The 57,671-nt window shown below is 63.1% G+C and carries 29 protein-coding genes and 2 pseudogenes; 19 read left to right on the top strand and 12 right to left on the bottom strand.

Annotation, left to right across the window (positions count from 1 at the left end; genetic code table 11):
• The first annotated feature begins 78 nt into the window (after positions 1-78).
• The gene (locus tag U1H99_RS28380) at positions 79-867 is read left to right on the top strand and encodes an SDR family NAD(P)-dependent oxidoreductase (RefSeq protein WP_323144808.1); all 789 of its coding nucleotides are present in this window, start codon (positions 79-81) and stop codon (positions 865-867) included.
• A gap of 220 nt (positions 868-1,087) precedes the next feature.
• On the opposite strand, the gene U1H99_RS28375 is transcribed toward U1H99_RS28380, so the two are convergent.
• Positions 1,088-1,348, bottom strand: coding sequence for a hypothetical protein (locus U1H99_RS28375; RefSeq protein WP_323144809.1), 261 nt, complete (start codon positions 1,346-1,348; stop codon positions 1,088-1,090).
• A gap of 7 nt (positions 1,349-1,355) precedes the next feature.
• Here U1H99_RS28375 and U1H99_RS28370 point away from each other — a divergent pair, with 7 nt between their 5' ends.
• From U1H99_RS28370 to U1H99_RS28335, 8 genes and pseudogenes are all read left to right on the top strand, one after another.
• Entirely contained in the window at positions 1,356-2,837 is a 1,482-nt protein-coding gene (locus U1H99_RS28370) for a ShlB/FhaC/HecB family hemolysin secretion/activation protein (protein ID WP_323144810.1), read from the top strand.
• 73 nt (positions 2,838-2,910) lie between these two features.
• Complete coding sequence (locus U1H99_RS28365; RefSeq protein WP_323144941.1) at positions 2,911-24,645, top strand: two-partner secretion domain-containing protein; 21,735 nt, start codon at positions 2,911-2,913, stop codon at positions 24,643-24,645.
• Positions 24,646-24,647: 2 nt separating this feature from the next.
• The gene (locus U1H99_RS28360; protein ID WP_323144132.1) at positions 24,648-25,037 is read left to right on the top strand and encodes a hypothetical protein; all 390 of its coding nucleotides are present in this window, start codon (positions 24,648-24,650) and stop codon (positions 25,035-25,037) included.
• A 798-nt stretch (positions 25,038-25,835) separates the two neighbouring features.
• Positions 25,836-29,558, top strand: coding sequence for a hemagglutinin repeat-containing protein (locus U1H99_RS28355; protein WP_323144133.1), 3,723 nt, complete (start codon positions 25,836-25,838; stop codon positions 29,556-29,558).
• Entirely contained in the window at positions 29,534-29,941 is a 408-nt protein-coding gene (locus U1H99_RS28350) for a CdiA C-terminal domain-containing protein (RefSeq protein ID WP_323144134.1), read from the top strand. The genes U1H99_RS28355 and U1H99_RS28350 overlap by 25 nt, the downstream gene beginning before the upstream one ends.
• 9 nt (positions 29,942-29,950) lie before the next feature.
• Positions 29,951-30,355, top strand: coding sequence for a hypothetical protein (locus U1H99_RS28345; RefSeq protein WP_323144135.1), 405 nt, complete (start codon positions 29,951-29,953; stop codon positions 30,353-30,355).
• A 547-nt stretch (positions 30,356-30,902) separates the two neighbouring features.
• Positions 30,903-31,213, top strand: a pseudogene (locus tag U1H99_RS28340) (transposase); the annotation flags it as partial.
• A 544-nt stretch (positions 31,214-31,757) separates the two neighbouring features.
• Positions 31,758-32,519 carry a hypothetical protein gene (locus U1H99_RS28335; protein WP_323144136.1) on the top strand — a complete coding sequence of 254 codons (762 nt, stop codon included), beginning with the start codon at positions 31,758-31,760 and terminating at the stop codon, positions 32,517-32,519.
• Between the two features lie 110 nt (positions 32,520-32,629).
• Here the strand turns inward: U1H99_RS28335 and U1H99_RS28330 are convergent.
• Positions 32,630-32,926 (bottom strand): annotated as a pseudogene (locus U1H99_RS28330) (peptidogalycan biosysnthesis protein); the annotation flags it as partial.
• On the opposite strand from U1H99_RS28330, the gene U1H99_RS28325 reads away from it, so the two are divergent.
• The 4 genes from U1H99_RS28325 (at position 32,885) to U1H99_RS28310 (ending at position 36,038) form a co-directional block, all read left to right on the top strand.
• Complete coding sequence (locus tag U1H99_RS28325) at positions 32,885-33,769, top strand: hemagglutinin repeat-containing protein (RefSeq protein ID WP_323144940.1); 885 nt, start codon at positions 32,885-32,887, stop codon at positions 33,767-33,769. The pseudogene U1H99_RS28330 and the gene U1H99_RS28325 overlap by 42 nt on opposite strands.
• A gap of 174 nt (positions 33,770-33,943) precedes the next feature.
• Complete coding sequence (locus U1H99_RS28320; RefSeq protein ID WP_323144138.1) at positions 33,944-34,417, top strand: hypothetical protein; 474 nt, start codon at positions 33,944-33,946, stop codon at positions 34,415-34,417.
• A gap of 97 nt (positions 34,418-34,514) precedes the next feature.
• Entirely contained in the window at positions 34,515-34,757 is a 243-nt protein-coding gene (locus U1H99_RS28315) for a hypothetical protein (RefSeq protein WP_323144139.1), read from the top strand.
• Between the two features lie 825 nt (positions 34,758-35,582).
• Positions 35,583-36,038: a hypothetical protein gene (locus U1H99_RS28310; protein ID WP_323144140.1), complete on the top strand. Its 456-nt coding sequence runs from the start codon at positions 35,583-35,585 to the stop codon at positions 36,036-36,038.
• 208 nt (positions 36,039-36,246) lie between these two features.
• Here U1H99_RS28310 and U1H99_RS28305 read toward each other — a convergent pair whose 3' ends face one another.
• Positions 36,247-36,855, bottom strand: coding sequence for a GNAT family N-acetyltransferase (locus tag U1H99_RS28305; protein WP_323144141.1), 609 nt, complete (start codon positions 36,853-36,855; stop codon positions 36,247-36,249).
• A 180-nt stretch (positions 36,856-37,035) separates the two neighbouring features.
• Here U1H99_RS28305 and U1H99_RS28300 point away from each other — a divergent pair, with 180 nt between their 5' ends.
• Positions 37,036-38,262 (top strand): GGDEF domain-containing protein, encoded by a 1,227-nt coding sequence (locus tag U1H99_RS28300; RefSeq protein WP_323144142.1) that lies wholly within the window; start codon positions 37,036-37,038, stop codon positions 38,260-38,262.
• Between the two features lie 47 nt (positions 38,263-38,309).
• On the opposite strand, the gene U1H99_RS28295 is transcribed toward U1H99_RS28300, so the two are convergent.
• Positions 38,310-39,119 carry a class I SAM-dependent methyltransferase gene (locus U1H99_RS28295; protein ID WP_323144143.1) on the bottom strand — a complete coding sequence of 270 codons (810 nt, stop codon included), beginning with the start codon at positions 39,117-39,119 and terminating at the stop codon, positions 38,310-38,312.
• 116 nt (positions 39,120-39,235) lie between these two features.
• On the bottom strand, positions 39,236-40,387 hold the full coding sequence (locus tag U1H99_RS28290; RefSeq protein ID WP_323144144.1) for a GNAT family N-acetyltransferase: 1,152 nt from the start codon (positions 40,385-40,387) through the stop codon (positions 39,236-39,238).
• 84 nt (positions 40,388-40,471) lie between these two features.
• On the opposite strand from U1H99_RS28290, the gene U1H99_RS28285 reads away from it, so the two are divergent.
• On the top strand, positions 40,472-42,553 hold the full coding sequence (locus tag U1H99_RS28285; protein ID WP_323144390.1) for an NAD(+) synthase: 2,082 nt from the start codon (positions 40,472-40,474) through the stop codon (positions 42,551-42,553).
• Between the two features lie 62 nt (positions 42,554-42,615).
• Positions 42,616-42,954, top strand: a complete 339-nt coding sequence (locus U1H99_RS28280) for a P-II family nitrogen regulator (RefSeq protein WP_141828877.1) — start codon at positions 42,616-42,618, stop codon at positions 42,952-42,954.
• A gap of 227 nt (positions 42,955-43,181) precedes the next feature.
• Here the strand turns inward: U1H99_RS28280 and U1H99_RS28275 are convergent, their stop codons facing one another.
• The 4 genes from U1H99_RS28275 to trxB all read right to left on the bottom strand — a co-directional run bounded on the left by U1H99_RS28275 (position 43,182) and on the right by trxB (position 47,917).
• Positions 43,182-43,787 (bottom strand): trimeric intracellular cation channel family protein, encoded by a 606-nt coding sequence (locus tag U1H99_RS28275; protein ID WP_323144145.1) that lies wholly within the window; start codon positions 43,785-43,787, stop codon positions 43,182-43,184.
• A gap of 91 nt (positions 43,788-43,878) precedes the next feature.
• On the bottom strand, positions 43,879-46,086 hold the full coding sequence (locus U1H99_RS28270; RefSeq protein ID WP_323144146.1) for an ATP-binding protein: 2,208 nt from the start codon (positions 46,084-46,086) through the stop codon (positions 43,879-43,881).
• Positions 46,087-46,267: 181 nt separating this feature from the next.
• Entirely contained in the window at positions 46,268-46,939 is a 672-nt protein-coding gene (locus U1H99_RS28265) for a Smr/MutS family protein (RefSeq protein ID WP_323144147.1), read from the bottom strand.
• Positions 46,940-46,963: 24 nt separating this feature from the next.
• Positions 46,964-47,917 carry a thioredoxin-disulfide reductase gene (gene trxB / locus U1H99_RS28260; RefSeq protein ID WP_323144148.1) on the bottom strand — a complete coding sequence of 318 codons (954 nt, stop codon included), beginning with the start codon at positions 47,915-47,917 and terminating at the stop codon, positions 46,964-46,966.
• Positions 47,918-48,101: 184 nt separating this feature from the next.
• Here trxB and U1H99_RS28255 point away from each other — a divergent pair, with 184 nt between their 5' ends.
• The 3 genes from U1H99_RS28255 (at position 48,102) to U1H99_RS28245 (ending at position 52,986) form a co-directional block, all read left to right on the top strand.
• A complete protein-coding gene (locus U1H99_RS28255; RefSeq protein WP_323144149.1) occupies positions 48,102-50,804 on the top strand; it encodes a DNA translocase FtsK in 2,703 nt (900 codons plus the stop codon).
• A gap of 158 nt (positions 50,805-50,962) precedes the next feature.
• Positions 50,963-51,595 (top strand): outer membrane lipoprotein chaperone LolA, encoded by a 633-nt coding sequence (gene lolA / locus U1H99_RS28250; RefSeq protein WP_323144150.1) that lies wholly within the window; start codon positions 50,963-50,965, stop codon positions 51,593-51,595.
• A gap of 71 nt (positions 51,596-51,666) precedes the next feature.
• Positions 51,667-52,986, top strand: coding sequence for a replication-associated recombination protein A (locus tag U1H99_RS28245; protein WP_323144151.1), 1,320 nt, complete (start codon positions 51,667-51,669; stop codon positions 52,984-52,986).
• A gap of 92 nt (positions 52,987-53,078) precedes the next feature.
• On the opposite strand, the gene U1H99_RS28240 is transcribed toward U1H99_RS28245, so the two are convergent.
• The 3 genes from U1H99_RS28240 to U1H99_RS28230 form a co-directional block, all read right to left on the bottom strand.
• Positions 53,079-54,503 (bottom strand): choice-of-anchor Q domain-containing protein, encoded by a 1,425-nt coding sequence (locus U1H99_RS28240; RefSeq protein ID WP_323144152.1) that lies wholly within the window; start codon positions 54,501-54,503, stop codon positions 53,079-53,081.
• Positions 54,504-54,814: 311 nt separating this feature from the next.
• Positions 54,815-56,350 carry a choice-of-anchor Q domain-containing protein gene (locus U1H99_RS28235; protein WP_323144153.1) on the bottom strand — a complete coding sequence of 512 codons (1,536 nt, stop codon included), beginning with the start codon at positions 56,348-56,350 and terminating at the stop codon, positions 54,815-54,817.
• A gap of 329 nt (positions 56,351-56,679) precedes the next feature.
• A partial coding sequence (locus U1H99_RS28230; protein ID WP_323144939.1) for a right-handed parallel beta-helix repeat-containing protein occupies positions 56,680-57,671 on the bottom strand: 992 nt, incomplete at its 5' end.

Genomic DNA, 57,671 nt, shown 5'->3' with positions numbered 1-57,671 from the left:
ACACCGGCCCCGCATCGGGAAAAGCTGCATAATCATCCACGTCATCCGCTACCAGCCATCGGACAGGAAAGGAACATCGTGGATCTCAAGCTCACCAACAAACTCGCACTGGTCACCGGCAGCACCGCCGGCATCGGCCGTGCCATCGTCGAAGCGCTGGCACGCGAAGGCGCGCGTGTGATCGTGAACGGGCGCACCCGGGCGGCGGTCGATACGGCGATCACGGACATCAAAGCGTCCACTGGTGCGGATGTACTCGGCTTCGCCGGCGATCTCGGCACCGCCGCCGCCGAGGAACTCGGGCGCCAGTATCCGGATGTCGAGATCCTGGGCAACAACCTCGGCATTTTCGAAGCGAAGCCGTTCGAGGACATCCCCGACGAAGACTGGATGCGCTTTTTCGAAGTGAACGTGCTGGGCGGCGTACGCCTGGCGCGCCTGTACCTGCCATCGATGCGGCAGCGCAACTGGGGCCGCATCATTTTCATTTCGAGCGAAAGCGCAATGCAGATCCCGACCGAAATGATCCACTACGGCACCACCAAGACCGCCCAGCTCGCGGTGTCGCGCGGCCTTGCCGAAGCGGTGGCGGGCACCGGCATCACGGTCAACAGCATTCTTCCAGGACCCACCAAGTCGCGCGGCGTCAGGGACCTGGTCGAATCGATGGGCAAGGCGCAAGGCATGTCGTTCGAGCAGAGCGAAAAGGAATTCTTCGAGAAGGCACGTCCGACCTCGCTCATCAAGCGCTTTGCCGCGCCGGAAGAAGTCGCTTCGCTGGTGGCCTACGTCGCCAGCCCGCTGGCGTCCGCCACCACTGGCGCGGCCCTGCGTGCGGATGGAGGCGTGGTCAAAAGCGTGGTTTGATTACCTGGCGGATCGGCTGCAGCCGTTTGCTCCCGAGGCGCGTTGGGTCAGCGGTCAAATACGTAACATTGCAATCATCATCTTTTGACATTCTCACCAATTGTCACACCGAGCGCGGCACCTGTTGTAAAAAATTGACTTCATCCAATATTAATTGATACAAGGAAACACGACACTTATACTTGCCGCAGTTTGATAACTCGCATAAGGCAGTTAAATGTCACGGCGTCTCCTCCCGCCGCTCGGTGTCGCCCTCGCAGCCGCGATCGCACCGGCGGCCCTGGCCCAGCAAGTGCCGCAGCCCCAACCCCCGGCTGCCACCGTACCCGACCAGCGCGACACCCTCGAATACCTCCGTCAACAGGAGCGTGAACGCAGCGTGCGCCAGCAGCAGGAGCAGGAGCCGGACGTGCGCCTGCAGCGGCCGGCGGCGGCCGATCCGGCCCGCTACACCGACGGCGAGCAGCCCTGTTTTCGACATCACCCGGGTGCTGCTTGCAGGAGCGGGCGCCGCGCAGTTCGAGTGGGCGCTGGCGGCAGTCGATCGCGAAGACAACGGCAAGGCCGACCCGATCGCCGGCCACTGCATCGGCATGGCGGGCATCAACCTGGCCATGCACCGTGTCCAGAACGCGATCCTGGCGCGCGGCTATGTGACGACGCGGGTACTGGCCGAGGCCCAGAACATCAAGTCCGGCACGCTGCAGCTGACCGTCGTACCGGGCCGCATCCGTGCCGTGCGCTTCGCCGAGGGTACCGACGGCCGCGCCACCAAGTGGAATGCGGTGCCAGCCGCCCCGGGCGACCTGCTCAACCTGCGCGATACCGAACAGGCACTCGAAAACTTCAAACGCGTGCCCACCGCCGATGCCGACATCAAGATCGCGCCGGCGGAAGGCCGTGATGCCCGTCCGGGCGAAAGCGACCTCGTGGTGCATTGGAAGCAGGGCTTCCCCTGGCGCCTGAGCCTGAGCGCCGACGACAGCGGCTCGCGTGCCACCGGCAAGCACCAAGGTACTGTCACACTGTCCTACGACCATTGGTGGACGTTGAACGACCTGTTCTACGTCAGTTTCAACCGCAACCTCGACCAGCCCGGGGCCGGCGGCGGCACCCACGGCCTCGTGGCCCACTATTCGATCCCGTTCGGCTATTGGCTGCTGAGCACCACGGGCAGCGACAGCAGCTATCGCCAGACCGTCGCTGGCCTGACCCGGGATTACGTCTACAGCGGCGAAAACCGCAATCGTGACATCAAGCTGGCGCGCCTGGTCTACCGCGACGCCTCGCGCAAGACCACGCTGTCGCTGCGCGGCTGGAGCCGCTCGTCGAAGAACTTCATCGACGACACCGAAGTGGAAGTCCAGCGCCGTCGCACCGCGGGCTGGGAGCGGGGCATCGGCCATCGCGAATTCTTCGGCGCCGCGACGCTCGACCTGAACCTGCAATACCGCCGCGGTACCGGGGCGGAGGGTGCCATGCGGGCGCCGGAAGAGGCATTCGGTGAAGGCAGCTCGCGCGCCGGACTGTGGCTGGGCGACGCGAACCTGAGCGCGCCCTTCAAGCTGGCCGGCCAGGGCCTGCGCTACAGCGCCACCTGGCGTGGCCAGACCAGCCATGCGCCGCTGCTGCCGCAAGACCGGTTCGCGATCGGCGGGCGTTACACCGTGCGTGGCTACGACGGCGAAACCAGTTTGCTGGCCGACCACGGCTGGCTGCTGCGCAACGAACTGGCGCTGGCGCCGGGCGGCTCGGCTCACGAGATTTACTTCGCCCTGGATCACGGCCGCGTCAGCGGACGCACCGCGCCGACGCTGGTGGCGCGCCATCTGACCGGCGCCGCCATCGGCCTGCGTGGCCAGCTGATGCGCCTGCAGTACGAGGTCTTCGCCGGGCGTCCGGTCGACAAGCCGGCCGACTTCCAGACCGCGCGCACGACCTACGGTTTCAACCTCGCCGCCAGTTACTGAGTTGTCCGCTTTTCCGCGGCGGTGAGCGTTCACCGCTGCCCATGATTCGCCCCTCCCAAACCCCGAGGCTCGCATGAACAAGCACCTGTACCGTATCGTCTTCAATAAACGCCGTGGCCAGCTGATGGTGGTGGCCGAAACCACCGGTTCGCAAGGCAAGAGCGCCGCCGGCGAGACCGGGCCGGCGGGCGGCGCGGGCGGTGCGGTCTGGGGCAAACGCTTGCCGCACGCCTCCTGGCGGCCGCTGTGCCTGGCCGTGCTGGCGGCATTCGGCCAGCTGGCGGCATTGCCGGTCCAGGCCCAGATCGTGGGCGACCCGTCGGCCCCGGGCGCACAGCGGCCGGCAGTGCTGTCAACCAGCAGCGGTGTGCCGCAAGTCGATATCGCGACCCCGAGCGCGGCCGGCGTCTCGCGCAACACCTACACCCAGTTCGACGTCGACAGCCGCGGTGCCATCCTCAACAACAGCCGCACCGATGTCCAGACCCAGCTCGGCGGCTGGGTCCACGGCAACGGCAACCTGGCCAACGGCGGCGCGCGCGTCATCCTCAACGAAGTCAATTCCAGCAACCCGAGCCTGCTCGGGGGCTACGTCGAGGTGGCCGGGCAGCGCGCAGAAGTCGTCATCGCCAACCCGGCCGGCCTGAAGGTCGACGGCGGCGGCTTCATCAACGCCAGCCGCGTCACGCTCACCACCGGCACCCCGCTCATGAATGGCGGCAGCCTCGAAGGCTATGCGGTCCGCCGCGGCGTGGTGACGATCGGCGGCAAGGGCCTGGACGCCTCGCAGGCCGACTACACGGCGATCCTGGCGCGCGCACTCGAGGTCAACGCCGGCATCTGGGCACGACAGCTGCGCGTCGTGACCGGCGCCAACCAGCTCGACGCCGCCCACAACGTGACCGGCGCCGTTGCCGCCGAGGGCCCGGGACTCACCTACGCGCTGGACGTGGCGGCGCTGGGCGGCATGTACGCCGGGAAGATCATGCTGGTCGGGACCGAAGCGGGCCTGGGTGTGCGCAACGCCGGCACCCTGGCCTCGACCGGCGGGCTGACGCTCGACGCGAACGGCTGGCTCTCCAACAGCGGCACGCTGCAGGCGGCAGACACGCTGGCGGTGGGCGCGGCGGGCAAGGTCGCCAACAGCGGGACCCTGCAGGCGACCGGACAGCTGACGCTCGCCACGGCTGGCGACATCGTCAACAGCGGCACCGTGCGCGCCGCCGCCGATGCGCAGGTCAACAGCAGCGGCAACATCGGCAACAGTGGCGCGATCAGCGCGGCCGGCAACCTGGGTCTGCATGCCGAAGGGACGCAGTCACGCATCGATACCGGTGCCGGTTCGCTGCTGGCGGCCGGCCTGCAGGCCGACGGTACCCTCGGCCCGGCGGGCGCCCTGGATGTACGCGCGACCGACGTCGTGGCCGTGCACGGCAGCGCGCTCGCAAGTGTTTCCAGCACGCTGGCGGGCAGGACGCTCGACATCGCCGGCGCAACGCTGCAAGCCGGCACGATGTCGCTGGCGGCGAGCGGTGGCGACCTGGACCTGACGGGCACGCACGTTACGGTGGCGGGGCAGCTCGACCTGAACGCGGCCGGTGCGCTGCGTACCGATGCCGCCAGCGTCGGCGCCGGCCAGCTCGCGCTCACGGCGGCCAGCCTGTCCAACGTCAGCGGCGCCATCGCACAGAGTGGCAGTGGCGACCTGGCGATCCGCCTGCCGGGTCGGATCGACAACACGCTCGGGCGCATCGCCACCAACAGCGGCAACCTGACGCTGGACGCGCAGGCGCTGGTCAATGCCGGCGGCACCGTCAGCCATGCAGGCGGCGGCCTGCTCGCCATCGAGGCCGGCCGCATCGACGGCCAGGGCGGTACCATCGTCTCGAACGGCAAGCTCGATCTTGCCGCCACCGCCTTCGACCACCGCGGCGCCAACACCAGCGCGGGGCAGCTTGCCATTCACGCCGATACGCTCGACAACAGCGGCGGCACGATCGCCCAGACAGGTAGCGGCGAGGCCGGCGTGACGCTGGGCGGGCGCCTGAACAACGCCGGGGGCGCGATCACCAGCGGCGGCAGCCTGGCGCTGTCGGCCGCAGCGCTCGACAACCGCCAGGGCCGCGTCAGCGCGGTGCTGGACGCCGGCCTGGCGCTGGCCGGCAGCGTCGACAACGGCGGCGGCACCCTGGCCGGCACCACGCTGGCGCTGCATGCCGGCGATGTGCGCAACAACGCCGGCACGATCCAGGCCGTCAATGGCGACGGCACGCTGGTCGTCGGCGCCCTCGACAACGGTAGCGGCAGCGTCGCCGCCGGCGGCAACCTGCGCATCGACGCCGCCAGCCTGGCCAACAGCGGCGCCCTGTACGCCGGCGCCAACCAGACGCTGGCAGTCAGCGGCGCCGTGACCGGCAATGGGATGATTGCCGCCCAGGGCGACACCACCATCACGGCAGCCAGCCTGGACGGCCGCACGGACAGCCTGCTCGGCGCGGGCCTGCATGCCGACGGCAGCGTGGCCGGCGGCGGCGCGCTTCGCGTTACCACCAGCGGTGCGCTGACGGTGCAGGGCCAGGTGCATGTGGGCGGCGCGGCCACGCTGTCCGGCACGGCGCTCGATCTGTCGAGCAGCCAGGTACGGGTGGGCGGCGCAGCCACGCTCTCCGGTGGGGCGGTCGACCTGTCGCGCAGCGCGCTACAGGTGGCCGGCGCAGCCACGGTTTCCGGCACGGCGCTCGACCTGTCCTACAGCCAGATGCAGGCCGCCGACATCGCGCTGGTGGCCAGCACCGGCAGCATCGACACCGGTGCGGCGCGGCTGACGACCGGCGGTACGCTGGCGGTCAGCAACGACGCGGCGTCGGGGCAGGGCTGGCGCAACGCCGGCGGCCAGGTCGTCGCCAGCCAACTGGCGCTGCAGGCCAACTTCCTCGACAACAGCGGTGGCAGCATCGCACAGGTGGGCGGCGCCGACGCCACCCTGCAGCTGACTGGGCCGGCATCGGTCCTGAACAACACCAACGGGCGGATCGTTGTCGCCGGCACCAATGCCAGCCTGCGCGCGGACACGATCCTGAACACGGCCGGCAAGCTCGAACACACCGGTGGCGGCAGCCTGGCTGTGCAAGCGGGACAGCTCGACAACACCGCAGGCCTGGTCCGCTCGGCGGGAAGCGTCACGCTGGGCGCCGGCACGGTTGCCAACCACGCCGGCGAATTGCGTGCCGGCGGCGACCTGCTGGCCCGGCTGGAGGGCAAGCTGGACACCGATGGCACGCTGTACGCAGGTCACAACCTGAGGCTCGATGTCGCCGGTACGTTGGAAAACGCCGGCTCGATCGCGGCGCAGGGCGACATCGCCATCGCCGCCAGCCGTGTGCACAGCAGCGGCCTGCTGGGCGCCGGCTTGGACGCGCACGGACAACTGACGGGCTCAGGATCACTGGCCATGAACGCGAGCGAGGCACTGGCGGCGACCGGCCAGAACGTGGCCGCCGGCAGCATGGCACTGCAAGGCAGTGCGCTCGACCTGGCCGGCAGCACGTCGACGGCCAGCAGCATCACGCTGGCAACCAGCGGCGGCGCCATCGATACGCACGGCGCCATCGTCCACGCTGCCGATACCCTGGCCGTGCACGGCGGCGACCTGCGCAATAGCGGCGGCCAGTTGAGCGCACGCACGCTCGGTATCGCCGTGGGCGCGTTCGACAACGCCGGCGGCGCCATCCTGCAGGCCGGGCAGGGCAGGCTCGACCTGCACGCCGCTGCGCTCGACAACAACGCCGGCCGCATCGCCGGCGACGGCACGCTGGCGATCCAGGCCGCTGACCTGAACAACACGGGCGGCAGCGTCGCCGGCGCCCAGGGCCTGGCCATCGCGGCGGTCGACGTCGCCAACCGCGGCGGCCAGATCCGCTCGGCAAGCGGCGGCGTCACGCTGGCGCTGCGCGACCTGTCCAACGACGGCGGCGCGGTCTTCGCCGGCACGGAGCTGACGACACACGCCCGCAACGTCGACAACGGCGGCAGCCTGTACGCGGCAGGGAAGCAGACCCTGGCTGCGAGCGGCAGCGTCGTCAACGGCGGCATCATTTCGGCCGGTGGCGATACCGCCATCACGGCAGCAAACCTGGCCAACAGCGACGGCACGCTGTACGCAGGCCGCACCCTGACGCTCGATGTCGCCGGCACGCTGGACAACGCCGGCTCGATCGCGGCGCAAGGCGAGGCAAGCATTGCAGCCGTCCGCGTGCACAGCAGCGGCCTGCTGGGCGCCGGCCTGGATGCGCAAGGTGCGCTGGCCGGTTCCGGCTCCCTCACCGTGACCGCTAGCGAGACACTGGCGGCAACCGGCCAGAACGTCGTCGCCGGCGGCATGGCCCTGCAGGGCAGCGCGCTCGATTTGGCCGGCAGTACCTCGACGGCAAGCAGCATTACGCTGGCAACCAGCGGCGGCGCCATCGATACGCACGGCGCCACTGTCTACGCAGCCGATACCCTGGCCGTGCACGGCGGCGACCTGCGCAACGGCGGCGGCCAGCTGAGCGCGCGCACACTCGGTATCGCCGTGGGCGCTCTCGACAACGCGGGCGGCGCCATCCTGCAGGCCGGACAGGGCAGGCTCGACCTGCACACCGCTGCGCTCGACAACAACGCCGGCCGCATCGCCGGCGATGGCATACTGGCCATCCAGGCCGCTGACCTGAACAACACGGGCGGCAGCGTCGCCGGCGCCCAGGGCCTCGCCATCGCGGCAACCGACGTCGCCAACCGCGGCGGCCAAATTCGCTCGGCAAGCGGCGACGTCACGCTGGCGCTGCGCGACCTGTCCAACGGCGGCGGCGCGGTCTTCGCCGGCGCGGGACTGACGACCAGCGCCCGCAACATCGACAACGGCGGCAGCCTGTACGCGGCAGAGAAGCAGACCCTGGTTGCGAGCGGCAGCGTCGTCAACGGCGGCATCATCTCGGCCGGTGGCGACACCGCCGTCACGGCGGCCAGCCTGACAAATAGTGATGGCACGCTGTATGCGGGTCACACCTTGACGCTCGGCGTCGGCGGCACGCTGGATAACGCCGGCTCGATCGCGGCGCAAGGCGACATCGCCATCGCCGCCGCCCGCGTGCACAGCAGCGGCCTGCTGGGCGCGGGCCTGGACGCGCAGGGACAACTGACGGGTTCTGGATCGCTGGCCGTGAACGCGAGCGACGAACTGGCGGCAACCGGCCAAAACGTCGCCGCCGGCAGCATGGCCCTGCAGGGCGGCGCGCTCGACCTGGCCGGCAGCACGTCCACGGCGAGCAGCATTGCGCTGGCAACCAGCGGCGGCGCCATCGATACGCACGGCGCCATCGTCCACGCTGCCGATACCCTGGCTGTGCACGGCGGCGACCTGCGCAACGGCGGCGGCCAGTTGAGCGCGCGCACACTCGATATCGCCGTGGGCGCGCTCGACAACGCCGGCGGCGCCATCCTGCAGGCCGGGCTGGGCAAGCTCGACCTGCACGCCGCTGCGCTCGACAACAGCGCTGGCCGCATCGCCGGCGACGGCACGCTGGCCATCCAGGCCGCTGACCTGAACAACACGGGCGGCAGCGTCGCCGGCGCCCAGGGCCTGGCCATCGCGGCGGCCGACGTCGCCAACCGCGGCGGCCAGATCCGCTCGGCAAGCGGCGGCGTCACGCTGGCGCTGCGCGACCTGTCCAACGACGGTGGCGCGGTCTTTGCCGGCGCGGAGCTGACGACACACGCCCGCAACGTCGACAACAGCGGCAGCCTGTACGCGGCAGGGAAGCAGACCCTGGTTGCGAGCGGTAGTGTCGTCAACGGCGGCATCATTTCGGCCGGTGGCGACACCGCCATCACGGCAGCGAGCCTGGCCAACAGCGACGGCACGCTGTACGCGGGCCGCACGCTGACGCTCGGTGTTGCCGGCACGCTGGAAAACGCCGGTTCGATCGCGGCGCAGGGCGACATCGCCATCGCCGCCAGCCGTGTGCACAGCAGCGGCCTGCTGGGTGCCGGCCTGGACGCGCAAGGCGCGCTGGCCGGCTCCGGCTCCCTGACTGTGAACGCGAGCGACGAACTGGCGGCAACCGGCCAGAACGTGGCCGCCGGCAGCATGGCCCTGCAGGGCAGTGCGCTCGACCTGGCCGGCAGTACCTCGACGGCAAGCAGCATCGCGCTGGCAACCAGCGGCGGCGCCATCGATACGCACGGCGCCATCGTCCACGCTGCCGATACCCTGGCCGTGCACGGCGGCGACCTGCGCAACGGCGGCGGCCAGTTGAGCGCGCGCGCACTCGATATCGCCGTGGGCGCGCTCGACAACGCCGGCGGCGCGATCCTGCAGGCCGGGCAGGGCAAGCTCGACCTGCACGCCGCTGCGCTCGACAACAGCGCTGGCCGCATCGCCGGCGACGGCACGCTGGCCATCCAGGCCGCTGACCTGAACAACGCGGGCGGTACCATCGCCGGCGCCCAGGGCCTGGCCATCGCGGCGGCCGACGTAGTCAACCGCGGCGGCCAGATCCGCTCGGCAAGCGGCGGCGTCACGCTGGCGCTGCGCGACCTGTCCAACGACGGCGGTGCGGTCTTTGCCGGTGCTGGCCTGACGACCAGTGCCCGCAACGTCGACAACAGCGGCAGCCTGTATGCGGCGGGGGCGCAGACCCTGGCCGCCAGCGGCAGCGTCGTCAACCGCGGCGTCATCGCGGCCGGTCGCGATACCACGATCACCGCGGCCAGCCTGGCCAACAGCCACGTGATGGGCGCCGGCCTGAGCGCCGACGGGGTACTCGCGGGCAGCGGCGCGCTGACGGTGAATACCAGCGGCGTGCTGCAATCGGACGGGCGCAACGTCGCCGCCGGCAACGCCAGCCTGGCGGGCGCCGCGCTCGACCTGGCCGGCAGCGACATCACGGCCGCCAACGTCGCGCTGTCGGCCACTGGCGGCGGCATCGATACCGGCGCCGCCCTGGTCAGCACGGCCGGTACGCTGAGCGCGGCCGCCACCGGGACGCTGGCCAATCACGGCGGTGTACTGAGCGCGGGCCAGCTCGACCTGCGGGCCGGCAACCTGGACAACACGTCCGGCACCATCCTGCAAACCGGCGGCGGCGACACCGCCATCCGCACCGGCCTGCTGGACAACACGGGCGGCCGCCTTGCCGTCAACAGCCGCAACCTGAGCCTGGATGCGGCCGCGCTGCGCAATGCCGGCGGCCGCCTCGAGCATGCCGGTGCCGGCACGCTTGACGTGCACGCCGGTCCGGTCGACAACCGTTCCGGACGCATCAGTTCGGCGGGCAGTGCGATCGTCGCCGCCACCGGTACCCTCGACAATACGAACGGCGTCGCCAGCGCGGCCGCTGGCTTGCGCTTGTCCGCCGGCGCCATCGACAACAGCGGCGGGCTGCTGCGCGCTTCGGCCGGGGCGCTGGCCGTCGATGGTGCAAGCCTGCTCAACGCCGATGGCGAATTGAGCGCGGGCGGCGACCTGCAGGTCAGCCTCGGCGGCGACCTGCGCAGCGACGGCTTGCTGTACGCCGGCGGTGCCCAGAGCCTGGCCATCGGCGGTACGCTGGCCAACGGCGGCGCCATTGCGTCGCTAGGCGACACCACGATCGTGGCCCGCAACGTGAACAGCAGCGGCCTGCTCGGCGCCGGTCTCGATGCGGACGGCAGGGTGAGCACGGGCGGCGCATTGCGCGTCAGCGCGGGTACCATCGCCGCCGCCGGCCAGAACGTCGCCGGCGGCGACCTGGTCTTCCAGGGCGGCGCGATCGACCTTTCGCACAGCGATACGGCCGGGGTCAACGTCACCCTGGACAGCGGCAGCGCCGAGCTCCTCACGCGCGGCGCCGCCGTCACGGCGAGCGCCGGGCTGACGCTGACGGCCGGCCACGCCGACAACAGCGGCGGCCGGCTGGACGGTGGCAGCGTGACGCTCGCCGCCAGCCGCCTCGACAACGCTGCCGGCATCATCCTCCAGCGCGGCAGCGGCGACATGCGCGTGGCCGCCGGTGCGCTCGACAATACGAGCGGGCAGGTGGCCGCACTGAGCGGCAGCCTGCTACTGAATGCCGGCAATGTCGGCAACCGCGATGGCTTGCTGCAGGCGGCCCGCGATCTCGCGCTCGACGGAGCCGACGTCGATAACACGGCCGGCGATCTGCGCGCCGCCGGGGGCAAGCTGACGCTGGCCATCCGCGACCTCCAGAACAATGGCGGCACCGTCTTCGCCGGAAACGACCTGACGGCGCACGCACGCGACATCGCCAACGGCGGCAGCATCTACGCCGGCGGCAACCAGGCCGTCACGGCCAGTGGCGCCTTGATCAGCAGCGGCGTCCTCGCGGCCCAGGGCAACACGACGGTCAGCGCCGCCAGCGTGGCCGCCAGCGGCTTGCTGGGCGCCGGCGTACGCGCCGACGGCAGCCTGGCGGTGGCCGGCGATCTGTCGGTGACGAGCAGCGGTGCCCTGCGCGCCGGCGGCACCAACCTGGCTGCCGGCGATGCCGCCTTCAGCGCCGGCACGCTCGACCTGGCGGGCAGCGAAACCAGCGGCAGCGCCATTCGACTGGACGCGAACGCCGGCCAGGTCGATACCAGCCGCGCGCTGGTGGCGACAACCGGCACCCTCGCCATCGATGCCCATGCGGGTGGGCTGGTCAACACCGGCGGCGCCCTCAGCGCCGGCCAGCTCGACCTGCGGGCATCCGGCATCCACAACGCCGGCGGCACCATCCTGCAGACCGGCAGCGGCGACACCGTCATCGATACCACCGCACTGGACAACCGCGGCGGACGCCTCGCAGTCAACAGCGGCAACCTGCACATCGGTGCGGCTTCGCTGGACAACGCGGGCGGCCGCATCGAACATGCGGGCAGCGGCACACTGGCGATCGACGCCGGTACCCTGGCCAATGGCGGCGGCCGCATCATCTCGAGCGGCGCGGCGGACGTCGGCGCCGCCGCCAGCTTCGACAACCTCAACGGCGTGCTTGCCGCCGCCACCGACCTGCACCTCAGGGGTGGCGCCATCGCCAACGGGGGCGGCCTGCTGCAGGCCAAGACCGGCGCGTTGACGCTGGATGCGGCCAGCTTCGCCAACGGCGATGGCGAAACCAGCGCCGGCGGCGCCATGCGCCTGGAGACCAGTGGTGACCTGAGCAACGAAGGCCTGCTGTACGCCGGCGCAGCGCTCGGTCTGGACGTGGGCGGCGCGCTGCGCAGCACCGGGTCGATCGCAGCGCTGGGCGATGTCGACATCGGCGCCGGCAGCGTGCAGAGCAGCGGCCTGCTGGCGGCCGGCGTGGACGCTGCCGGCAGCTTCACGGCCGGCGGCAACCTGCACGTGACCAGTGCGCACGGCATCACGGCCAGCGGCCAGAACGTGGCTGCCGGCGACGCCTCCCTGCGCGCCGCGCGCATCGACCTGTCCGGGGGCGAGACGGCGGCTCGCAACATCACGCTCGAAGCGAGCGCAGACGGCATCGATACCGGTACGGGTGCACTGGTCAAGGCCGGCGGCACCCTTGCCATCAGCGCTGCCGGCGCGCTGCGCAACAGCGGCGGCATTCTCGACGCCGGCAAGATTACGCTCGGCGCGGCCAGCCTGGACAACCGCGCCGGCGACATCGTGCAACACGGGGCCGGCGACCTGCACCTGCAAATGGGCGCCGTGGACAACACGAACGGACGCATCGCCGCGGCCGCCGGCAGCCTGGACCTGTCGGCCACCACGCTGACCAACAGCGCCGGGGCATTACTGGCGGCGTCTAACGTGGCGCTGGCCGCCAGCGCGCTCGACAACACGGGCGGCGAGATCCGCGGCGCCGGCGGCAACGTGACGCTGGCGGCCGGCGCCATCGCCAACGGCAGCGGCGGCAGCGTCTACGCGGCCGGCAACCTGGACACCCACGCAGGCACGCTCGCCAACAGCGGCAGCCTGTACGCGGCCGGCAGCCAGACCTTGAGCGCCACCGGTAGCGTCGACAACGGCGGCATCATCGCGGCGCAGGGCGACACCACCGTCGTCGCCGCCAGCCTGTCCGGCAACGCGCGCGCGCTGCTGGGCGCGGGCATGCGCGCCGACGGCACGCTGCTGGCCAGCGGCAAATTGAGCGTCGAAACGCAAGGCCTGGCCCAGGCCCGCGGGCAAAACCTGGCCGGCGGCGACGTCGCCATCCGCGGCGGCGCCATCGACCTGGCCGGCGGCCAGACCGGCGGCGCCAACGTCAGCCTGAGCGCCACCGGGGGCGACGTCGTTACCGGCGGCGATGCCCAGGTCGCGACCACCGGCACCCTGGCCATCGCGGTCGCCGGCGCGCTGGTCAACACCGACGGCATCCTGAGCGCCGGCCGGCTGGCGCTGTCGGCCGGCAGTATCGACAACACCCGCGGCACGATCGCGCAGAGCGGCAGCGGCGATACCGCGCTGGCGGCCGGCACGCTGGACAACAGGGACGGCTGGATCGGCTTGAACAGCGCCAATCTGCGCATCGATACCACGACCCTGGACAATGCGGGCGGCACCATCCAGCACGCCGGCAGCGGCACGTTGACCGTCCGCGCGAACACCCTCGACAACGCGGGCGGTCGCATCAATTCGGCGGCGGCCGGGGACGTCGTCGCCACGGCGGCGCTGCACAACCAGGCCGGCGTCATCGCCGGCGGCAGCGGCTTGCGCGTCGGTGGCGGCGCGCTCGACAACGGCAATGGCCTGATGCGCGCGACCAGCGGCAGCTTGAGCGTCGACGCGGCCAGCCTGGCCAGCAGTGGCGAGGTGAGCGCGGGCGGCGACGTCCGCCTTGCCGTAAGCGGCGAGCTCGCCAACGACGGCCTGGTCTACGCCGGCGCCAACCAGACGCTCGCTGCCGGCGGCCTGCTGCACGGCGGCGGCTCGATCGCGGCGCTGGGCAACCTGGACGTGCATGCGGGCCGCATCGACAGCAATGGCCTGTTCGGTGCCGGCATGCGCGCCGACGGCAGCCTGGGCGGCAGCGGCAACCTGGCGCTCACCAGCGACGGCGTCCTGAAGGCCGGCGGCGACAAGCTGGCGGCGGGCGGCGTGACGCTGCGCGGTACCGGCATCGACTTGTCGCGCACCTACAGCGGCGACGCGGCGCGTGTGCTGACGGCGGGCGCCAGCATCATCGTGGATGCCGGCACCGGTACGCTCGACACGGGCGGCGCGGTGCTGAGCAGCGCCGGGGAACTGCGCCTGTCCGGCGCCGCCCTGGCCAACCGCCACGGCGAACTCGGCGGCATGCAGGTATCGCTGGCGGTATCGACACTGGACAACGCGGGCGGCGCCATCGTCCAGAACGGCAGCGGCGACATGGCGCTGACCGTGTCCGCGCTCGACAACAGCGGCGGGCGCATCACGGCAGCCAACGGCAGTCTCGGCCTGAGCGCATCCAGCATCGACAATACCCTGGGCATGCTGGCGGCCGCCGCCAACGTGCGCATCGACGGCGGCGCGGACCTCGTCAACGACGGCGGCAAGATCCAGGGCCTGGCAGGCGACGTGACCCTGCGCGTGCGCGACCTGCGCAACGACGGCGGCAGCGTCTTCGCCGGCCACAACCTGTCCACCACGGCGCGCGACGTCGACAATGGCGGCAGCCTGTTCGCGGCCGGCAGCCAGACCCTGGCCGCATCCGGCGCCGTCGACGGCGGCGGCGTGATCGCGGCCGGGGGCGACCTTACGGTGAACGCGGCCAGCCTGGACGCTGGCGCCGGCAGCCTGCTGGGGGCCGGCATCCGTGCCGACGGGTCGCTCGGCAGCGGCGGCAAGCTTGCGGTCACGACCGCGCAGACCCTGCGCGCCGGCGGCCAGCTGCTCGCCGGCGGCAATGCCGACTTGTCGGGTGCAGCGGTCAATCTGGCGGGCAGCCAGGCCCGCGCCGCCAACATGGCGCTGACGGCCGCCAGAGGCAATATCGACACCCGCGGCGCCACGCTCACCACCGGCACGTTGGCGCTGAGCGCCAGCCAGAACGCTGCGCAAACCTGGATTAACGTCGGCGGCGACGTCCAGGCCAACCAGTTGCAGGCGCAAGTGGCCAACCTGGCCAATGCGGCGGGCAGGATCGTCCAGCTTGGCAGCGGTGATGCGCTGCTGGACACCAGCGGCACCCTCGACAACAGCGGCGGCACGATCGCGGTCAATAGCCGCAACCTGACGCTGCGCGCCGGCACGCTGGCAAACGCGGGCGGCACCATCACCCACGCCGGCAAGGGCGCGCTCGCCATCGACGCCGGCCGTTTCGACGGCCACGACGGCAGCGTCACCGGCAACGGCAGCCTGTCGCTGCACGCCAGCGACATCGACCACCGCAACGGCGGCCTGTCGGCGCAGCAGGTGGCCATCAGCGCCGCCACGCTGGACAACGCCGGCGGCACGATCATCCAGCTCGGCACGGGCCAGGGCGGCATCACGATTGCCAACGCCCTGAACAACGCCGGCGGCCGCATCGGCAGCAACGGCAGCACCACCGTCGCCGCCGGCGCGCTCGACAACAGCGGGGGCGTGTTGCAGGCAGGCGGCACGGCCGACCTGAACCTGAACGTGGGCGGCAGGCTCGCCAACAGCGGCGGCTCGATCGCGGCCGGCGGCAACGGCGTGCTGTCGGCAGGCAGCATCGACAACCGCTACGGCAGCGCCACCGCGGCCGGCGCCATGACCCTCAACACCGGCGGCCAGCTGTCGAACACCGGCGGCACGCTGGCAGCAAGTGGCGACCTGGCCGCCACCGCCGCGAACCTGGACAACAGCGCCGGCAAACTGGTCTCGACCGGCGGCAACCTGACGCTGGGCAGCACGGGCACGACGACCAATAGCGGCGGCCAGATCCAGGCCGCGGGCACGGTCGCCATGACCAATGGCGGCCTGGCCAACGGCGCCGGCCTCGTCGCCGCACGCGACATCGACATCGACACCCGCGGCCAGGGCCTGGACAATGCCCGCGGCACCATCGCCGCGACCGGCGCCGCCAACCTGCAGAGCGGTGCGCTGAACAACGACGGCGGCCGGGTCCAGTCGGGCACCACCCTGGTCGTCGATACCCATGGCCAGTCGCTGGTCAACACCAATGCCGCCGCATACGGTACGATCAAGTCCGGCTACAGCGGCGGCATTACCGGCGGCACCGTCACCACGCTGTACACCGGCAACCTCGACAACTCGGCCGGCTTCCTGGCCGGCGGCGGCCAGCTGTCCGGCAGCACCGCCTACCTGACCAACACCGGCGGCGAGATTGCCGGCATGGGTGGCGTCAGCTTCACTGCCGGCGGCTTGAACAACCAGGGCGGCAGCATCCAGGCCGTCGGCGGTCTCGGTGTCGACGTTCGTGGCGGCACGATCGTGAATTACGCGGGCTTGCTGCGTGCCGGCCAGGTGCTGGCGCTGAACGCGGGCGCCATCGACAACCGCGCCACCCAAGGCGGCAACCAGGGTATCGAAGGCGGTGACCTGAGCCTGAACGCCACGGACCTGAACAACAGCGGCGGCGCGCTGCGCGCCAACAACAACCTCACCATCAGCAGCGCCGGCACCGCCGCCAACAGCGCCGGCCTGATGAGCGCCATGAACAGCCTGTCGATCCTGGACACGGGGACCGGCCGTGCCCTCGCCATCGATAACGCCGGCGGCACGCTGATCGGCGGGCAGATGACGGCGATCCGCGCGGCTTCGCTCGGCGGTGCCGGACGCGTGCTGTCGCAGCAGGACATGCACATCGACCTGGCGGGCGGCTACACGCTGGAAGCGGGAACGGAGCTGATCGGCAACCGCAACGTCACGCTGAGCCTGGGCGGCGGTTTGTCGAATGCGGGCAAGCTGCAGGCGGGCGGCATCCTGTCACTGAACGCGGCCAGCCTGGATAACGCCGCCAGCGGCGACATCAATGGCGGCAGCACCCGCATCAACGCCGGCTGGCTGACCAACCGCGGCGTCATCGACGGCATCTATACCGATATCGACACCAACACGCTGACCAACGTGGGCACCGGACGCATCTACGGCGACCGGATCGGCATCGGCGCCGGCAGCGTGGTCAACGACGTCGAGAACGGCGTGGCCGGCACCATCGCCGCGCGCGGCTACCTGGCACTGGGCGCGTCTACCATCAGCAACCGCGAGCATGCGCTGATCTTCAGCGGCGGCGACATGCGCATCGGCGGCAGCCTGGACGGCAACCGCGACGCCGTCGGCTGGATGGGGAGCCTGAGCAATGCGAGTGCGACGATCGAAGCCTTGGGGAACATGACGATCGGTGCAGCGCGCGCCGATGTCTTGAACAACCACTTCAGCGCAACGGCAGGGGAGTTCGGCCCGTCGGTCATGATCACCGAGTACTTTGTCGGCGACACGCCGTACAGCCCGGAAAGCGGTGCCCACCTCGAGATGGACACCAAGGTCTACAACCACTATGTGCTGGTGACGCCGACCGCCCGCTACACCGACTACGAAATCCACACGACTTACCGCAGCACCGCCTCGACCATCGTGCAGTCGTCGGCCCCGGGCGTGCTGGCTGCGGGCGCCAACCTGACCCTGGCCACGGACGCGGTGCTGAATCAGAACAGCCAGATCGTTGCCGGGCAGGCGCTCAACATCACCGCCGGCGCGCTGACCAACGAGTCCACCGCCAGCAAGACCGTGGTGCGCGAGCACGGGACCATCGACCATCGCGAATTTCACGGTGCATTGGATCTCAAGCCTGGTTATTTCGACACGCCCACCAACTGGACCACGTCTTGGGAAAATCCGGACGTCGTGATCGACAATGCCGGCGGCTTTACCTTCCAGCACACACCATCGAGCGCGCCGGCGGCAAAGGCGGGGATCGGCTTCACCGGCAGCACCAGCGCCGCCAGTGCGGCAGCAGTGAGCCAGTCGGCCCAGGTTGCGGTCGCCGGCCCGTCGGCGTCGACCGTTGCCGGCAGCGTCAATGGTCAGCAGGCGTCGGCGGCGACGGCCAGCAATGCCGCCGCCGGCAGCGCGCATCTCGGCGCCGCGGCCCAGACCGGTCCGCTGCAAGGGGTGACCCGTGAAGCCGCCGGCGCAGTCCTGGCCGGCACCCGGGACGTCGGCACGGTGGGCAGTGTCGGCGCGGTGGGCGGTATCGGCGCCGCCGGTCCGGTCGCCAATGCGAGCGGCGCCGCCATCGATGGGCACAGCGCGTCGATCGGCGCCATCGCCATCGGGACCAGGAAAAGCGCGGGTGAGACCGGCACCGTGGCGGGCGCCGGCGGCATCCGCAGCACGGCGGCGATCGACACCGCCGGCGGCATCGGCGCCGTCGGCCAGCCTGGGAGTGCGCCAACCAGGACCGCCATCGGCGACCGCAAGGAAGCCGGCCTGGCGTCCAGCGTCACCGGCGTGGCCGTGACGGGCAGCACAGGTGCGCTTGCTGCAGCCGTCAATGAATCGACTGTCGGCGTGACGGCACCATCGCTGCCGTCGACGCCGGTCCTTGGGGGGACGAACGGCACCGGTGCCATCCCTGCGACCGGCGCCGATGCGCATGTCGGCGTGACGGCACCGTCGCTGCCGTCGACGCCCTTCCTTCCAGGCACGAACGGCACCGGTGCGATCCCGGCGGCCGGCGCTGACGCCCATGTCGGCGTAACGGTACCGTCGCTGCCGTCCACGCCGGTCCTCGGCGGGGCCAACGGCGCCGGTGCGCCGCCTACGAGCGGCAACGACGCCAAGGTCAGCGTGACGGTACCGTCGTTACCGGCCGCGCCGGTCCTTGCGGGCACGGCTGGCGCCGGTGCGATTCCTGCAAGCGGCAATGCATCCGGCGGCAGCGTGACAGCACCGTCGTCACCATCCACCCCGGCCCCCACGGGTACGGGCGGAACCGGTGCTGCGCCGGCCCCCGCGACGCCCGCCAGCGGTCCGAAACCGGGCACGCCGACGCCGAACGTGCGCGACATCGTGCAAGTGCCGTTGGCCAGTCCCGGCGCCACTGCGGAAGTAGTCCGTACCAGCACCGAGGCCGCGGTCGTGCCGAATGCAAGCCTGTACCAGGTGACGCCGGCGCCGTCGGCGACCTACCTGGTGCAGACCGATCCGCGCTTCGCCGACTACCGCGCATGGACCAGCGCGGATTACCTCACCAGCAAAGTGCCGACCGACCCCACCGTGACGCAAAAACGCCTGGGCGACGGCTTCTACGAGCAGCAACTGGTGCGCGAGCAGATGACGGCGCTGACGGGCTACCGCTACAGCGGCGACTACACCAGCGACGAACAGCAATACCGCGGGCTGATGGATGCGGCCGCGTCGTTCGCGACGACCTGGAACCTGCGCCCGGGCGTGGCCCTGACGCCGGCCCAGATGGCCTCCCTGACCAGCGACATCGTGTGGCTGGTCGAACAGGAGGTGACGCTGGCCGACGGCAGCACCCAGAAAGTCCTGGTGCCACAAGTTTACGTGCGTGTGCGTGAAGGCGACCTCGACGGTTCCGGCGCATTGCTGTCGGGTAAGGAAGTGAACATCGCGCTGAGCGGCGACCTCACTAACAGCGGCACCATCGCCGGGCGCCAGGTCGTGAACATCTCGGCCGAGAACATCAACAACCTGAGCGGACGCATCCACGGCGACGACGTGACCCTGCAGGCGCGAAACGATCTCAACAACATCAGCGGCACGATCTCGGCCAATACCTCGCTGATCATCGATGCGGGACGCGACATCAACAGCGCGGCAGGCACGGCGAACATTGCACGCGACGGCTGGACCGAATCGCTGGCGGGCCGCGTGGCCGGACTCTACGTCACCGGCAACGCGAACGGCCAGGGCACTTTTCTGGCGACGGCCGGCGGCGACATCAACCTGTCCGGCAGCATCGTCAGCAACAACGCCGCGGCGGGCACCAGCGCCCTGATCGCCCAGCGCAACCTGAACCTGTCCGCGGCGAAGGACAGCGACCTGTCGGCCGACCGCCAGGTGCAGCTGAGCGCGGGCGGCACGATGGCGCTCAAGGCCGGTACCGACCTCAACATCCTTGCCGCCAGCAGTCAGGCCGGCACGCTGCAGCTGCGCGCCGGTAACGACATCAATAATATCGGCAACACCCTGTCGGCCGAAAATTCCCTGATCGCCTCGGCCGGCCGCGACATCAACCTGCGCACGACCACGACCTCGGTCAGCCTCGGGACGACGCGCTCCGGTACCGACAGCACCACCCTCGACAAGGTGACCGGCTTGTCGGTCACCGGCACAGGCGCGGGCAGCAGCTTGCTGGTCTCGGCAGGGCGCGACATCAACCTGGCGGCGGCCGACATCAGCAACGCCGGCATCGGCGGCAGCACGGCCCTCAGCGCGCTGCGCGACCTGAACCTGGGTACGGTCGGCATCGCCGCGCGCGACGATACGGTCAAGAACGCCAACAACTACCGCAAGGAGAGTTCGACGAGCGAGGTAGGCACGGTGATCAACGGCGCCGGCAGCGTCCTGCTCGACGCCGGCAATAACCTGACGGTGAGGGCAGGGCAGGTCGATGCCGGCACCGGCTTGAGCGTCAACGCCGGCAACAACATCGACATCACGACCGGCACCGCGACCTATTCGCTGGACCAGTCGAGCCAGACGTCGAAGAGCGGTTTCCTGTCGAAGAAGGTGACGACCACGCGCGACACGGTCGACGCGGTGACCTCGATCGCCAGCTCGCTGACGGGTGGTACGGTGTCGATGAAGGCGGGGAATGACCTGAACATTACCGGCTCGGCCGTGGTGGGCGACGACACCGTCAAGCTGGCCGCTGGCAAGGACATCAACATCGCGGCGGCCATCGACACCAACAGCGAGTGGAACCACGTCGAACAGAAGCAGAGCGGCCTGCTGAGCGGTGGCGGCGGCTTCGGCATCAGCTACGGCACGCGCACCACGACCACCGACCAGACCCGCGACGCCGTGACCCAGAGCGGCCAGGCCCGCAGCCTGGTCGGCTCGATCGGCGGCGACCTGACACTCGACGCCGGCAACGCGATCAAGGTCAGCGGCACCGACATGTCGGCCGGCCGCGACATGGGCTTGACGGCCAAGGACGTGACGATCGATGCGGGCAAGGACAAGATCGACACCAAGTTCGAGACGCGGGTGGTGCAGGACGCGATTTCACTCCGGGTAGGCGGCAGCGTCGTGAATGCGATCCAGTCGGTGCAGAGCGTGCAGCAGACGGTGCAGGCGACCGATAACAAGCGGGTGCAGGCGATGGCGGCGGCGACGGCGGCCCTGGCCGTCGAGGACGCGGCGGCGCGGGCGAAGGACGGTTTGAGCGTCAGTTTGAGCCTGACTGCCGGGCATTCGGAATCGGTGCAAACCACCACTACCAGCGAAACGCTGCATACCGGCAGCGCGCTCACGGCGGGCCGTGACATCAGTATCGTTGCGAAAGGAGGCGAGGGCAGTGGCAACATCAACGTCATCGCCAGCGACATCAATGCCGGCCGCAACGTGACGCTGGCTGCGAACAATCAAGTCAATATGGTTGCGGCGCAGGACCTGGAGAGCCAGCACAGCGAGAGCAAGAGCATCAGTGCTGAGGCGGGCGTCGCAGCGAGCTACAGCACCAATGGCGGGCCGGCAATCGGCTTCACTGCCGCTGTCAGCGCAAGCAAAGGCCACGATGACGGCGAGGGCACCACCCAGGTCAACACCAAGGTCAATGCCGGCCAGACGCTGACGATCGTCAGCGGCGGCGATACCAATATCAAGGGCGCTGTCGTAAGCGGCAACCAAGTCGTTGCGGACGTCGGCGGCAACCTGAATCTGCAAAGCCTGCAGGACACGGCCAAGTTCGACAGCAAGACGCAAAGCGTGAGCGTCAGCGGTACCTACGGTTATGGGGCTAGTGTCAGTGGCAGCGCGAACCAGACCACGATCAAGAGCGACTACGCCAGCGTGCAGGAGCAGAGCGGTATCAGGGCTGGCGATGGTGGGTTCCAGATTACGGTAGGTGGGAATACTGACCTGAAGGGGGCGGTGATCAGCAGTACCCAGGCCGGTACCGTTGCGAATAGCCTGGTAACAAAGACGCTGACGCAGAGCGAGATCGAGAACTACTCGAAAATGGAGGCGAGCAGTATCGGCTTGAGTGGTTCGATTACATCGAGCGGCGGAAACGATAAGGAAGATAACGAAAAGCGTAAGCTTGGGCAAAATCCGGGCGCAGGAAAAGGACTTGGCGGAACGAACGCGGTCGACGTTGCGGCTACAAATGCGACGGGCGCCACGCCAAGCGCGACTGCAATTTCAGTTAACGCCAACAGCACGACGCGGAGCGGCATCAGCGCAGGTGCGATCACGATTACCAGCGATGCGGCGCAATCCTTGGCTGGCCTGGACCGGACCGCCGTTACTGGTACTGATACCAGCGGCAAGCTCGACAATAAATTTAACGCAGCAGAAACGCAAACGGCGTTGCAAGTCACCGAGCAATTCACCCAGACCGTCGTTGCCACCGCTGCCCCGGTTGCGGCGAAGCTGGTTGGTGATATTGCCGGCATGAAAGAAGCTGATGCAAAAGCAGCCGAAGCCAACTATAAGCAGCTTGCCTTTGAGGCACGGAATGCCGGTGACAAGATTGCGGAAAAGGATTACGACGCGCAGGCGAAAGCTGCAGGAGTCACTGCCGCCGCGTGGGGGGACGACGGCATTTATCGTCTTGCTTTGCATGCCACCGCCCAAGGTGCAATCGGCAGTATGGCCGGCGGTAATGCGGGTGCCGTTGGGGGCGTTGTAGGGGTTGTCGGCGGAAATGTCGGCAAACAGGTAGGTAAATTCCTCGCTGATGCGCAGGCGGAGGGATTGAGTGAAGCTGATCGTAAAGAGCTCGTCAATACCTATCAGCAGACGATGGCAACGCTAGGTGGTGCAGTCGCTGGCATTGCGGCAGGTTCCGGAACGAGTAATGCCGGGATGCTTGCAAATGCCGTGCAATCTGCCACGACTGGGATGACTGTTGACGTCAATAATCGCCAGCTCCATGAGAAAGAGACGGCTTGGATCCGTGAAAATGCGGTTGCTTTTGCAGATCAAGTAAACGCTGCGCGTCGTGCAAGTGGAGATACTTCCGGCGTAGATATCACGCCTGAAGAAGCGGCGAAACAGCTTGCGCAACAGGCAGCCAAAGACACGGATTTCATGTGGCGTAGTCGCCTCGATGACGTGGACAATCCGGCGGCGGAAGCCTTTTTGAAAAGCGCAGGAAATCTCACATTTACGAATAGCGACGGCAAACAGCAAGCCTTTTTCACGATACAGGGCGCTCAATTGTTTGCACCAGAAGATGGCCTGGCTTCCAGAGACATTAGTTTTCTCGATAAATACGTAAAGACGAATGCCCACTACGATGTGAAAAAAGGTGTTGCAGAGGAGGGGCTTGAATTTCTTGCGGGTTCCAATGCAGAAAAGAACCCAAACAGCGTTGTTTCGAACATAGATGATCCCGTCAGTGCATTCAAAGACAAGCTAAGCAGCACCGAATCGGGCGCTAAGCTATATAAGGAAGGCATGGCGGCATCGGTTGATCCAGCATTGTCCGCCGCGATAACCGACACATATAAATTCGCTGGTGAAGAGCGTAAGGATCTTGACGATGCAATTCGAGAAGTCAAAATTGTCCAAGCCGCAAGCAATGCAGCCAATACGCAAGCGGCTGGCAAGGGCGGATCAGCTAATGGTGGTGTCTTCCCGTTTTATAACAATTCACTAACGCAAGGACAAACTGCCTCGATCGTCGCTGTTGGAAACTCGGTTGCGTCTCAATATGGTTCACAGTCCTCGCCATACTCCAATCAAACGCCTGCGCTCAATCCCGATGATTGGAATCCGGCACCTGTGCACGCTCGTAGCATCTTTGAAGTAGCACAAGATGCAAAAAGCATGGTGGATGGGATATCGTCATTGCAGGGGTGGGAGAGCATCTATCAGGCTACTAATAACTTTCTGGCTGACTCTTCTCTCGGAGGGCCTGAGACAACGCCGCTCACATCGAAGCAGCGTGCGGATGCAAGTAACACTGCAAAGTCGGCCCTTGGCATATTCGGTGTAGTTACTCAACCGATGATCATGTTTGGATTGCCTGAAGTAGGTATTGAGGGAGAAGGTGGTAAAATCGCGTCAAATGGCGTAGTCGCTACGGCGCCATCGGCCTCGCAGGCTTTGACAAATGCAGGTCGTGTTGGGGTTGAACTTGAAGTAGGTAAAGTTGTAGTACCCGTTCGCGCAGAAATAGGTAACCCTAGTGTAGTGACTGCTTCGCCAGATATACCTCAGAGTATTTCGAGTATTAAACCCGCCTCAGAAACACAATTCTCGAAAGGTATTAGCTCGGCGCAACCGTCAAGCACTGCTAGCGAAAGGCTGCCGAGCAATTCCAATGAGCTGACTGGGAGAGTATCAGATAGTGTAAAAGTGGCTGATTTTCCAGTTTTTAATCCAGCGGGTGCGGTACGTGCCGAGAAATTTTCGGACTATCAACAAAAAGTTTCAGCTAAAGAAACTATATTTATGATCGCAGGTGAAAACCCGATAATTTCATACACGGAATCTGGAAAAACTCTGTATCGTAATCCGGAAAGCGGACTACAAGTTGTTTACGACAATGCAGGGAGATACTTCCGGGTTGAGGATACAAACGTTAATGGTCCATTGAGATATACTGATCAGTTTGGACAGCCAATCCCTAATAATGTGCCACTGCTTAATAAGCGCGGGACTTCTCAAACAGGTGTGCCCTCCGATGTTAGAAAGGCCTTAACTCATTTCACGGATTCGGATTAGAAATGCATTCATCATATTTTGCGATCGTGGCTGCAAATGGACAAAGTCCGGTTGGGGAACTGGTACTTTCTGAAGGAGTTTCAGCATGGCTTTTTCACATTAAATTTTGGGAGGCGATTAATAGTTATTGTCAAACTGATTTTTCCGAATATGAGGAAGAGACTTTAACGACCAGCATGATAAGTTATGCATTAGGTACACTTCAAGATATCAAGGAGCGCACTGATAGCAGTTCTTATGATATTTCTGAGTTTCGTTATGGATGGAGCGGCGACGGAAAAGAACTGATTTGCAGGGTTGACAATGAAACTATTAGTCGGGAATTAGGTCCACTAATCGACATGCTAAAGACAGCACAAGACGCCCATCTCGATTTGTATTGTCAGTTATAGTTTATATCCTAGTTTTTATTTCATCTATCTTTGTCGGGCGCGAGGCCTCATCTGGCTCGCGCTAGTTTTCGCTAACGTTCAGGCGCGTCTGCACTACCAGTCTCAGTTTGCCTTAATCCACGAAAGTACACAACCGAATTGGAGGGAATTGACATGGACGTGGCGAAATTGCTGAGGCTTGAGCCCTCAAAGGACTCGGGGCTTGTAGAGTTAATAGGATGGTTAATTGACAGAAATGATGGACTTTATCTTGTTGCTGATCACGCGCCTTTAAATTGGGATTTTCCTTTGCAAGTGAAAATCGTTAATGAAAACATTATGTATCTTATCTAAAAGAAGATTTCTTTTTATGGTGGTGGAAAATAATCGTTATTCCACAAATGTGAGTTGGATCGAGAATTTATTTCGGGGATTTTACCGAGTGTGTTTGTAAAGAAACTGTGTGTGGATCGGAGCGGGAATAATGGTGAATTCGAGGAGATACGAATTAATGAAGAAGAGCTGTGCGATTTAGTGGATCAGCGAGGAAATTATCGATTTATTCAGAATCGTGACGTGGGTCGAGATTGGCCTGACGATCTGTGAAGTGTGAATCAAAAGCAACTGCAGCAGCGTGCAGGAGAAGCTGCATTAGCTTGCCGGCTTTCCTGACCTTGCGTACGCTTCGCTTACGCTTACGCTTACGCTTCCACTTCCGCCACCGTTCGCGGCGACATCAATCTGTTCGGCAACATCGTCAGCAACAACGCCGCGGCGGTCACCAGCGCCCTGATCGCCCAGCGCAACCTGAACGTGTCCGTGGCGAAGGACAGCGACCTGTCGGCCGACCGCCAGGTGCAACTGAGCCCCAGCGGCACGATGGCACTCAAGGCCGGCACCGACTTCAACATCCTCGCCGCCAGCAGCCAGGCCGGCACGCTGCAGCTGCGCGCCGGTAACGACATCAACAATATCGGCAACACCCTGTCGGCAAAGGATTCCCTGGATCTCTCGGCCGGCCGCGACATCAACCTGCGCACGACCACGACCTCGGTCAGCCTCGGGACGACGCGCTCCGGTACCGACAGCACGACCCTCGACAAGGTGGCCGGCTTGTCCGTCACCGACACCGGCGCGGGCAGCAGCTTGCTGGTCTCGGCGGGGCGTGACATCAACCTGGCAGCGGCCGACATCAGCAACGCCGGCGTCGGCGGTAGCACCGCCCTCAGCGCGCTGCGCGACCTGAACCTGGGCACGGTCGGCATCTCGGCACGCGACGACACGGTCAAGAACGCCAACAATTACCGCAAGGAGAGTTCGACAAGCGAGGTAGGTACGGTGATCAACGGCGCCGGCAGCGTGCTGCTCGACGCCGGCAACAACCTGACGGTGAGGGCAGGGCAGGTCGATGCCGGCAGCGGCTTGAGTGTCAATGCCGGCAACAACATCGACATCACGACCGGCTCCGCGACCTATTCGCTCGACCAGTCGAGCCAGACGTCGAAGAGCGGTTTCCTGTCGAAGAAGGTGACGACCACGCGCGACACGGTCGACGCGGTGACCTCGATCGCCAGCTCGCTGACGGGTGGTACGGTGTCGATGAAGGCGGGGAATGACCTGAACATCACCGACTCGGCCGTGGTGGGCGACGATGCCGTCAAGATGGCCGCCGGCAAGGAGATCAACATCGCGGCGGCCATCGACACCAACAGCGAATGGAACCACGTCGAACAGAAGCAGAGCGGCCTGCTGAGAGGCGGCGGCGGCTTCGGCATCAGCTACGGCACGCGCACCACGACCACCGACAAGACCCGCGACGCCGTGACCCAGAGCGGCCAGGCCCGCAGCCTGGTCGGCTCGATCGGCGGCGACCTGACGCTCGACGCCGGCAACGCGATCAAGGTCAGCGGCACCGATATGTCGGCCGGCCGCGACATGGGCCTGGCGGCCAAGGACGTGACGATCGATGCCGGCAAGGACAAGATCGACACCAGGTTCAAGACGCGGGTGGAGCAGGACGCGATTTCATTGCGGGTAGGCGGCAGCGTCGTGAATGCGATCCAGTCGGTGCAGAGCGTGCAGCAGACGGTCCAGGCGACCGATAACAAGCGGGTGCAGGCGATGGCGGCGGCCACCGCGGCTCTGGCAGTCAAGGACGCGGCCGCGCAGGCGAAGGACGGTTTGAGCGTCAGTTTGAGCCTGACTGCCGGGCACTCGGAATCGGTGCAGACCACCACTATCAGCGAAATGCTGCACACCGGCAGCGCGCTCACGGCGGGGCGTGACATCAGCATCGTTGCGAAAGGCGGCGAGGGCAGTGGCAACATTAACGTCATCGCCAGCGACGTCAATGCCGGCCGCAACGTGACGCTGGCTGCGAACAATCAAGTCAATATGGTTGCGGCGCAGGACCTGGAGAGCCAGCACAGCGAGAGCAAGAGCATCAGTGCAGAGGCTGGCGTCGCAGCGAGTTACAGCACCAAGGACGGGATGGCAGTCGGCCTTACTGCCTCTGTCAGTGGCAGCAAGGGACACGACGATGGCGAGGGTACGACCCAGGTCAACACCAAAGTCAACGCTGGCCAGACGCTGACAATCGTCAGCGGCGGCGATACCAATATTAAGGGCGCTGTCGCCAGCGGTAATCAGGTCGTCGCCAACGTCGGCGGCAACCTGAATCTCGAAAGCCTGCAGGACACGGCCAAGTTCGACAGCAAGACGCAGAGCGTGAGCGTCAGCGGTACCTACGGTTATGGGGCGAGTGTCAGTGGCAGCGCGAGCCAGACCACGATCAAGAGCGATTACGCCAGCGTGCAGGAGCAGAGCGGTATCAGGGCTGGCGATGGTGGGTTCCAGATTACGGTTGCCGGGAACACTGACCTGAAAGGGGCGTTGATTAGTAGCACCGACGCGGGAACCGCAGCCAACAGCTTGGTCACGAAAACGCTGACACAAAATGAGATCGAAAATCACGCAACGATGGAGGGGACGAGTATTGGCTTAAGTGGCGGTGGGACTGTCGGTGGTACTGGAGATAAAGGAGCGACCGGACCGGGAACCATTCATTGGAATGATAGGGGTGAAAGCGGGGTAGCAGGTGGTGTATCCGGGCTGGCTGCCACTAGCTCGCACGATTCCAGCATGACCAAAAGCGGGATCAGTGCGGGTGCGATCACTATTACGGACAGCGTCGCGCAGACAGCGCTTACGGGGAAAAGTGCAGAAGAGACTGTTGCTGGGATCAATCGTGCGGTCAGTACAGGGGTCGATACAAGCGGCAAGATTGGCAACAACTCCGATTTGGCTGAGGTAAAGACAACGCTCGATGTTACTGCTCAGTTTGCTGCGGCCGCGAGCAACGCAGTAGGCACATATGCGAGCGACAAACTGAAGGAAGCGCAACAGCTTTATGTCGAGGCTGCGAGCGAAACCGATCCGGACAAAGCCGAAGAAAAAATTAGGCAGGCGAATCAACTCGCAAGTGACTGGGCTGAAGATGGTAAAGCACGCGTTGCTCTACATACGATGGTTGGGGGACTGGCAGGGAACTTCAATGGGGCGTTAGGTGCCGGGGCGGCAAGCGTGATGACACCCTTGGTCGCCGAGCAAATTCGCAGCCTCGATATTCCTAGACAGGTACAGAGCGCTTTGATCTTGGCCGCTGGCACAGCAGTCGGTGCAGTAGCAGGCGGAGGAGGCGGTGCCGTTGCGGCGACAAATGAGGTCGAAAATAATTACCTTTCACACAAAGAAATTGCACTGGCTAATAAGGCATTGGGAGAGTGCGCTAAAAAGGGTGGGGACGTTGACGCTTGTAAGAAAAAAATTATCGAACAGATGCAGGAGCTTGACGCTGAACGTGATAAGGATATTGGAGAAGCAACTCGTATCGCGCAAAATGCGGAATACCAGATTCAAAAGTGTGACGATCGCGCTTGCGTGGATGGATATCAATCGAAACAACTTTCGGCGATAAATTATTTATCGCTGGTCGCGGCAGGAAAAAATAACGGCACTATAACATTTGATGGCTACCATCCGGACAGACTACTAGAACTCAGCTTAGTCACAGACGGGTTTGTTAACGCGGCAGATAAAAAGCTCGATAGGGCAATCCTTGCTACTAAGGATGGCATTAATTATATAAATAAGACTACGCTCTCGGACTGGGTAAAAGACGGTGCAAACGGAGTCTGGTCTGGCGCGAAAACCGCTTATGCGTTCGGTAAGGCAGCTATAACTGACCCAATCCCTGCCTTCGCAGTTGATCGAAGTATTGATAATCTCTCTTTTAAGACAACTTATGATACTGGTGAGATAGTATTCGACGCGGCATTAGGGATTGTTTCCTATGCAGGAGGCAAAGCAGCGACATGGATAGTTGGTGAAGGGTGGAAGCCACTACCAAGCCGGTCCGAAAAGATCGTAGAAGTCCCTGCCAATTCGGTTCCACCAAAGGGAGGGGTCGGCGGAGGGGGGCTAGGGGACGACCATCAGCTTCTATTGAGCGAACACAATTGGAAAAAAGTACAGGCAAGCTAACTGGAAAACCTGAACTCCCGCCTGATAACGCAAACGCAGAAATGGTGCGATCTATTCAGCGTCAGAACGAAGCTGGCAAGACTTTATCGGAATACGGATTGGATGTAGAATATCTTCCTAACAATGGCAAAAAAACAAAAAATCCTGATCTTCGAATAAATGGTGAGATTGCTGATGTATATTCGCCTAGTGGTAATAATGTGCTTACGATACGGGATACTGTTCAGGACAAAGCGAGGCTGCAAGCTCCAAATGTCGTGGTGAATCTAGTTGATAGCGGACTTTCAATTAGTGACGTCGCGCATTACATACAACGTAATCCTGTGTTAGGCTTGCATTCGCTTATCCTTATTAAAGATGGTAAGGTTTTTGTTGTCAAATAGGGAGGTGTAATGAGTATTGAGATGTGTATTGAAGCCGAAGACGTCTTGCGGTTTGAGGCGCTAGTGCTGGCTTTTAATAAGACTGGAGTGCATGATTTTGAAGAGGAGGAATATGGCTTTAGTGGTCTATTTCCAATCTCGGGAATGGCTTTTTATGTGTTTCAGAAGGAAAAATGCACCGTGATTCCGCAATTACTCGCCGAAGGTGCTGATAAGAAGTTCGCTTGGCCCGTCGGAACACGAATTAAGTTTAGATATGTTAACGAAAATTTCGATGAGTGCACATCGCAACTCAAAGCATTTATATCGAACCTGGCTAATGTCTCTAATGCAAATTTTTTACTTTCGTTTCAATACGACACCATATACGCGGTACGCGACAAGGGTGGTCTACACAAAATTGCCGATTTTTAATAGTCAAATATCGACTAACGGCAAGTAACTTGTTGACCTTGTCCGTTCTAAAATCCAGGAGAACGTGGAAAAAAATAAATGAGACCTTCTTTGTTGCAAGAGATTTTTTTTGGATACGATCGGTTATATTTGTGTCAATTCTGACGGGAATAATTTTTTCTCTTTCTTTACTATTAATTGGCCCACTTGCGAGCTTGATCTTCAATAATGTACCTTTTGAGCTGCCGTCGTTCGGGAAAATTATTAGGCTCTCAATAGGATCGGTAGCTAATGGATTTTTCTTTGGGACAGGACTTTGGTGGGCAGAAAAGCGTAACAGGTAAATATCGAAGCCAGATCTGTCGATTTGGGATGAATATTCTCCAGCACGCGCTATCGGATTTTAGGTGAGCGTTGACAATGCATTGACATTTGGAATATTTAAGCGCGCCAAATTTAATTCTAAGTCAATCTTATTCGCTGAAGAATTGGCCGATTGACAATGGATCTTAGGGTCGATATTTCTACTTAGGTGAGATTTTTAATCTCGGTCGATTGTTCCAGTTTTTGGCGCAAGGTGCACCTCGGATCGACGCGTCTACACTCGAGATCCGGGCCATGGAGGTCACCGAAAACAGCATTGGCAACGCACCTGTCCTGCCAACTCTACTTGATCAGATTCCTCCTGAAGAAAATATTGCCAGCGTCAGTGGTTACGGCGCCTACGATACGAAAGACTGTCACGAGGCCATCGCCTTACGCGCCGCTCATGCCATACTCCCGACTCGCAAGAACGGCAAACCCTGGAAGACGAACCACTGCGGAGCCGATGCGCGCAATGACATCCTGCACATGACGCGCAGACTGGGCCGGGCGATCTGAAAGAAATGGAGCGGCCGAGGCGATGCAGCCAATCTTTTTGAGAAGATTAAATCTTGTTGGCTAGAGTTAGAAAATTGGTCCGCACAGCGATTGTTTAGCGGTCAGTTAGCCAATCGTGCATCGTCAGTATCAAATCTTGAGCTTTACGGCCCTCGCGAATCGTTTGCTCGACTGGGCGAGGAGTTGACCGACGCTGGGGCGGAGCCATCAGTTATTGAATTTTATTCGATGTCTTACCATGGACGTTATAAATTGCGAGACATTAAAGGAAATTGAAGAAGTGGCGGCACGGGAGACAGTGCCGAAAAACGTACATGGACGAAGCTGTCAGAGCCAAAGGAACGCACCCGGCAGGGCAGCGGGGGTATCAGGAATTTTGTGTGCAGAGGTCGGTTTAAAAAATCATCGGGCATTGCGCTAGTGAAGCGCTCGTCAAGTTTGGGTGCCTTCGGTTTCTTGGTCGTCCTCACTACATCAGTCAAAATGGTGAGGCTAAAACTCCGTGACCGTTAGGTATTGCAATGGAAGGGAATGTTAATTTATGCTATTTAATCCCTCTATATATAATGAAAGAGCAAAGGAAAGCACGGTTCGCCGTTTAATGAATGCTGAATATAATGAATCAAGACCGAAGGGGAATGTTATATCGCATTATCTTGATGATATCATCAAGTTAACTTTGGTTGGCGCCTATTCTAGAGTTGAAGTGATTTTGCCGCGATTGCAAGAATGGTTGCAAATGGCAACAAATGCGAATGAAGATTTCGGGGATAGTGATAATTTTCACAGGCAGAGATTACATTGCGCGAATGCGGTTTATTCGTGGCTCATTAATCGTGAACTTGCGCAGAAGTCTTGGAGCCAAGCTCGCCTATATAATGCAGCTTCGGCTGCTGAGCCAAATTTTTACGATTTATCGGATATTGCGACAGTGCGCTTAGATGACTATATGTCGTTCTGTATTGGGGCGGGGCAATATGCTGAGGGTATTTCGGAATTTGAGAAATTTTACGACGGGGAAAATGTTGTTATAAAAAACGTTGTGCAGCCTCGCGAGTTTGCATATGCGCATTGCCTTCATAAGTTGAAAGGGAAGTTTGCTCAGGCTGAGTTGCTTGCGGCCGGACGAAAAATGCTTCGCTCTAATCTGCAAGAAATTTGGTTAGGCCGTGGCGAATGTACGCGCGCAGCTATATGGCTTAAAATTGTGTATTGGGACGCTGGAATAGAAAATAGCCCATTGAGAACCATTTTAAAAGCGTACGAGGATATGCCGAAAGTCACATGTCCAGTTCTTGGTTAATGATGGTTAATGTTTAAAATAGATCTGCTTGAAAGCAGAATATTGAAATTAGAAAAAGTGAATGGGTTTGATTTGCCAAAAAGGGATGGTTCAACAGGAGGTGTGTCATTTTCGAAGACCTCGACCGCTTGTTCGATGCAGAATTCCAGAGGGTGGTAATAAGCCGTCTCGAAATATAGGCAGGACACATGCTCCAGCACCCCCTAATAACGCCCATACAAGATCGTCTCGTAATGCAGAACCAGCGATGACGCGATCGGCGTTCAATTCCGCTCCGCAAGCACCAGCAGCAGGTTGTGCGGTATCTTGCGCCGGATGCGCCGGATGCGCCGGAAGAAATCGAGGTTCAGGTACCGCTTCGAATAATGCTCGGAATAAGTATGCCGGTAGCACCGCGTAAAGAAACGCGCAGGCGGCGCGATGGCGCTCAAGGAGGCAGGAGCCTCAACATCCTCGCCGCCAGCAGCCAGGCCGGCACGCTGCAGCTGCGCGCCGGTAACGACATCAACAATATCGGCAACACCCTGTCGGCCGAAAATTCCCTGATCGCCTCGGCCGGCCGCGACATCAACCTGCGCACGACCACGACCTCGGTCAGCCTCGGGACGACGCGCTCCGGTACCGACAGCACGACCCTCGACAAGGTGGCCGGCTTGTCGGTCACCGGCAGCGGCGCGGGCAGCAGCTTGCTGGTCTCGACGGGGCGCGACATCAACCTGGCGGCGGCCGACATCAGCAACGCCGGCGTCGGCGGCAGCACGGCCCTCAGCGCGCTGCGCGACCTGAACCTGGGCACGGTCGGCATCGCCGCCCGTGACGACACGGTCAAGAACGCCAACAACTACCGCAAGGAGAGTTCGACAAGCGAGGTAGGTACCGTGATCAACGGCGCCGGCAGCGTCGTGCTCGACGCCGGCAATAACCTTACGGTGAGGGCAGGGCAGGCCGATGCCGGCACCGGCTTGAGTGTCAATGCCGGCAACAACATCGACATCACGACCGGCTCCGCGACCTATTCGCTGGACCAGTCGAGCCAGACCTCGAAGAGCGGTTTCCTGTCGAAGAAGGTGACGACCATAGGTCGGTGGACTCCCGCTATGAAGGATATTAGTGAAGAGCAAACACAGATGCCAAAGACTGCAGATCTTGGAGCAAAAACCGGCGAATTTAATATTCTAAACGTGGATACCACCTTGAGCGGCCAAGATTTTTGGGATGCTACAATAAGCCGTTTCTCGATGCTGCAATAGCGCGGGGGGATCCTATTCAATTAAGTACTATTCCAAGTATTATGTCCGACGTTAAACGTAATGGTCAATCGACCAGAATGTTTGGGAAGGAGATCGAATACTTAGTTAAGAAAAATGCGAAGCCAGTAAATATTGGCAATGAAAAATGGAAAATGATTAAGAGTGGTTTCAATAATGATTTCAAATGGAAATTTACGCACTCTTTGCGGTTTTGAAATATTTACGGATTTGACTAAAAACCTCACAGCTGAGGTGGCGTGGTGTGATGCAACGATTTTTTTGTATACAAACGATGTTGCAATACTATTTACTGATCTCATACAGGAATTTGAGGTTGATATTTTCTTATATGACCGCAATTGCAATGCATATACATACAACATGTACGGAATAGAAGATTTCCTCTTGACTGCAGGCGAAAAGGCATTGGTGAGTAATGATGCGTCTATACTCATCAACGAAATGGATTTTGATTTGTTGGGGGTAAAATCTTTGCAGAAAAGGCAGTCAATTGCATTTGCTTTAAGTCTGCTACGGCGGTTTGGGAGAAGAATATTTTCTACGTCGTTAATTAAATTGCCTCTCTTGGCTAATGAGCCAACAGAAGAAATGCAAGAGCGTTGGAATAGATGCATGATAAATATGTAATCGCAGTTTTTTGAGGGGTGCCCCCTTTTTGATGAATGAGCAGGCATCGACAATAATTTGTGTGCAGAGGTCGGTTTAGCTTAAGGAACGCGCCACTATGCGAGTGAGACTCGAAGAAATAGCTAAACTATTTTTTAAATACGCAAGCGAGCAAGGTCATACTTACAATGTCTTCCCGTTGGGAACTGATGTGGATGAATTTAGTGCACCTTACATCGAAATTTCTGATTCTGGAAAACTGGCAATTGTTGCAAAAGAGCGCGGTATAGAAATTCTAAGGAAAGAAACCAAGTCGCCAGATGTGTTGGCGAAATGGGTATATGAACTCTTTAATAAATAGCTAGCATCGATCATTCTCAGTGTTGATGCTACCTGTCGAAAAAAAATTGCAGCGACAATTATTTATCGCTGATCGCCGCAGGAAAAATAACGGTGCTACAACATTTGACGGCCGAAGGAAAACCAACACGAAAGGTTACTGGCTAGGCGAAATTTGCGGGATAATAGGGACCAAAGTGGCAAACCAAGCTCCGGGTGTGAAAGAATTAGGATAGGGGTTGCAAGAAGCTTTAGACAATGGTTACTCGGTAAAAGGAGTTTATGTCAAAGTTGCGGTACCTGAACCCAGCAAGGTTGGCGTGTGACGATTCAAAGTAATGAATCGAAATAAAGATGAAATCAAATCAGTTGCCGGCTGCTGTGGGTATTAGCTCGGCCTGGCCTAGTCGTAAAACGGTGATTAAAGCACTGCAAGGAACCTCTCAAGAGAGCGTCGCCAAGATAAAAAATTATATTTGTCGAGTTGATGTAAAAAATTTCAGAAACGTTGTGAATAGAAGCACATTTAGTATTATAGCGAATCAACAAGAGGCGTTCGCTATATGTCACGCTCTTCTTGGGAAACCTTGGCTACTAACGTTAGCCTATTCAACGGCTTGTCGACTGTTTACTGATGAGCTGGACTATTTTTGGCATCATAATTTCCGTTTAATATTCGCGGATCACCCTCGCCTTTACAGATGTTTAATTGGAAGTCCAGTGTGATAGGCTTGGGTTATGCCTTTATTCTGGGATGGAAAGAAGAGGCGATATATCAAGGATATTTAATCCACTCTGCATTAAAGCATGAATACCAGTTGGCTTTGTCGTACGAGGAAAGGCATAGGTGCGCTCACGCTTTTATGCTACGTTTTTTTGCGGACTGGCGGGGGATGTGTCTCATAGCTGGCCGTCTTATGCTTATGATGAGCCAATATATGAAGGTCTGCTCGAACACTGGCGTAATCCCGATTCTGAATGGCTTGTGCCTTGGTTGTTGGCTGCCTGTGATCGTCATACGCACCAGGCTGCCAGAGAAATCTCCAATACGTTTTACGATTTCAGTAGTCCAGCGCTTGCTCGTACACCGATTGAAATATTGACGCTTTTGCGTCTGCGTGAATTTGTCGGACTAAGCAATCCAATCATTAATCACCCGTTAATGGATGCCCCATTTGACATTCTGCCTGAAGAGCAAGTGGGCTTTGTATCAGACGAACTCATGAACGGTACGTTTGCAAGGGCACGTTTAGATTGGCCCTCGATCGATCAGGTTTTATCGATCGGGTCGATGATGCGATGAATGCGGTAACGGAGGGCAGCGACCTGTCAGCCGACCGCCAGGCGCAGCTGAGCGCCAGCGGCACGATGGCGCTCGAGGCCGACCCGACCTCACCATCGTCGCCGCCAGCAGCCAGACCGGGAAGCTGCAGCTGCGCGCCTACAACGACATCGCATGGCGTCGATGAAGACGGGAAAGGGCCTGAACATTACTGGCTCCGCCGTCGTGGCTACGTTGCCAATCCGCTCTCGTCCGCCACTACGGGCGCAGCCTTGCACGCGGACGGGCGCTCAGGAGGTTGATGATCCGGTCGCATGCGCTCGTATTGGTAAACGTCGTGACTCCGGTAACACCCGCGGGCGTAATAAGTAAATCCCAACTTCTCTGCAAGCCTGGTCGAGGCCGTATTGCGAGGTTCGATCATGCACACACTGCGTGACGAAACCGCTTGTCGATCGAACCAGTCCAGCGCTGCTGTCATCGCTTCCAGGGCAAAGCCCTTGCCATGTGAACGCCCGGTGAACACCCATGCCGCTTCAGGCACGCCATCGAAGTGGTCGCCCAAGTCGCGCTGAAAATCGGCCAGGCCCACTTCGCCAATAAACTGATTCGTGGCCCGCTCGAATACCGCGAACATGCCAAAGCCCAGCAAGCTCCAATGACCTGCATAACGAAGCAGCCGATGCCAGGCGTCTTCACGCGAGGGAGGAGCGCCGCCAATGGACTGAAGTACGGCGGGATCACTGGCAAGCCGGAAAACCTGGTCGATATCTTGCAGCGTATGTCTGCGTAGATCACATGTCTCATGAGTGACGCGTGTCGACGTTTTTGTAACCATGCTTTTGCAGAATAACATTGGCATGGTCGCAAAACTGTGCCCTCGCGATGACATGCTTCCTGTCCTCGGATGGGCTGATGCAGCATCGACACAACCATTGTGTGAATTTCCGTATAAATTTCTTTACAGAAATGCAGCATATCGTTACAGTCGGGCACGTTCACGTCCATTCGTTCTTCCATGTCCACGCAGCAGTCTCCCGGCGCCATTGCGCGTTGGCGCGGTGAATTCACATCGGCCAGCATCGAAGCCGCGTTTCTGCGCGCCCAGGGTGACGTTATCCGGCATGAATTGACGCGGTCGCTCGCATTTTGCAGCGTCTTTTACCTGGGCTTCGCACTTGCCGACGTGGCGCACCTCGGCCTGAACAGCCAGACACTGATCCTGTTCGCGGTGCGCCTGGCAACCGCCGTGGTGGCCGTGACGGGTATCGTGCTGACCCGCCGCAGCGCCAATCCCGGGCAAACTGCCTATCGCTCGGCCACCGTCTTCACCAGTCTGGCGATGCTGGCGTTCTTGCTGGTCACGTATTCGCGTGGCGAACTGCTGCTTCATGGCATGTCGATGGCCATCATGCTGGTCATCGTCTACCTGTTCATTCCAAACCGCCTGGTCAACGCAGGTATCGTGGCGCTCGGCGCGAGCGCCGGTTTCCTGGGCCTGGTGCATGCCATCGGCACGGTCAGCCCGCGCCAGCTGGGGACCATGGCGATGCTGCTGCTGCTCGCGAACCTGTTCGGCGCCGCTGCCGCGCGCCGCGATGCCCGTGCGTCGCGCCGCCAGTACTGGACCGAGCAAACGCTGATCGACCAGTCGATCCGCGATCCGCTCACGGGGGCCTTCAACCGGCGCCACCTCAATGCCGGCCTGCTCGAGCGTGAAATCGAGCGCGCCCGTTGCGACCATGCCGCGCTGACGATCGTCGTGTGCGACCTGGACAATTTCAAGACCATCAACGATACCTACGGCCACCAGGCCGGGGACACGCTCCTGCAGGATTTCGCACGCTTGTTGCTGTCGATGATCCGCGACGACAAGGATACGGTCGTGCGCTACGGCGGCGAAGAATTCCTCCTGATCCTGCCCGACACCAACCTGGACGAGGGCCTTGCCCTTGCCGAACGCATGCGCGCACGTCTTGCCGAAACAAGCGGCCCCCATGCCGACGTCCGCAGCCATGCCACGGCGAGCTTCGGCGTGGTGAGCGCGCGCCTGTCCTCCTGCCTGCCGGGCATTGCCAGCCACGCCCTGATCGCGCGCGCGGACGAACTGATGTATGCCGCCAAACGCAGTGGCCGCAACCGGGTCCACGGTGCTCAATGGGAAGGCGCCGATGGGGTCCCGGCCGAGGCCGGGCAAGCCCCGTGCGCCAGTGGCACCCCGGTCCCGAACGCCTGCGCAGCTTGACCGCGCCATGACCGGCCGCGAACTACTCGCAGCCGGTACGGTACGGCTTATGGCTTCACGAACTTGAGCGTCATGCGGTCGCTCTCGCCGATCGCCTGGTATTTCTCGCGGTCCTGGTCGCGGTTGGCCAGGGTCGGCGGCAGCGCCCATACGCCACCCTTGTGGTCGGCCTTGTCCTTCGGATTGGCGTTGACGTCGGATTTCGCCGCCAGCTTGAAGCCGGCGCTTTCCGCCATCCTGATCACATAGGACTCGTGCACATACCCGCTCGAGGTCTTCGCATCCTGCGGCATGGCTTCCGGCAGGCGGTGTTCTTCGATGCCGAGCACGCCGCCCGGCTTCAGGCTGGCATAAGCAGCCTTGAATACCCCCTTCAGTTCGTCGTCACCGCCGGCGTCGATCCAGTTGTGCAGGTTGCGGAAGGTGAGCACCATGTCGACGCTGCCGGGGGCGGCGAAGTTGTAGGTCGACGGCGGCGCGAACACGCCCTGCACGACCTTGCCGAAGACCGCCGGATTGGCGTCCAGTTTCTGCTTGAAGGCCACGGTGCCACGCTTGGCCGGATCAAATGCTGGGCCTGCGGCGATCAGCTTGCCGTTGTCGCGCAGGTAGGGCGCCAGGATCTCGGTGTACCAGCCGCCACCGGGCGACAGCTCCACCACGGTCATGTTCGGCTTGATGCCGAAGAAGGCCAGGGTGTCGTAGGGATGGCGCCAGTTGTCGCGCGCCGCGTTGGCGCTGCTTCGGTGGCTGCCTGCGATCGCCGCGCGCAGCTGGGCATCGTCGGCCTTGTCGGCGGCCTGTGCCAGGCCGGCCACGCCGCTCGCCAGCAGGGCGGCCAGGATGAATCGTTTCATTATGTCTTCTCCAAGGTCGGTGGTAGCGGCCTCATGCCGTACCGCCCGGCAATCATCGGGCAGCGTCCCGCTTGTCGTCAAGTCAATATGCGGACGCTTCGCTGCGCCGGCCCGGGTCAAGCCCCGTCCCGGAACGGATTCCGGTCGTTCAACTCGTCGATGTAATCGTCGATCCCGCCCGCCTCCTGCTCGAGGAAGCGCTCGATCGCATCCGCAAACGCCGGATGCTTGAGCCAGTGCGCCGACCAGGTCCGCGTCGGCAGGAAGCCGCGCGCCATCTTGTGCTCGCCTTGGGCGCCGCCCTCGAACACCCCGATGCCTTGCTCGATGCAGAATTCCAGCGGCTGGTAGTACGCCGTCTCGAAATGCAGGCAGGGCACGTGTTCGAGCGCGCCCCAGTAGCGGCCGTACAAGGTGTTCTCGTCGTGCACCACCAGCGATGCGGCGATCGGCGTTCCTTCGCGCTCGGCAATCACCAGCAGCAGATTGTGCGGCATCTCGCGCCCGATGCGCCGGAAGAAATCCAGGTTCAGGTAAGGCTTCGAGTAATGTTCGGCATAGGTATGCCGGTAGCAGCGCGTGAAGAAGCGCCAGTCGTCGTCGGTGGCGTCGACGCCGCGCACCCGGCGCAGGGTCACGCCGGCTTCCCTGACCTTGCGCCGCTCGGCGCGTATATTCTTGCGTTTTTTTTGCTCCAGCGTCGCCAGGAAGGCGTCGAAATCCGCATAGCCTTGGTTCACCCAGTGGAACTGCACTCCGCTGCGCAACAGGAAGCCGGCTTCGCCCAGCTGGCGCGCATGTTCCTCGGGCGGAAACAGGATGTGGGTCGACGAGACCTCGGTCGACTGCTGCACATGGCGCAGCACCTCGATCAGGGCGGCGCGGGCGGTCTCGTCGCGCGCCAGCAAGCGCGGGCCCGTTACCGGCGTGAACGGGATCGCCGACAGCAGTTTCGGGTAGTACTCCAGGCCATTGCGCCCGTAGGCGTCGGCCCAGGCCCAGTCGAACACGTATTCGCCGTAGGAGTGGTATTTGACGTAAAGGGGCAGGGCGGCGGCCAGGTCTTCTCCATCGTACAGCGTGAGAAATTGCGGCTGCCAGCCGGCATCCGGCGCGGCGCTCCCGGACTCGTGCAGGGCGTGCAGGAAGGCATACGAGAGGAAGGGATTCGGTTTGTCCTGGCTGGACGCCAGCGCGTCCCACGCTGATTGGCCGATCTCGGACAGAGAAGAAACGATATGCGTGCGATAATTCAAGATGACTTCCATATCAAAGGAGTAACGGGTACTGCGCGGCGCCGCGCTGCCCGGCAAACAAATGGTGGTCGAAGCTCACCCAAGGAAAGATGCATGATGGATAAGCCATTCTTCAACCTCTATTCGCACGATTTCGCCCGTGTCGCTGTCGCCAGCCCGCGCTGCAAGGTCGCCGACCCGGCGTTCAACGCCCAGCAGACGATCGCGCTGGCGCGCCAGGCGGCCGGGCAGGGCGCGGTCCTGGTCGCCTTCCCGGAACTGGGACTGTCCGCCTACACCTGCGACGACCTGTTCCACCAGCGCGCGCTGCTCGACGCCTGCCTGGCCGCGCTCGCCGACGTGGTCGCGGCGTCGAGCGAACTGCCGCTGGCCATGATCGTCGGCGTGCCGCTGCGCCTCAACCATACGCTGTTCAATTGCGCGGTGGTCGTGGCCGGCGGACGCATCCTGGGCGTGGTGCCGAAGAGCTATTTGCCCAATTATGGCGAATTTTACGAAATGCGGCAGTTCAGTCCCGCGGACAACACCGCCGTGACGCGGATCGGCCTGCTGGGACAGGACGTGCCCTTCGGTCCGGACCAACTGTTCGAGGTCGAAGGGTTGCCTTTGTTCCGCTTCCACGTCGAGATCTGCGAAGACGTCTGGGTGCCGGTGCCGCCATCCTCGTTCGCGGCGCTGGCCGGGGCCACGGTGCTGGTCAACCTGTCGGCCTCGAACATCGTGGTGGGCAAGAGTGGCTACCGCCACCAACTGGTCGGCCAGCAGTCGGCACGCTGCGTGGCGGCTTACCTGTACACCTCGGCCGGCCTGGGCGAATCGACCACCGACATGGGCTGGGACGGCCAGTCGCTAATCTATGAAAAAGGCGACATGCTGGCCGAGTCGCAGCGTTTCCTGCAGGATTCGCACATCATCTTCGCCGACGTCGACCTCGAGCGGCTGGCGCAGGACCGCATGCACGCGACCACCTTCGCGCAATCGGTGCGCCGCCACGCCGACGAAGTCGCCAGGTTCCGCATCCAGCGCTTCCCGCTGGCGCTGCCGCTGGACCGCGACCTGCCGCTGCAGCGCCTGGTCGAGCGCTTCCCCTACGTGCCGGCATCGAGCGCGCGGCGCGACGAGCGCTGCACCGAGGTCTACAACATCCAGGTACAGGCACTGCTGCAGCGGCTGCAATCCTCGGGCCACGAGAAGGTCGTGATCGGCATTTCCGGCGGCCTCGATTCGACCCACGCGCTGCTGGTCTGCGCCAAGGCGATGGACCGTCTCGGCCTGCCGCGCACCAACATCCTGGCGTACACCATGCCCGGCTTCGCCACCAGCGAACGCACGCTGCGCCAGGCGCGCGACCTGATGGCGGCGGTCGGCTGCACCGCGCGCGAAATCGACATCCGCCCGAGCTGCATCCAGATGCTGAAGGACCTCGGCCACCCGTACGCCGAGGGCAAGGAAGAATACGACGTCACCTTCGAGAACGTGCAGGCGGGCGAGCGCACCAGCCACCTGTTCCGCCTCGCCAACCACAACCACGCGATCGTGATCGGCACCGGTGATTTGTCCGAGCTGGCGCTGGGCTGGTGCACCTACGGTGTGGGCGACCACATGTCGCACTACAACGTGAATGCCAGCGTGCCCAAGACCCTGATCTCGCATCTGGTGCGCTGGGTGGCGGATACCAAGCAGATCGGCGACACCGGTTCCGACGTGCTGATCCAGGTGCTGGAAACCGAGATCAGCCCGGAACTGGTGCCCGCCAAGACCGGTACCGGCAAAGAGGCCGGCGACACGGCGGCCGGCAAACCGGCCCAGGTCACCGAGAACTTCATCGGTCCCTACGAACTGCAGGATTTCAACCTGTACTACATCCTGCGCTACGGCTTCGCGCCGACCAAGGTGGCCTTCCTGGCCTGGTCGGCTTGGCGCGACCGCGACCTCGGCCCGTGGCCGGAAGGCGGCAATCCGGCGCGTAACCAGTACGACCTGGCGGCGATCAAGAAAAACCTCGGCATCTTCCTGTGGCGCTTCTTCAAGACCAGCCAGTTCAAGCGCTCGTGCGTGCCGAACGGACCGAAGGTCGGCAATGGCGGCTCGCTGTCGCCGCGCGGCGACTGGCGCGCCCCCAGCGATTCCGAGGCCACCGTGTGGATGGAGCAGCTGGCCCGGATTCCGGATAACTGAGCCCGGCCGATGATCGAAGGCGCCGCCGTGCGCCCAACAAGAAAACCTGAAAGGAGCTTTACATGAAACAAATTACCTGCGTGATCAAGCCATTCAAGCTGGACGAAGTACGCGAGGCGCTGGCCGATGTCAACGTCACCGGCCTGACCGTGACCGAGGTGAAGGGCTTTGGCCGCCAGAAGGGCCATACCGAGCTGTATCGCGGCGCCGAGTACGTGGTCGATTTCCTGCCGAAGGTGAAGATCGAGGTGGTGGTCGACGATGCGATGACCGAGCAGGTTGTCGACGCCATCATCAAGGCGGCGCGCACCGGCAAGATCGGCGACGGCAAGATCTTCGTGCAGGACGTGGAACAGGTGATCCGCATCCGCACCGGCGAGACCGGGCCGGACGCGGTCTGACCATTCCGCTAAATTCGGGGTCAGAGCACAATTTGCGGACGATTCGGGACGATTCGGGGTCAGAGCGCTTTTAAGGGCAATGGCACGTGTTTATTTTGACGCGTGTTCCGTTGCGATCACGTCGTCATCCCGGCCGATCCTGCGCCAGTAGTGTTATCTGTCAATTTCCCAAAAAAGGCTCTGACCCCGAATTCCGGCAAAATTCTGCTCTGACCCCGAATTGGGGTTCAGCGGCCGAGGGTCAAATCGAATTTCCACGCCAGCAGCCGCGACAGCACGATGAACAGCGCGCTCGACCACAGCGCGATGTCCTTGTCCACGCCATAGATGCCCATGATCAGGAAGATCCAGTTGCCGACAAAGGCGCACAGGGCATAGGGTTTGCCGTCGCGGAAGACCATCGGCACTTCGTTGCAGACGATGTCGCGCAGGACGCCGCCGAAGATGCCGGTGATGACGCCCATCATCGACGCGATGAACAGCGGCATGCCGGCATCCAGCGCCGACGACACGCCGGCCACCGAAAACAAGCCAAGGCCGAAGGCGTCGGCGATCACGATCAGGCGTTCCGACACCATGTGGCGCATGGTGCGGATCAGCGGCGAGGCCACCAGTGCCAGCACGAAGATCAGGATCGCGTATTCCTGGTGGATGACCCAGAACAGGGGCCGCTTGTCGAGCAGGATGTCGCGCAGGGTGCCGCCCCCGAAAGCGGCGATGAAGGCGACCGTGAAGACCCCGACCAGGTCCATCCGCTTGCGGCGCGCTTCGATGAAGCCGGAAAAGGCGCCCACCAGGATCGCCATGATTTCAATGAATTTGAGTAGATGCATGCGGCAGCCGGGCTTGTGGCGCTATTGCTAGACTAGTTGCTAGACTAACATGCCGGGCCCGGCTGCGTAAGTATGCGCGGTGCTTACGACCTCAAGGCTGCGCAGCCTGGCGCGGCGCCAGCGGCAGCTTTACGGTGAAGATGACGCGGCCGTTCTCGTGGTGGTAGACGATTTCGCCCTGGTGTTCGCGCACGATCTGCTGGGCGATGTACAGGCCCAGGCCCATGCCGGTGCGGTTGCGCGGGTTGTTCAACGAGCTGCGCTTGTACGGATTGAACAGCGTGGCCTCGGCCTCCGGTGGGATCGGGGCGCCGGCATTCGACACGCACACTTCCGCCATGCCGTCCTGCACCGTCAGGCGGATCTTGATCGGCTGGTTCGGTTCGCCATGGTGGCGCGCGTTGCTGAGCAGGTTGGACACCACCTGGCCCAGGCGCGCATCGTCGCCCTGCACGAAGGCCGGGCCGATCGTGTGCAGGTCGTAGACGATGGTCGGGTAGGCCAGGCGCGCCTCCTCGACCATGTCCTCGACCAGCGGTGCCATGTCGACCGGCGCCAACGCTACGCCCAGACTGAGACCGCGGTCGATCCGGCTCATGTCCAGCACCTGGCTGATCATGCGCTGCATGCGGTTGCTGGACGACTGGATGCGCCGTCCCAGCGTGCCTTTGTTGTTGGCGCCGCCGGTCTTTTCCAGCACCATGCCGGCCATGTTAATGGAGTGCAGCGGATCGCGCAGGTCGTGCCCCAGCATCGCCAGCAACTGCGCACGGGTGGTTTCGGTCTGCGCGCGGCGCGCGTTCGATACCCGCATCAGTTCGCCCAGCGTCAGGCGCGCATGGGTCAGGATGACGTCTTCCCACGGATGGGCGCAACCGCGCACCGTCTCGTGCCAGGCGTCGAAGGAGCCGCGCGGGGTCAGGCGCGCGCCCATCGGGCCGACCTGTTCGCTCTTTTCGGGCCTGCCGCCCCAGGCGACGTTTTCCACCTGCTCGGTGCGCAGCAGCAGGCACCAGCCGCTGCTGGGCGGATCGAAGGGCAGGCCGAGCAGGCCGACCCACTTCCCGAGCGCCGCGCGGTCCTGTTCGGGCCAGTCGTGCACGCCCTTGCGCAGCAGCAGGTCGTGGGCGTCCGCCGGCAGCGAAGCGACGATGCGTTCGCCAGCGTCCTGGTCGATGCCGAGGCAGACCACGCGTTCGAACTGGCACACCACCATGGCCTGCGACTGGCTCGAGGCCATCAGTCCCTCGCCGTGCTTGACCAGCGCTTCGAGCGGGTCTTCCTCGAGCAGCAGCGATTCGACCAGGCTGGTGCGCACCTTGGCGTTGCGCTCGACCAGGGCGGCCTGGTCGTTCGATTCGATGCTCTGCACGGTCGAGCCGATCACTTGCGCCAGCACGTCGGCCGCCATGCGGATCGAGTAGGGCACGCGCTTCGGGCTCATGTGGTGGCAGGCGATCAGGCCCCACAGGCGGCCATTGATCACGATGGAGACGCTCATCGAGGCCGCCACACCCATGTTCTGCAGGTATTCGACGTGGATCGGCGACACGCTGCGCAGCACGCTATAGCTCATGTCGAGCGCCGGCGCGCCGGGTGCGCCCAGCAGGGGGACGGCGTCGTAGGTCATGTCGGCGATCATGCGCAGGGTGTTCAGCACATACAGGCGGCGCGCCTGCGGCGGGATGTCGCCGGCCGGGTAGCGCTGGCCGAGATACGCCACCAGTTCGTCCTGGCGCGCTTCGGCGACGACATTGCCGCTGTCGTCGCCGCGGAAGCGGTATGCCATCACGCGGTCGAAGCCGGTGAATTCACGCACCTGGCGCACGGCGGTACGCAAGAGGCCGTCGATGCTCTTCTGGCGGCGCAGGCGCTCGATCGAGCCGTGCGCCTTGATCGCGAACAGCGCCACCGCGTCGGTGGATTCCTCGCGCGCTTCGAATTCGACGATCACCCGGCCCTTGTGCGCATGCACCACGCAATCGTATTCGGACGCGCCGATGACGACCGCGGCCACCAGCGGCGCGGCACCGCCTTCGTGCATGGTGTCGAAGGTCTCGTGGACCAGTTCGGCCACCGAGGCCGGCAAGCCGAGCTGTTCGTAGTTGCGGCCGAGGGTCAGCGTCAGGCCGAGGCGCGTGTCGGCGTGTGCGCTCCAGCCTTCGACGGCGCCGTCGCTGTCGAGGAAGAACAGGGCACCGTGGGGCTGGATCGATCCGGGCAGGTGGATGGGTTCGTCCGCGCAGTTGAGCAAGTCGACACGCTGCGGAATCGCCATCGGTTCAGGCGTACTGGACATCACTCTCGACTCATTCCTTTACGTGTTGGCTACTCGGGTTTCTTGGAGAGCATCTTACAAGCTTTCATGCTCAAATTGCGCATATTACGCATATTTTGACACAAGGAAATGTCAATGTGGATTGTGGCGAATCCGTATTGAGCAGACTCAGGAACAAAGCTTGTAAATTAGTGCAACAGGGTCAGCGTTCGCGCTCGTCGAGCGCCGGCCGCAGCAGTACGATGAGGGCGCCGTTGCCGCCGTCGGCGCGGTTGGCCACGCAGAAGGCGACCGTCTCGCCGGTCTGCACCAGCCAGCTGTGGACCATGCCGCGCAGCACCGGTTCGCCGCCGGCCGAGCCGTAGCCGACACCGTGGATGATGCGCACGCAGCGTATCCCGTTTTTGTTGCTTCTACGCAAAAATGCATCGACCACGCGCCGCGCCAGGTCGCGCGTCAAGCCGTGCAAGTCGATTTCGTCCTCGACCGGCCAGTGACGCTTGCGTAGCTTTTTCACGACATCTGGACCGACGCCGGGCGCTGCCCAGCTGAGGGTCGGCTCTTCGTCGAGTAGGCCGTCAACGTCGAACTGGTCGGACAGCATCGATTCCGCCAGGATCGCCTGGACTTCGTCGTCGGTCGGCGGCCGGCGCGCCGCGGCCTGGCGCCGCAGCTCGGCTTCATGGGCCGGACGCCAGACGTAGCGGTCGGACTCTGGCATCGGGTTGACGTCCTTGACCGCCGTGCGGAACTCGACTGCATTTTCGCGTTCGGCCCGCTCGCGCTTCTCTCGCTCGGCTTTTTCGATGGCGCGCAGGCGTTCTTCGACCTTCAGACGGTCGCGGAAGGATTTGAGGTCGCCGAAGTCTTTCATGCCTGCCATCGAAAATTGTAAGAGTTACTCGAGTGCTTCCAGGTAGCGCTGGGCGTCCAGTGCGGCCATGCAGCCCGAACCCGACGACGTGATCGCCTGGCGGTACACATGGTCCTGCACGTCGCCGGCCGCGAACACGCCGGCCACGCTGGTGGCGGTCGCCATGCCCTCGGTGCCGCTGCGCGTCTTGATGTAGCCGTTGTGCATGTCCAGCTGGCCATCGAAGATCGCGGTGTTCGGCTTGTGGCCGATCGCCACGAACAGGCCGTGCACCTTGAGTTCCTTGATGGCGCCGTCGCCGGTGGCTTTCAGGCGCAGGCCGGTCACGCCGCTGGCGTCGCCGGTGACTTCGTCCAGGGTCTGGTTCAGTTCCAGCACGATCTTGCCTTCTTCAACCTTGTGCATCAGGCGATCGATCAGGATCGGTTCGGCGCGGAACTTGTCGCGGCGGTGGATCACGGTCACCTTGGTGGCGATGTTGGCCAGGTACAGCGCTTCCTCGACCGCGGTGTTGCCGCCGCCGATCACCGCCACTTCCTGGTTGCGGTAGAAGAAACCGTCGCAGGTGGCGCATGCGGACACGCCCTTGCCCATGAATTCCTGTTCGCTCGGCAGGCCGAGGTACTGGGCCGACGCGCCGGTGGCGATGATCAGGGCGTCGCAGGTGAACTCGTGCGAATCGCCGACCAGGCGAATCGGTTTTTCGTTCAGGTAAGTGGTATGGATATGATCGAAAACAATCTCGGTATTGAAACGCTCGGCATGCTGCAGCAGGCGCGCCATCAGTTCCGGGCCCTGCACGCCCAGCGGGTCGCCCGGCCAGTTCTCGACATCGGTGGTGGTCATCAGCTGGCCGCCTTGCTCGACGCCGGTCACGAGCATCGGATTGAGGTTGGCGCGTGCAGCGTAAACGGCGGCGCTGTAGCCGGCGGGGCCAGAACCGAGGATCAGGACTTTGGCGTGTTTGCGAGTGGTCATGTTGAACGTCTTATCAGGTGATGATGGGCGGCAAGTGGGGGCGCCGGTCATCGGAATCAAGGGGAATCGGACCGGAGATTATATTCGATGATGCAAACAAGCATGAATCGTGGGGCCTTCCCGGCCATATATGGCTTAGAATGAACATCTTTCGCTGTATCGGCTTCATTCAGTAGCATCTCGTATGAGCAAGAATAGTACTTCGACCGGTTCGACCTATACCCACAAGCCCCGGGCACCCCGGCAGCCGCTGCCGAACCGGCTCGTGCGCCTGCTCTCCGAGGCGCGCTGGCTGGCCACGGCCGTCGCCTTGTTGTATTTCGTCCTCATCCTGCTCAGTTATAACAAAGCCGATCCAGGCTGGTCGCACGAAAACGCGGTAGCCCACGTCGCCAACCTCGGCGGCCGCGCCGGCGCCTGGCTGGCGGACCTGCTGCTGTTCATCTTCGGCTTTTCGGCCTGGTGGCTGTGCGTCTGTTTCACGCGCGCCGTGTATAAAGGCTACCGCCGCCTGCACAGCCGCTTCGTGGTCGAGCAGCCGCTCCCCGAGCCCGAGCACCAGGGCGAGACCGTGATCCGCTGGGTCGGCTTCGCCCTGATGTTCGCCGGCAGCGTAGGACTCGAGTACCTGCGCATGTGGTCGCTCAAGGTCGAATTGCCGCGCGCGGCCGGCGGCGTGCTGGGCCAGCTGATCGGCCACGCCGCCCATACCGCCTTCGGCTTCACCGGGGCCACCCTGTTGCTGCTGCTGTTGTTCGGCCTCGGCTTTTCCTGGTATTTCCAGGTGTCCTGGCTGGCGACGGCCGAACGCATCGGCGAATCGGTCGAGCGTGGCTGGGACTGGTTCCGCCTGCGCTACGAAGACCGCGAAGACCGTGCGCTGGGCGAAGTCGCGGCGCACCGGCGCGACGAGGCGGTGGTGCACGAGCGTGCCAAGTTCGTCGAAAAGCACGGCAATGCGCCGGTGCTGAAGCACGAGCCCGCTGTCGGCCGCCATGTCGACACCCGTACGCCCGACGACGTGCTCGACGAGGAGCGCTTCGAAGAGCCGGCTGCGCAGCCGGGCTTCCTGGCCAAGGCCATGGCCAAGGTCAAGGCGAAGACGAAAACCGAGCCGGCCGCCGGCGAGGGCAGGGTGGAGCCGCATAGCGAGCCGCGCCAGGAGCCGCAGATTTCGCTGGCCAAGGCGCCGGCCGAACCGGCGCTCGACGACGAGCCTTTCCAGCAGCCGGCGCCGGCGCGGGCAGCCCCGGCCGCGCGTGCCGCTGCTGCCGCGCCGCAGCCGGCGGCTGCCGCACCGGCACCGTCCGCGATCAAGATCGAGCCGCAAATGGTCAGCGTGCCGCGTTCGGACCGCGCCGAAAAGGAACGCCAGACCGCGCTGTTCGAAGTCTCGGGCGATTCCACGCTGCCGCCGCTGGGCCTGCTGGATGAAGCGCCGCCGGCCCAGGAATCGGTCGCCATCGAGACCCTGGAATTCACCAGCCGCCTGATCGAGAAGAAGCTGTCCGACTTCGGCGTCGAAGCCAAGGTCGTGGCCGCCTACCCGGGTCCGGTCGTGACCCGTTACGAAATCGAGCCGGCCACCGGCGTCAAGGGCAGCCAGATCGTCAACCTGGCGCGCGACCTGGCGCGCTCGCTGTCGCTGACCTCGATCCGCGTGGTCGAGACCATCCCCGGCAAGAACTACATGGCGCTGGAACTGCCGAACCCGAAACGCCAGATCGTGCGCCTGACGGAAATCGTCGGCTCCAAGGTGTACGCCGACAGCGCCTCGGCGCTGACCGTGGCGCTGGGCAAGGACATCGCCGGCAAGCCGGTGGTGGCCGACCTGGCCAAGATGCCGCACCTGCTGGTCGCGGGTACCACCGGTTCCGGCAAGTCGGTGGGCATCAACGCCACCATCCTGTCGCTGCTGTACAAGGCCGACCCGGCCGACGTGCGCCTGATCCTGATCGACCCGAAGATGCTGGAAATGTCGGTGTACGAGGGCATTCCGCACTTGCTGGCGCCGGTCGTCACCGACATGCGCCAGGCCGGCCACGCGCTGAACTGGGCCGTCAACGAGATGGAGCGCCGGTACAAGTTGATGTCTAAATTGGGCGTGCGTAACCTGGCCGGCTACAACGGCAAGATCCTGGATGCGGCCAAGCGCGAGGAACACATCCCGAACCCGTTCTCGATCGTGCCGGACAATCCCGAGCCGCTGGAAAAGCTGCCGACCATCGTCATCATCATCGACGAGCTGGCCGACCTGATGATGGTGGTCGGCAAGAAGGTCGAGGAGCTGATCGCCCGTATCGCACAGAAGGCTCGTGCCGCCGGCATCCACCTGATTCTGGCGACCCAGCGTCCGTCGGTCGACGTGATCACCGGCCTGATCAAGGCCAACATCCCGACCCGTATCGCGTTCCAGGTGTCGTCCAAGATCGACTCGCGCACGATTCTCGACCAGATGGGCGCCGAGACGCTGCTCGGCATGGGCGACATGCTGTACATGCCGCCGGGTACCGGCTTGCCGGTGCGCGTGCACGGCGCCTTCGTGTCGGATGACGAAGTGCATCGAGTTGTAAAACATCTGCAATCGACCGGCGAACCGAATTACATTGAAGGCATCCTCGAAGGGGGCGTGGCGGAAGAAGGCGGCGCCGGCGAGGGCCCGGCGGCCGGCGAGGGCGGCGGCGAATCCGATGCGATGTACGACCAGGCGGTGCAGGTGGTGCTCAAGAACCGCCGTGCCTCGATCTCGCTGGTGCAGCGCCACCTGCGCATCGGCTACAACCGCGCCGCCCGCCTGCTCGAGCAGATGGAGCAGAGCGGGGTGGTGTCGCCGATGCAGTCGAACGGCAACCGCGACATTCTCGTGCCGGCGACCAGCGCCGAGTAAAACCGGCAACGTTAATGTTGCGCGTAGGGTGGACCGCTCCGCCGTTCGCGCGTTCAGTCAGTGCAAGCGCCGTATGAAAGCGTGGACGGGAGACCCGTCCACCCTACCGCCACCACCTCAGCCAAACCCCTTCGGCCAACAAAAACAGGAACACAACAATGACGCTGAAAACGACTCTTGCCACCCTGATCGCAACCGCCACCCTGGCCATCGGCACCCAGGCTTCCGCCGCCGCACTGGACCAGTTCAAATCCTTTGTCGCCGGCACCAAGTCCGCCCGCGGCGACTTCACCCAGACCCAGCTCCGCAAGACCACCGCCGGCAAGGCCGCGCCGCCCTCGACCGGTACCTTCGTGTTCGCCCGCCCCGGCAAGTTCATCTGGACCTACCAGAAGCCCTTCGAACAGGTGCTGCAGGCCGACGGCGACACCCTGTACCTGTACGACAAGGACCTCAACCAGGTGACCACCCGCAAGCTGGGCAACGCGCTGGGCAGCTCGCCGGCTGCGATCCTGTTCGGCAGCAACGACCTGGAAAAGAACTTCACGCTGGCCGAAGCCGGCACCCGCGACGGCCTCGAGTGGCTGAGCGCCACCCCGAAAACCAAGGACACCACCTTCGAGCAGATCGGCATCGGCCTGAAAGACGGCGTGCCCCAGGCGATGGAGCTGAAGGACAACTTCGGCCAGACCACGCTGCTGAAGTTCACCAGTTTCCAGCGCAACCCGTCGCTGGGCGCGCAAACCTTCAAGTTCGAGGTACCGAAGGGCGCCGAAGTCTCGCACCAGTAAGCCTGCGCTAACGGGGTATCGTCCTCATCCATTACACTTGCGTTTTCGTTATCCGGCCACACATACGCAAGATGGATAAGCACAACACTGACGACCTGTTCCGGACCGAACCCGCGGCGCCTCTGGCCGAAGCGCTGCGCCCGAAAACCATCGGCGAGGTGATCGGCCAGAGCCACCTGCTGGGCGAGGGCAAGCCGCTCAACCTGGTCTTCAAATCGGGGCGGCCGCACTCGATGATCCTGTGGGGGCCGCCGGGCGTGGGCAAGACCACGCTGGCGCGCCTGACGGCCAACGCCTTCGATTGCGAATTCATCGCGCTGTCGGCGGTGCTGTCCGGCGTCAAGGACATCCGTGCCTCCATTGAGCAGGCCGAGCAGTACCTGGCGCGCGGCAAGCACACCATCCTGTTCATCGACGAGATCCACCGCTTCAACAAATCGCAGCAGGATGCCTTGCTGCCCTTCGTGGAGAGCGGCCTGGTCACGCTGATCGGCGCCACCACTGAAAACCCTTCGTTCGAAGTCAATTCGGCACTGCTGTCGCGCTCCCAGGTCTACGTGCTCAAGGCGCTGGACGACGACGAGATGCGCCAGCTGCTGGCGCGCGCGCAGGAGCGGGTGCTGGGCCACCTGCAATTCGACGAGGTGGCGGTGCAGACCCTGGTCGGCTACGCCGACGGCGATGCGCGGCGTTTCCTCAACCTGCTGGAGCAGACCAAGACCTCGGCGGAAACGTCCGGCATCACCCGCATCACCGGCGAATTCGTCGAGAACGCGCTGACCCTGAACGCGCGCCGCTTCGACAAGGGCGGCGACAATTTCTACGACCAGATCTCGGCCCTGCACAAGTCGGTGCGCGGCTCGCACCCGGACGCCGCGCTCTACTGGCTGTGCCGCATGCTGGATGGCGGCGCCGACGCCAAATACCTGTCGCGCCGCATCGTGCGCATGGCCTGGGAAGACATCGGCCTGGCCGACCCGCGCGCGATCCAGATCGCCAACGACGCCGCGACCACCTACGAACGCCTGGGGTCGCCCGAAGGCGAACTGGCGCTGGGCCAGGCCGTGATCTACCTGGCGATCGCGGCCAAGAGCAACGCCGGCTACAACGCCTTCAATGCCGCGATGGCCTTTGTGCGCAAGGACAAGTCGCGCGAGGTGCCGGTGCACCTGCGCAATGCGCCGACCAAGTTGATGAAGGAACTCGGCTACGGCCATGCCTACCGCTATGCCCACGACGAGCCGCATGCGTACGCGGCCGGCGAAACCTACCTGCCGGACGGGATGCCGGAGCCGCGCTGGTACCAGCCGGTGCCGCGCGGGATCGAGGGCAAGGTGGCCGACAAGCTGGCCTTCCTGCGCCAGCTGGATGCGGACGCCGGCGAAGACTGATCCGCGCCGTTGATATAAAAAAAGCCCCGCGAAGGTCCGGCCGTCGCGGGGCTTTTACTTTTTACGCCCTATCGACCAGCGCGTGCTTGGATTCAGAAGCTTTCGTAGGCACCGATATCGAAGGCGCCGCCTTTCGGACGCGCCACGCCGAGGATGTCGGTAGCGGGGGCGCCGCTGGCGATACCCTTGTTCACGGCTGGCGAGCCGCTCTGCAGGCGGTAGTCGCCGGTACCGGTCGGGTTGTAGCTGACGAACTTCGGATCGGCGCTGATGGTGCCGGTCGCGCTGCCTTTCAGCATGCCGACGTTGGTCTTGCTGCCGTAGACCAGGTTATTCGACACCACGTTACCGGTACCGATGCAGGTCGCACCCGAGTAGCAGTACTGCTGGATGCCGCCGCGCGGGTTGTTGTACACGATGTTGTTCAGTACCTTGACGTTGTTCAGCAGGACACCGCCCGGCGAGTCGCCCACGCCGATCACGATGCCGCCGCCCATGCCGGCCGAGCCGTTGGCGAAGACCGTGTTGTTGGCGATGGTAGTGCCGCTGGCGGCGTGCCACAGGTGGATACCGAAGGACGAGACGCGGTAGACGACGTTGTTCATGATCTTGCCGCCGGTGTTCGACGAGTACAGGCCTTGCACGCCGTTGCAGCTGCCCGGGGTACCGATGTCGTGCACGACGTTGCCGATCATGTCGCCGTTGGTGCTGCCGTAGGTGGCATTGACCACGCCCGCACCGCCATCGCCGGTGCACCCGCCCGACAGGGTCAGGTTGTGGATGTGGTTGTTGGCAACCAGCGTGTTCGACGCGTAGTTCAGGATGCCGAGGCGGCCCGGACCGCGGATGTCGAAGCCGCTGATGTCGACGTAGTTACCGTTGTTGGTCCACATGGCTTCGGAACCGGTGCCGACGATCTTGGCGCCCCACTTGGTGTCGGACACGAAGCTGATGCGGGCAGTTGCGGTGCCGCTGGTCTTGGTGCTGACGTTGCCGTTGTAAGTGCCGGCGGCGACGTGGACGGTGGTGCCGGCCTTGGCGACAGAGGCAGCCTTGTTGATGGTCTTGAACGGCGCGGCCTGGGTACCGGTGTTCGAATCCGAACCGGTGGTTGCCACGTACAGATGGTAGGTGCTGGTGGTGGCGTTCGGGGTCGCGCTGGTGAGGGTGGCCAGCAGTTTGGTGCCACCGTCGGCCTGGGCAGCGCCGGCTGCGGCGCTGTCGGCCTGGATCTGGGCCGGGGCCGCCGACACGGCGGATGCGGCTTGCACTTCTTTTTCGTAACCGTCGACATTGAAGCTGGCGGCGCTCAGCGGTGCGGCAGCGGCTGCGGTCGCAGCGGCGTCGACCAGGACGGCACCCTTGTCGGCATTGGCGACGGCAAGCTTGGCCGCGGTCTGGGCAGCGGCGCTGCTGCCGGCGTCGGTACCGCCGCAGGCGGCGAGCAGGACGGCTGCGCTGCAGGCGACGAGGGTGTTGGTACGGTGGGCGAAGAGAGAAGCGATTGCGTGTTTCATCTAGGGAAGTTCCTTGAATCAAGAAGTCATTGATACTGCTTTTGAGCCCAGGAAACTTCCTAAGTTCAATCTTTTCGTAAAAAAATTTTCCGTATGAATGAAATTGCAAGGTCTGATTTCGAATATGAAATGGAACACCGCATATTGTTCAGTTCATTGGCGGACGCCGCCGCGTGAGCCGCCTTTGCCTGCTATCCAAGGTGCCTGGCCAAATAAAGAAGCCCTGCCACGGCATCACCGTGGCAGGGCTTGTAGTCGGCGTCCGGCAGCAGGTGCCGGACGTCGTGTGCCGAGCTTGCGCTAGCGGGCGATCAGAAGCTCTCGTAGGCGCCGAGGTCGAAGGCGCCGCCTTTCGGACGGGCCACGCCGAGGATGTCGACCGCCGGGGCGCCGCTGGCGGTACCCTTGTTCACGGCCGGGGAGCCGCTTTGCAGGCGGTAGTCGCCGGTGCCGGTCGGGTTGTAGCTGACGAACTTCGGATCGGCGCTGATGGTGCCGGTCGCGCTGCCCTTGAGCATGCCGACGTTGGTGGTGCTGCCGTAGACCAGGTTGTTCGACACCACGTTACCGGTACCGATGCAGGTCGCACCCGAGTAGCAATACTGCTGGATGCCGCCGCGCGGGTTGTTGTACACGATGTTGTTGATCACCTTGACGTTGTTCAGCAGGACACCGCCCGGCGAGTCGCCCACGCCGATCACGATGCCGCCGCCCATGCCGGCCGAGCCGTTGGCGAAGACCGTGTTGTTGGCGATGGTGGTGCCGCTGGCGGCGTGCCACAGGTGGATACCGAAGGACGAGACGCGGTAGACGACGTTGTTGGCGATGGTGCCGCCGGTGTTCGACGAGTACAGGCCTTGCACGCCGTTGCAGCCGCCCGGCTTGCCGATGTCGTGCACGACGTTGCCGATCATGTCGCCGTTGGTGCTGCCGTAGGTGGCATTGACCACGCCTGCACCGCCGTCGCCGGTACAGCCGCCCGACAGGGTCAGGTTGTGGATGTGGTTGTTGGCAACCAGCGTGTTCGACGCGTAGTTCAGGATGCCGAGGCGGCCTGGACCGGTGATGTCGAAACCGTTGATTTCGACATAGTTGCCGTTGTTGGTCCACATGGCTTCGGAACCGGTGCCGACGATCTTGGCGCCCCACTTGGTGTCGGACACGAAGCGGATCTTGCCCGATGCGCTGCCGCTGGTCTTGGTGCTGACGTTGCCGTTATAGGTGCCGGCGGCGACGTGGACGGTGGTGCTGGCCTTGGCAACCGAGGCGGCCTTGGTGATGGTCTTGAACGGCGCAGCCTTGGTACCGCTGTTCGAGTCCGAACCCGTAGTCGAGACGTACAGGTGATAGGCCGACGGATCGGCTGCCGGCGCCGGTGTGGCCGCCTGCAGGTTCTTGTACTCCGCGCTGTTCAGGAATTCGTTCTTGACGCCGTCGATCGGGAGGCCGGCGTTTACTTGCTGGACCCAGAACTGCAGGCCGCCGCTGTCCGGCTCGCGATTGAGCAAGGTGCGGTACAGGTCGGTGACCTGGGTGGTGGCGTCGGTGCCGGTGGTGGCCGACGAGATCGTCGCCAGCAGGCGGGTGGTTTGCGGTGCGGTGGCAGTGGCCGAGGCATGCTCGAAAGCGCCGGTACCTGCGCTTTCTTCCGTCAACGCCGCGGTCTGGCCGGCGGCGGCAACAGTTGCTTCGGATACGTTCGCGCTCTGGACACCGTGCGACAGGGTCGCGGTGTCGGTCTTGCTGCCGCTGGTATCAGCACCACAAGCGGTCAGGAGGACGGCGGCGCTGCAGCAGAGCAGTGCGCTGGCGTGAACATTCGAAGCAAAAGTGACGATTCGTTTCATTGGGAAAATCCTTCTCAAAAAATTGAAATACGGAAGCTTTGAGCGGTGGAAACTTCCTAAGTTCAATCTTTTTGAAAAAGAATTTTCCCTGGGATATAACTTACCTAATAAGGTTTTCCTAAATGGAATTTATATTGGGGAACATATATCGATAAATCACGATGCATCCGCCGTAATTAAATGCGAACGGACAAGCTATTGATTCCAAAAGATTTTCTTTTGGAAAATAGAATTGTTTGAACGATATGGGAAGGCAAGAAAGCGGAACGCGAGCGCACATCATGCGCATGGCTTGCGTGCGGCGTGATGAAAGGCAGGTATGGAATGGATCAGTGTTTCGAATCGGTGCCGAGATCGATTGCGGCCCCGTAGCCAAGCGCAGGCGAATTCCGTTTCAAAAGATAATTGCCACTGCCATCGGGCCGGAAGTCGATAAAGTGCGGATCGTCGGCAATGGTGCCGGTGGCCTTTCCGACACGCATCTGGATGCCTAGGCCGTTGCCATACACCACATTGTCGGCCACCACGTTCCCGGCACCGATGCAGGCTTCGTCGGGATTGCAGTACTGCTGGATCGACGCGCGCGGGTTCCAGGCGACGATATTGTTGGCGATGCGGGTTCCGGTCAGCCTCATGCCGCCGGGACTGTCGCCGGTACCGACCACGATGCCGCCGCCGATCCTGTCCGAACCGTTGGCGAACACGGTGTTATTGGTAATAACGACCTGGTCGGCGGCATGCCATAGATGGATGCCCCAGGCCGCGGCGCGGTAAACAATATTGTTCTCGATGCGGCCGTGCAGGTTCGAGTAATAGATACCGTGCACGCCCTGGCAGGCACCTGGGACGCCGATGTCGTGCACCACGTTGCCGACGATCTCGCCATGCGAACCCTTGTAGTTGGCGTTCACGATGCCGCCGCCGCCATCCCCGGTGCAGCCGCCCGAGACCTGCAGGTCGTGCACGTGGTTGTCGCGCATGCGTACCCACGATCCATAATTCAGCAGCCCGATGCGCCCGCTGCCGCTGAGATCGAAGCCGGCAATCTCGACGTGGCGGCCGTGGTTGATCCAGACCGCCTCGGTGCCGTTGCCGATGATGCGCGCACCCCATCTGACTGTGGAGAGGTAGCGGACACGCGCGCCGGGACGCCCGCTGGCGGTGGTCTTGACGTTTTCCGGATAGACCCCCGGCGCGACCTGTACCGTGGTGCCGGCCGCGCCTCCGGCAGCCCGTGCCGCCGCTGCACCCAGTGTGCGCAGCGGCGCGCGCCGCGTACCCGGATTGGCGTCGTCGCCGCCGGGCGCCACCCACAGCGTGC

Source organism: Massilia phyllosphaerae, from assembly GCF_034659755.1.
Lineage (GTDB): Bacteria > Pseudomonadota > Gammaproteobacteria > Burkholderiales > Burkholderiaceae_D > Telluria > Telluria phyllosphaerae.
The sequence above is the reverse complement of the archived record's forward strand: the minus strand, read 5'-3'. Positions and strand labels throughout refer to the sequence as shown.

What these genes read in the sequence shown, in the direction of transcription:
- U1H99_RS28265 (WP_323144147.1), bottom strand. Translation starts at nt 46,939, where the DNA reads ATGAAAGACTTCGGCGACCTCAAATCCTTCCGCGACCGTCTGAAGGTC.
- U1H99_RS28365 (WP_323144941.1), top strand. Translation starts at nt 2,911, where the DNA reads ATGAACAAGCACCTGTACCGTATCGTCTTCAATAAACGCCGTGGCCAG.
- U1H99_RS28300 (WP_323144142.1), top strand. Translation starts at nt 37,036, where the DNA reads ATGTCCACGCAGCAGTCTCCCGGCGCCATTGCGCGTTGGCGCGGTGAA.
- U1H99_RS28240 (WP_323144152.1), bottom strand. Translation starts at nt 54,503, where the DNA reads ATGAAACACGCAATCGCTTCTCTCTTCGCCCACCGTACCAACACCCTC.
- U1H99_RS28235 (WP_323144153.1), bottom strand. Translation starts at nt 56,350, where the DNA reads ATGAAACGAATCGTCACTTTTGCTTCGAATGTTCACGCCAGCGCACTG.
- U1H99_RS28320 (WP_323144138.1), top strand. Translation starts at nt 33,944, where the DNA reads ATGATTTCAAATGGAAATTTACGCACTCTTTGCGGTTTTGAAATATTT.
- trxB (WP_323144148.1), bottom strand. Translation starts at nt 47,917, where the DNA reads ATGACCACTCGCAAACACGCCAAAGTCCTGATCCTCGGTTCTGGCCCC.
- U1H99_RS28285 (WP_323144390.1), top strand. Translation starts at nt 40,472, where the DNA reads ATGGATAAGCCATTCTTCAACCTCTATTCGCACGATTTCGCCCGTGTC.
- lolA (WP_323144150.1), top strand. Translation starts at nt 50,963, where the DNA reads ATGACGCTGAAAACGACTCTTGCCACCCTGATCGCAACCGCCACCCTG.
- U1H99_RS28270 (WP_323144146.1), bottom strand. Translation starts at nt 46,086, where the DNA reads ATGTCCAGTACGCCTGAACCGATGGCGATTCCGCAGCGTGTCGACTTG.
- U1H99_RS28275 (WP_323144145.1), bottom strand. Translation starts at nt 43,787, where the DNA reads ATGCATCTACTCAAATTCATTGAAATCATGGCGATCCTGGTGGGCGCC.
- U1H99_RS28360 (WP_323144132.1), top strand. Translation starts at nt 24,648, where the DNA reads ATGCATTCATCATATTTTGCGATCGTGGCTGCAAATGGACAAAGTCCG.
- U1H99_RS28305 (WP_323144141.1), bottom strand. Translation starts at nt 36,855, where the DNA reads ATGGTTACAAAAACGTCGACACGCGTCACTCATGAGACATGTGATCTA.
- U1H99_RS28325 (WP_323144940.1), top strand. Translation starts at nt 32,885, where the DNA reads ATGCTCGGAATAAGTATGCCGGTAGCACCGCGTAAAGAAACGCGCAGG.
- U1H99_RS28345 (WP_323144135.1), top strand. Translation starts at nt 29,951, where the DNA reads ATGAGTATTGAGATGTGTATTGAAGCCGAAGACGTCTTGCGGTTTGAG.
- U1H99_RS28375 (WP_323144809.1), bottom strand. Translation starts at nt 1,348, where the DNA reads ATGTCGAAAACAGGGCTGCTCGCCGTCGGTGTAGCGGGCCGGATCGGC.
- U1H99_RS28255 (WP_323144149.1), top strand. Translation starts at nt 48,102, where the DNA reads ATGAGCAAGAATAGTACTTCGACCGGTTCGACCTATACCCACAAGCCC.
- U1H99_RS28335 (WP_323144136.1), top strand. Translation starts at nt 31,758, where the DNA reads ATGCTATTTAATCCCTCTATATATAATGAAAGAGCAAAGGAAAGCACG.
- U1H99_RS28315 (WP_323144139.1), top strand. Translation starts at nt 34,515, where the DNA reads ATGCGAGTGAGACTCGAAGAAATAGCTAAACTATTTTTTAAATACGCA.
- U1H99_RS28280 (WP_141828877.1), top strand. Translation starts at nt 42,616, where the DNA reads ATGAAACAAATTACCTGCGTGATCAAGCCATTCAAGCTGGACGAAGTA.
- U1H99_RS28290 (WP_323144144.1), bottom strand. Translation starts at nt 40,387, where the DNA reads ATGGAAGTCATCTTGAATTATCGCACGCATATCGTTTCTTCTCTGTCC.
- U1H99_RS28245 (WP_323144151.1), top strand. Translation starts at nt 51,667, where the DNA reads ATGGATAAGCACAACACTGACGACCTGTTCCGGACCGAACCCGCGGCG.
- U1H99_RS28295 (WP_323144143.1), bottom strand. Translation starts at nt 39,119, where the DNA reads ATGAAACGATTCATCCTGGCCGCCCTGCTGGCGAGCGGCGTGGCCGGC.